Here is a 57,280-nt window from a genome sequence, read left to right as displayed (position 1 = left end):
CTGCACGTATCCGCAGCGATATTGAGCGGCGCATACTTTCAGGGGAATGGGCGCCGGGATATCGCATTCCGATAGAGCGTGAACTGATGGATACTTACGGTTGCGCACGCATGACTGTAAACAAGGCGCTTGTGGCGCTTGCCGCTTCAGGACTGATCGAGCGCCGTCGTCGTGCGGGCAGTTTTGTTTCACAGCCACTTGTCCAATCTGCCGTCATCGAGATTTCAGACGTGAAGGCTGAGGTTGAGGCTATCGGTCAAGTCTATCGGCTGGAGGTTGTCTCGCGTCGTCAAAGGACCAGCACGGCAGCGGATATGAAGCGTCTTGATGTGCAGACCCCTCGCCCCGTTCTGGCAGTGCTGTGCCGGCATTTGGCCGGCCGCCGCGTGCATGCCTTTGAAGATCGTCTTATTGATCTGGTAAGCGTACCCAATGCCAGCGACATTGCTTTTGAAAATGTCCCGCCCGGCACCTGGCTGCGCGAGCATGTGCCGTGGTCTGAAGCGGAGAACCGCATAAACGCATTGAATGCCGATGCGGTCTTGTCCGCCCATTTGGGAATCAAGGAAGGCGCTGCCTGCTTGCAGGTCGAACGTTCGACCTGGCGCGGGACCCAGCCGATCACTGCCGTGCGCATGTATTATCCCGGCGACAGCTATCGCCTCGTCGCGCATTTCAGCCCGAAGGGTAATTAATCGGTCTTGAGCGTGCCGGTTCTCGCACCTTTTTAGCGGGACAAAAAATTTCGCTTGTCATCCCGCTGTTATAAACAGACAGTACAAAGAAAAAATTGCGCAGCTGTGCAATAGGGGATGAAAATGAACGGGCAGGCTTTCCTTAAAGTGGCTGGAATGAGTGTTGGCTATGGGCCGACGACTGTTCTGGACAATCTTGATCTGGACATTGCCAAGGGGGAGTTTGTCGCTCTCCTTGGCTCTTCGGGCTGTGGCAAAACAACTTTGCTGCGCACGATTGCCGGTTTCGCAAAGCCGTTTTCCGGGCGGATCGAAGTTGCCGGTCGGAATGTAACGGAACTGCCGCCCGACAAGCGCGGCATGGCACTCGTGTTCCAGTCCTATGCGCTGTGGCCTCACATGACTGTTGCGCAGAATATTGGCTACGGCCTGAAGCTCCAAAAGCACTCGCGCGAAACCATCAATAGCCGCGTTGCCGAGATGCAGGAACTGCTCGGGCTCTCTGGCCTCGGTAACCGCAAGCCCGGCCAGCTTTCGGGTGGACAGCGTCAGCGCGTCGCCCTTGGCAGAGCTTTGGCAATTGACCCGGAAATTCTCCTGCTTGACGAGCCTCTCTCCAATCTCGATGCGCGCATTCGCCTGACTGTTCGCCATGAAATTCGCGTCTTGCAAAAGCGCCTTGGCATCACGGCTGTTCATGTCACCCATGACCGGGAAGAAGCGATGGTCATGGCCGACCGCATCGTCATTATGAATGCGGGGCGGATCGAACAACAGGGACCACCAGAGGAAGTTTATAACAAACCGGCCTCGCCTTTCGTTGCCGCTTTCATGGGTGCCGAGAATCTTCTGCCGATGCAGGTGCGTGTGCAAGGCGACCTGATTGAGCTAGCTGAAGGCGAGTATAACCAGACCTCGGTTACATCACGCTCGGGCCGCCCATTGACCACCGGTCCTGTGGAATTGCGTTTTCGCGCGGAAGCTGCGCGACTTGCGCGTGTTCAAGACGTTGCGATGCAGGGCACCGGTCATCTCGAATTGCGGGGGCAAATTGCAAGTGTAAGTTATCCCGGTGGCCATTGGCGTCATGCTGTGCGCCTTGGAGACCGCGAAATACTCGTCGATGCCGACGCGCCATACAATCAGGGTGAAACGGTGAAAGTGCAAATACCGGCGGACTCGCTCTTTATCTTCAATACCTCAACAAATACGGCGAAAATAACATAAAAGCGAAGCGAAACTGCGCTTAGCTTCTGCTGTGCCTTATACCATTAAAATTAACAATCTTGCTCAGGGAGTTACATATGAAAACGCTTCTACAGGCTTCTCTCATTCTGGGACTTGTCACAGGCCCAGCTGCCGCTGCTGATCTGACTGTTTTGACCGCAGGCGATCAGAACATGGTCGACTATATAAATGACTATCTTGGGCCCCTCTTTGAAAAGGAAAACCCTGGAACGACAGTCAGGGTCGTGGGCACGGGTCCGGGCGATGCCGGGTCGCAGAAAATCGTGGAACGTTTCGACGCGCAATCAAAAGCCAACGTCGAAAAGTGGGACGCAGATGTTGCAGTTGTCCACGAAAAATTCGCTGGTCCAATGGTAAAGAACGGCTATCTGGAATCCTATCGCTCGAAGATCGCATCGGGCGAGATGGTGACAAGTGAAAAAGCCAAGATGGCGCTTGGCTCGAATGTCGATGGCTATGTCATGCCCATGTTCTCCAGCCAGACGGCAATCGCCTATAATCCTGCGCTCATACCGACACCGCCAAAGAGCTATGAAGAGCTGGTGAGCTGGGCAAAGGAAAATCCCAAACAGTTCGGCTATAACGGAATCAAGGGTGGCGCTTCCGGCGTCAGCTTCGTCATGGGCTGGATCTATGCGTTTGGCGATGGCGATGCGGCCAAATTGATGAATGGTCCGTTCGATGAAGCCGAAACCAAGAAATGGGACAAGGCATTTGCCGGCCTGAAGGATTTCACGACGAACGCGACCCTTACGCCGGGCAATGCCGGCACTTTGGACATGCTGAGCCGGGGTGAAATAGCCATGGGCCCGGTATGGGTGGATATGTTCTATTCCTGGCAGGCTGATGGCAAACTGCCGCCGGAAATGAAGCTCTTCCTGCCTGCACCCGGCATGCCGGGCCAGCCAATGCATTATGTCATTCCGGCAAAAAGCCCGAACACTGAACTGGCCGAAAAGTTCGTTGCGCTGGCAACCAGCCCGAAAGTTCAGGCTGAAGGCATTGTCAAGCGCTTCAACTGGTATCCGGGCATTGATGCCAAGTTTGTACAGCCGGAGCTGGACAAGGCCAGCTGGGACAAGCTCTTTGTCGATATCTCACCGGAGGATCTTGCAACCAAAGCCAAGCCTTTCCCGATCGCTCCCTATAATTCGGCGATTTTGGAAGCCTATGAGAAGAACGTAGCAAACTAATTTTTGAAGCAGGGGCTTTCGCTTGCGAAGGCCCCTCCCCTTTCCTGTGCAGGTAATATCCATGCGGAAAAACCTCCTCGCCATACTTCTCGTCCTGCCAGCGCTGGTGATGATAGTGCTGTTCTTCATCGTGCCGCTGATTGCATCCATTCTGGGTGCATTCGAAGTGGGCGATGCCTGGGGACTGGGTAATTTCCGCAAATCTTTCGAGCTTTACTCCAGCGATATGATTTTCACGGTGGTCATCGTCACCGTTTCAACGGCTTTAATCGGCCTGTTTTCAATAGCAATCGGCGGATATCTGACGCTTGGGGAAAACCCGCGCGCTATCGCCATTCTACGCTGGCTTTATCGCTGGCCCATGTTCATTCCATTCATCGTGGTTGGGCAAATATTGCGGACCTTTCTCGCCAAGAACGGCCTGATGAACAATATCCTAGTCAGCCTCGGCATCCTAACCCCGTTACAAACGATTGGTTTCCTCGATTGGCGCGGGATTGTCATTGCCTTTGTTTGGAAACAGACACCTTTCGTTACGTTACTTGTGGCTGGCGCCATGGCTTCATTGGATCGAAGCACCATCGAGGCAGCGCGCAATCTTGGTGCGTCGCGCCCTCGCATATTGATTGAAATCGTTCTTCCCCAGATTGCCGGAACGCTTCTGGTGGGTCTGATCCTTTCCTTCGTCACCATGATGTCGGTTCTGTCGGTGCCCTTGATGATCAATGCGCAATCACCAACCATGCTAACCGCCGATATTGCTTTCCGAATCAATGCCCATGGTGACTATGGGGTAGCTAACGCGCTGGGTATGATATCGTTGATCCTGACCACAGGCGTCGCTCTGATATATCTGAGGCAGACGATGAAGGAGCGTTCATGATGATGCGCTTTGATTTCTGGTGGCTGCCGCGTGCTGTTATTTTGGGCCTTCTGGCCTTCATCATTTTTGGCCCTCTGACCAATCTACTGCTTTGGACCGTTGCCGAGAAATGGTACTTCCCTCACATGCTGCCGCTGGAATACGGTTTCAGCTTTTGGGAGCGCGTATTCTCGCCGCGCGGCAATGCTATGGGTTCTCTGGCGACAAGCATAGTCGTGGCTTCCCTTACAGTCGTCGCGTCGCTGGCCTTGGCCATTCCGGCTGGCTATGCCCTGTCGCGCCTGAAACTGCCCTTCCGCGGGCTCATCCTGCTTGCGTTTCTTATTCCTCAGGCATTCCCCAACCTTCCGGTCTATGTAAATATTGCGCGGTTTTTCTATCAGATCGGGCTGAACGGCACTATTTCCGGTGTGGTGCTGGTCCATGTAACCCATGGGCTCGTCTATGCGGTCTGGATTGCGACGGCTGCATTCTCAGCGGTTCAGATTGACCTTGAAGAAGCGGCACGATCCATCGGCGCTGGACCATTCCGGGCCTTTCGCGACATCACCCTCCCCCTCGCCGCGCCGGGGCTTTTAGCAAGCGCAATCTTTGTATTTCTTGAATCCCTGGATGAGTTTACCGGCAGCTATTTTGTTGGCGCGCCTGATGTTAATACCCTCCCGCTTTTGCTTTATACTGCGAGCTCGGGTGGAAATTATCAGATTGCCTCCATAACAGCCTTGCTGTTGCTCATACCATCGATAGGTTTCATGCTGGTGGTAGAGCGATTCTTGCGCGCCGACGTGCTTTCGAAAGTTGGACATTGAAAATGACATCCAAGAAGAAAACCTTCGACAAGGAAAGCAACCAATATGTAAGTGCCTTGCAAGTGGCCAAGCGTGCTGGTGTTTCACGTTCTGCCGTATCGCGCGCGTTCACACCGGGAGCCAGTGTTTCCGCCAAAAAGCGCGAAAAGATTCTGGAAGCTGCGGAGGCTCTTGGCTATCAGGTCAATGATTTGGCGCGTGGCCTTTTGGCCCGTAAAAGCCGTCTTGTGGGCCTTGTCGTAACCAATCCTGAATTGGGTTACCGTTCCCATCTCGTTGCTGCACTGACCAAGGCCTTGATCCATCGCGGTAGCGTTCCCATCGTCATCAATACCGGCCGCACGGAGGAAGAACTGACGGCGGCGCAAAAGACCCTGTTCGGGTATCGCGCCGAGGCGACCATCATACTATCAGGATCCCCGCCCTCTTCTTTCGTTGAACTGGCCAGCCGCAATGGCCAGCCGCTTATCGTACTCGGGCGATCGGAAACGGGTGCCGACGATGTTAATATCGATAATGAAGGTGCCGGACGCGCAGCGGCTCGTTTCTTTCTGGATAACGGCCTTAAGAACTTGGCTTTCGCGGCCACGGTGGTGCGTACGCCCACGACAATCAAAAGAGAGTTTGGGTTTCGGGACGAGGCGGAAAAGAACGGCGCTACTGTTTTGTCCGGAGAAGGCACCAATTCAGACTATCAAGGCGGGCAGGCCGCAGCACGAAAGCTTTTTGGTGGAAGTACGCGGCCTGACGCCGTGTTCTGCGTGAATGACCTCGTGGCATTCGGATTGATTGATTACATCCGCCACAACACGACGCTTTCCATTCCGGAAGATGTCTCGGTTATCGGCTTTGACGACATTCCTGAAGCCTCCTGGGATGCATATAACCTTACGACATTCCGGCAGGATGCCGCCATCATGGCGCAGCATGCTGTTTCACTGCTGGAGAAACGTGAAGCAGACCCTGCTCGCCCGCCTGCGCATGAGCGGCTGGCCACAAGTCTTATCCTGCGGGGCAGCACGCGCCTGCCCGCCAACCGCTCGTAAAACCCGGGACAGCAACAGCGATGAAGATCATTCAAGTGACCGACCTGCACCTCGTCCAGCCGGGTAAACTCCTTTGCGGGTTGGACCCGCTTGATCGGCTTCAAAGATGTATTGAAAATATCAACAAACATCACGCCGATGCAGATATGGTAATTTTCACCGGAGACCTAAGCGATACAGGTGATGAAGAAACCTATCAGCTGCTTGCAACAGAGCTGAACAAACTTGTCACTCCTTATCACCTGATGTTGGGTAATCACGATAATCGCGACGTATTCTTGAGAGTTTTCCCGTCTATCGTTCCGGAAGATGGCTTTGTTCATAGGGTGGTCGATACTGATGAGGGCCGGTTTATTCTGCTTGATACTCTGGAGACGGGAAGGGTGGAAGGCCGGCTGGATGGCACACGCCTTGCTTGGTTGAAACAACAGTTGCAGGATGCGAGGGGCATGTCGGTCTATGTGTTCACCCATCATCCGCCTTTCCCCATTCATATGCCTCATCTGGACCCGATAGGCCTTATTGAAGCTGGCGAACTTTTTGAGCTTTTGAAAGAGCACGGGAATGTTCGGCATGTTTTCGCCGGACACGCGCATCGACCTGTTGCCGGAAGTTGGCGCGGCATACCAGTGAGTGTATTGCGTGGCACCAACCATCAATCGGCGCTTGGCTTCGCGCCTGACAAGCTTGCCGTGACGCATGAGCCACCGGTGTATGGCGTGATCTTTATTGATCGCGAGACAGTTATTGTCCACTCACACGATTTTCTCGATACGTCAGCGGCCTATTATTGATTTGTTTCCGCAGGGCCGTTCGGCTGTGCTTTACCTTGCCGTATCTCGTGCGAAGGCGTTTGAGCATGAAACCTGCTGTACAATTTCGAAAAGCGCGTGGGGTTGGAAAACTGCAGCTGCGCCGCAACCTGTCTAACGGACAGAGCTTCACCATTCAGGATCATTTCGCGGGCGAGGGCGATGCGCTTTTGTAATAAGACCTGCGTTGGGGTCGCGGCATAGGTTTTGCGAAAAAGCCGCTGCAATGCCCGCACATTAATCCCGGCTGCTTCTGCTATGTTTGATGCTGCGACTGGGTTGGAAATATTTGCCTGCATGAAGGATTCAGCGAGGGTGAGGGGATCTGCGAGAGCCACTTGCTGGTCAGTGTCGAAGCTTTCGGCGTGTGAGGGTTCTTTTAAAGCCATGAATGAAACTCGTATAATACTGATAAAAACAATTATGGGTTGTGGTGCAAAAAAATTTAAATCGAGAATAGCATTACGTAATTATCGCAACTGCCGTAGGATTGAAATTAAACCTTTGGCTAAGGGAAACCTTGCGCGTGTTGACAGCTGACAACGAGGTTAAACTGCAAACAGAGTTGACAGCTGTCAACCGATAGCACCTGTCATCCATTCACTTTTTATAAACCACATTTCCTTACTATTTAAGAAATTGCACTTTTTGTAAGCGAGTACGGTAGTGTCCCAGCGTCCCAAGGCAGTTTCTTCCCACTTGTCTATTCCAGCCATTTCACGGCGGCACCTGCTGCTTGGAGTTGGTTCAATGGCGGCGCTCAGTGCTTCGGGTTGCACACAAACATCGTTTGGTCTGCCGGAGCTGGATGTCGACCCTATCTCCACCAGTGGAGTGCGCCCGCAGATCAGCATCGATAAATCGGTTACCGTTCCCGATGTCATGTATGCCGCGGTGCAGGAGGGGCCTTATCACCTTCCTGCCGTGCCCTATCAAAAAGTGCCGGCGCAATTTCGCAGACAGGTTGTTCTCGACCCAACCGGCGAGCAACCGGGTACTATTGTCGTGCATCTGCAGCAGCGTTTTCTCTATCTCGTCCAGCCCGGCGGTGACGCAATCCGTTATGGCGTGGGTATTGGCAAGGCCGGTTTCCTTTGGAATGGCCGCGCCAATATCCAGTATAAGAAAGAATGGCCGCGCTGGACGCCGCCTCGCGAGATGATCCAGCGCAAGCCGGAGCTGGTGAAATACCAGAACGGACAAGAGCCGGGACCAGACAATCCCCTGGGAGCACGCGCCCTATATATTTTCAAAGATGGGGTAGATACTGGCTACCGTATTCACGGCTCACCGGAATGGTGGTCGATTGGGCAATCCATGTCGTCGGGTTGCGTCCGCCTTATCAATCAGGATATAATAGATTTGTATAGCCGCGTACCTGGCAAGGCGACCGTCGTCGTCGTTTAAAGCATTAATGGGCTCGGATCGAAGAGAAGTTAAAACCCTACTATCTTCTGTTTATCCAATCATTTACCATAAATACAATGGTTTATGATTCTGCCGACTTATCCATCAATGACCTGTTTCGCCCGGTTGTCGCCGCCGAGGATGCTCTGGCGCGTCTTGACGAGCGGATTGCGCGCAAGAGCGACCTGAATGAGTCTTCTCGTCGTTACGGAGATGGATTGACGCGCGAGAACGAAGGCTGGATCGCGCGCTCGCATTTCATGGAAGCCTGCAATGCATTGTGGCTCGCTGGTGAACTTGTGCATGTGGAGGATCTCGTTCTCCATGATGCCCGAATGGATATACGGGCGCCGACTCACGAACTGACGCGGGCACATAATATCTTGCGCGTGCGGCGGCAGATTGCTTCAAACCCACCGGCATGGGCTTTGAGCGCCAAGGGTCTTGCAAGCCTGAGAGGACGTTGGTTTACCGATCCCGTAACGCCGGAGGTAATTTCTGAGCCGGGCAGCAATCCGGAATTCCTGAACGAAAGCAAGACAGATGCCGAGAGCGCATTTGAGGACGAACTTGCACGTTTCGATGCGTTGCTGGACCGGACGAGCCATAGATTGCTGACGCCAGCCAATGCCCCCGCGCCTGTGAGAGGTGAGGGGAGGCTGGAGAGGAAATCTGTTTCGTCAGAGGTAAGTTCGGATGGTGATCCCTTGGTCTACGATCCGGATTGGGACGAAGATGAACGTATTGGTCGATGGTTGGTTGTGCACGACATGACCCGCGATTTGCCGCCGCTTTTGGCAGCGGCGCTGTTATGGGATGCATGGGAAGATATTGAGCCACTTCAGCATCAGCACTGGCTTGGGCCTATGCTGGTTTCTGCGATGTTGCGGGAACGGGGGAAAACACGATCGCATTTGGCCGCGTTTAATTCAGGCCTCCGCAACGTGCCGCGGGACCGCCGCCGGGCACGAGACCGGGCAACCCGCCTCGCAGCATTTCTCGGAGCGGTTGAGGCGGCCAGCATCGCAAACCTCAAGGAAATAGAGCGATTGGGGCTCGCCAGAATACAGATGGAACGCAAACTAAAGGACCGGCGGTCAACATCCAGCCTGCCCGGAATGATCGATCTTGCGCTATCCCGCCCCATGATTTCCGCAGGTCTGGTGGCCAAGGAATTGAAGGTTTCGCAGCGCGGCGCCCTCAATCTAATCGGGGAACTCGGCCTGCGGGAAATGACGGGTCGGGGACGCTACCGGGCCTGGGGTATTATCTGATTACTACTCAGCACAACTAAATTACACGCTGAGTTTGCAAATTTTCAGCAAAATTTGATGATTCTTCGGCAATTTCTCCCGAATTTACCCACATCTGTGCAGGCTTGGCTGTTTTTTCAAATGAGAAGGCAATCCTTTGTCGAGAGGATTGATTTTCGCCAAATAATACTTGATTATTAAAGTCATAAATATTAAGCCGCCATGCGACTGCGCTCTGCACATGAGATACGTCCGGCAATCCGGACGAGCCGCAGGACAAAATAAGGATACCGAGAAGATGCGAGCAATGGCCACAATGCCTCTATCATCAGGTTCAATATTGTATGGTCTGAGAACAAGTGCTCTTGGTCTGGCAATCGTCTTTGGTGGTCTCGTTCCGTCCATTTCGACAGCGCAGGAAAATCCGGCACCGGCAGCGCAGCCTGTACAGCAGGTGCAACCTGCTGCACCTCAGCCCTCCACGCCAGCTGCCGAACCAGCGCCCTCAATGCAGGTAACTCCGCCGGCTAGCACTGCCGCACCAGCCGTAGAGCCAACCGCTCCGGCAGCTGATGCCAAGGCAACTTTGCCGCATAATCTTTCGCCATGGGGCATGTTCATGGCTGCTGACTGGGTGGTCAAGGGCGTCATGATCGGTCTGGCTTTCGCCTCGCTGGTGACATGGACAGTGTGGCTGGCAAAGACCCTCGAACTGGCCGCCGCAAGAATGCGTGCCTATCGCGCCCTCAATGCCATTGGCAGTGCGCGCACACTTCAAGATGCCGAGCGGGCGCTTGAGGGGAGGGGAGGGCCGGGCGCTCTGCTGGTCAATGCCGCACGCGAGGAAGTGCGTCTTTCTCAAGAAGCGCAGGCGCACACAAGTGCGGATGGTTTGAAGGAACGCGTTGCATCGCGTCTTTCGCGCATCGAAGCCCAGGCCGGCCGCCGCATGAGCCGCGGCACCGGCGTGCTCGCGACCATCGGTTCCACCGCACCCTTTGTCGGCCTGTTCGGTACGGTCTGGGGTATCATGAATTCCTTCATCGGTATTTCGCAATCCCAGACGACCAACCTTGCCATTGTTGCACCGGGCATCGCCGAGGCGCTGCTGGCAACGGCCATTGGGCTGGTTGCGGCTATTCCCGCCGTTGTCATCTATAATGTCTTCGCCCGCTCAATCACCGGCTACCGCCAGCTCCTTGCGGATGCTTCGGCAGGGGTCGAGCGTCTGGTCAGCCGCGACGTTGACTATGCCTGCGTGCCTTCCGCTGCCACAGCGGCAAGGCAGCTTCGTCACGCAGCTGCCGAGTAGGAGCACCAAAATGGCTGGCGGTATCAGGCACAATGTTTCCGACGACGAATTGCAGGAAAACCACGAAATCAACGTGACACCCTTTATCGATGTCATGCTGGTCCTGCTCATCATCTTCATGGTTGCCGCACCGCTGGCAACAGTCGATATCAATGTCGATCTTCCCGCCTCGACGGCAACACCCGTACCGCGCCCGGATCAGCCGCTTTATCTTACGCTCAAAGAAGACAAGACAATCTCAATCGGCAATAATTCGGTGACAGCTGACACGCTTGGCAGCTTCGTTGATCAACAAACCGAGGGCGACAAGGAAACCCGCGTTTTTCTGCAAGCAGACAAGTCGGTTGACTATGGTTCGCTCATGGACCTGATGAACAATCTGCGTTCCAACGGCTACCTCAAGATCGCGCTGGTCGGTCTCGAAAGCGCACCGCTCGCTGCACCAGGCGGAAACGCGCAGTAATGACAAACAGGCCGAGCACCCTCATGGGCGGATTGTTGCACCCCAACTGGTCTGAAGTCGGACGCTGGACGATAGCCGGTATTGTTGTGGTTGCCGTCCATGCTGGTGCCGCCTTGGCGATTCACACCTATCAGCCGGAAGATGAAGGCGGTGATATCGCCGCGCCAATCATGATCGACATGGAGCCGATGCCGGCACCGGTTGTTGCTCAGCCGGTAAAGGAAGAGCCCGCAATCGAACCGGAACCGGTAGAGCCGGAGGTCGCCGAACAGGAAGCGGCAACGCCGGAAGTTGAGCCGGAGCCGCAGGTAGAACCTGTCGAAGAAGTGGCTGAGGCGGAGCCGGTACCTGAAGAGGTCGAGCCACTCGAAGAGCAGACCGAAGAACTGGTTGAACTGCCAGAGGTTGAAGTGCCGCTGCCGGTCGTACGTCCCGCGCAGGAAAAGCCAAAAAAGCCTGTTGAAAAGAAGATTGTCCGCAAGGTTGAAAAGCCTGTCACCGCCAAGGTGATAAATGATAAGCCGGTTGAAGAAAAACGCCAGGTAGCGTCGTCAAGTGCGTCGTCGGCTCGCTTAGCGCAAACATGGGGAAAGCGAATTAACAGCTATCTTGCAAGGTTTGCACGAGGAGCAAGACGGGGCAGTCCAGGAAAAGGTGTTGTGGGTATCCGGGTTTCCATCAGCGTCGGTGGCGATATTACATCGTCCACCATAGTTGCAAGTTCGGGGTCAGCAGAAGTTGATCAGTACGCTCTCCAGATGATACGTCGTGCATCACCTGTTCCCTCTGCACCAGATGACTATACTGGTAGTGGCTTTACGCAGGTAGTTCCCATTCGAATGGAATGACGCTTCTCAACTGGCTGATGTGCACATTCGCCAGTACCTCATATTGCAAGAAATATTCAAGGAAGTGGTCAATGACCGAAATCGCCGGACAGAACCAGATGCACTCAGCCTCGCAGGCCGTGGATGAGGCTTTGCTGGAACTTGGCGATGTGAGCTTTGCCATCGAATCGCGAACATTGCTGCAGCCGCTTTCGCTGAAATTGCAGTCGCGCCGCGTGACCGGTCTTATCGGTCATAATGGATCTGGAAAATCCACACTGGTAAAGATCCTCGCCCGGCAGCAGCCGCCAAGTTCGGGCACCGTATTGTTTGAAGGCAAGGCTATTGAAGAATGGGGCGCTCGTCCCTTTGCCCGCAAGGTCGCCTATCTTCCGCAATATACGCCGCAAGCCGATGGCATGCTGGTTAAGGAACTGGTGGCGCTGGGTCGATATCCCTGGCATGGCGCACTTGGCCGCTTTAGCAAGCAGGATCGTGAAAAGGTCGAAGAAGCGATTGAACTGACCGATATTGGCGGCTTTGCTGATCGTCTGGTCGATACGCTTTCGGGCGGCGAACGCCAGCGCGTCTGGTTGGCTATGCTGGTGGCACAGGATGCAGAATGGCTGCTGCTCGACGAGCCGATCTCCGCATTGGACGTGGCACATCAGGTTGAAATCCTGTCGCTGGTGCATCGCCTGTCGCGCCAGAAAGGGCTTGGCGTCGTGGTCGTCCTGCATGATGTGAACATGGCCGCCCGCTATTGCGATGAAATCATTGCGCTGCACTCCGGCAAGCTGATCGCTCGCGGTACGCCTGATGAAATCATGACATCGGAAAGCCTTGGTGCAATTTATGGCATTGAGATGGATGTCATCCGCCATCCATCGTCAGGTCTGCCAGTCAGCTTTGTAAGATAAAGGGCCGTCAAGACGGCCCTTTCGTTCTGCAAATGAAATTGCAATGATACTGATTGCGATGCCAATCAGATCTTGCGATTGAAGGCCTCGACAATCAGCTTGATGCCCAGGAAGCCCATGACAGTGCCCGCGGAGTAATCCAACCATTTTTTCAGGCGGCTGTAGAGGGCGCGCATGCGGAAACCGGAAAATGCCAGGGCGACGATTGTATACCACCCCGCTTCCACCAGAAACAACGAAACCGGGATTGCAAAAAGCAACCATTTGGCAGGATCAGCGGGCAGTACGGCAGCAAAGATACTGGCGTAAAAGATCGATGTTTTCGGATTGCTGAGCTGGGTAATCAAGCCGGTGAAAAATGCCCGATACACGGTCATTTCCTTGGAACCACGCACCGATTTACCCGTGTCTAGCGGCGCTGAGGCGCCCCGGCAAATACGGTAGGCCATATAAATCAGATAGCCGCCGCCGATTATCTTGAAGGCAAGGTAGAGCCATTCGAACTGCATCAGCAGCGCTGTCAGTCCCAATACGGCCAAGGAAGCGAAAATAAATCCGCCAACACCCATGCCCAGCGCCGAAGCCAGACCATGGGCGCGAGAGCTGGAAAGGGCAATGCGCGACACGAGCACAAAGCTCGGACCGGGGCTCATGGCACCGATCGCCATTGCCGCGATGATACTGACGAGAATTGCAAGTGCGTCCATAATTTCCTCCAAGCTTGTTGGCGCAAACCATCATAGCGTTGTGAAGCGGTGGCTTGTCAATTCAGAATTGCAAGCAAGTTAGGAGCAGGGCTCGGGCGGTATGGCGGCTGGAGATGGAGCGGGAGCAGCGTTCTTCTGTTCCGGCATCTGTTCTGCGGGCGGTGTTATTGCCGGTTCGGATTTTCGAAGGTCGTTCCGGTTGAACGGTTCCTCCTGCGCAATTGCGCGGAACAGCCTCTTTGCCGGACCTTCCAGCAATTCGACGCGGCCGGGATAATTGGCGGAATCATGCCACGGTGCCGTTAGAAACCGGATATTATCAGACGATATCACGCGCACGGCGAGGGCAAGTTTTATCATCAGGCCGGGCGTAAACTCCGGATCGGTCGTGACGGATCCACTGGCCACGCCCACGAAATGGAGCAGCTTGACAGGATTGAGCAACATGCCGCCACCCATGATCTTTTGCCCCAAGGCAGACAGGAAGCGTTGCTGCCGCTGGATGCGCCCAATATCGGTTCCATTGCTCAGGCCATGGCGCACCCGGACATAGCCGAGAGCCTGTTCCCCGCGCAGAAGTTGCAAACCGGATGGCAGGTCGAGGGGAACATAGGTATCGTGGATCGGTTCGGGCAGACAGACCTCGACGCCGCCGGCCGCATCCACCAGCGTTTTGAACCCCGTGAAATCGACAATGACGAAATGATCAATATGGATGCCGGTGAGCGTTTCAATGGTCTTCCAGATGCACCCGATGCCCCCGGTACTGAATGATGAATTGATGATGCCGCGCTGCGCCCTTTGTCCCGGCAGGCCATTGCGCGCGACGCATCCGGGCAGCCGAACCCGCAAATCCCGCGGAAAGCTGATGATGGTCAGTTCACTGCGGTCGGCAGGCAGGTGCACCAGCATGATTGTATCCGTGCGCTCGCCAAAACGAGCCGCATCATTTCCTTCCCGGCGATCCGACCCTACAAGAAGGATATTTATCGCCGATGGCGACGCTTTGGCAGGACGGTTTTCGCCCAGTTCATCGGACGTGACCTTGATGTGCCTGACATTGGAGATCATCGTGAGATAGGTGATGCCAATGCCAAGAACCAACAATATTATAAAGGCAGCAGCAGTCAGGATCGACCAAAGGATCCAACGGGGCATCCGCTTGGGCGGATTCTTTTCAGAAAGTGATTCATCGGTCAAATTTATTGCCCATATTAGATGGTGTTAAGATACATCGGGGCGTTGCAGTTGCAATCCCCATCCGGCCCTCACGACCGTGATAAATTGAGCTAATTCGGAACCTTGGACTGTATGGACGGTTTCCTTTCGGACAACCACCAAAAGGTTCTGAAATCATGACGCTTAAAGCACTTGCCATTAATTGCACGCTGAAGGTCGATGGACAGTCGTCAACACAAAGAATGATTGATCTGATTGCCGAATCTCTTGAGCCCTTTGACGTTGAAACCTCATCGCTTCGTCTTGCCGAATTCAACGTCAAACCCGGCGTGAAATCCGATGAGGGTGAGGGGGACGACTGGCCCTCCATAAGAAAGAGACTGCTTGAATCCGACATACTCATTCTTGGCACGCCGATCTGGATGGGCCAGCCTTCAAGTGTTTGCAAGCGCGCGCTCGAACGCATGGATGCCTTTCTGGAAGAAACGGATGATCAAGGCCGCATGCTCACCTATGGCAAGGTTGCAGCCGTGGCTGTTGTTGGCAATGAAGACGGGGCGCATCATGTCTCTGCCGAACTTTATCAGGCCTTGAACGATGTGGGTTTTTCGCTTGCACCAAATGCCGTGAGTTACTGGGTAGGGGAGGCCATGGGCAGCGTCAATTTTGTGGATTTGACAAAGGTACCTGATGTCGTCACCAATACATTGGCGATGCTGGCACGAAACACCGCACATCTTGCCAAAGTTCTCAAAACCAATGCATATCCAGGTGAAAAAACCGAGGCATAACCGGCTTGTTGCTTTTCGCATCGGCAGATGGGGTTTCGTGTGGCTTACCAGAAACCTTGTCTTGCTAATGCGAAGCCAGTTGATACTGTACCGAAGCTGACCATTGCATGTTCTGGCTGATCTTGTGGAGAATGGATAAGTGAATGCGGACGAAGAACACCATCTGGTAGCCGCCAGATTAGCTGCCATCGTTGATAGTTCATTTGATGCAATCATCAGCAAGGATCTAAACAGTATCATTACGAGCTGGAACCCGGCGGCCGAGCACTTTTTCGGCTACAAGGCGGAAGAGGTCATCGGCAAGAGCATTCGCATTCTCATCCCCGAGAGTCATCAGAGCGAAGAAGACGAGATAATCTCCCGTGTCCGGGCTGGTGAGGTGGTTGAAAGCTTCGAAACTCTTCGTGTCAGAAAAGACGGCTCGTTCATTCCCGTCTCGCTCACTGTTTCACCCATCAAGGACGAGAATGGCAGGATTGTCGGCGCTTCAAAAATCGCGCGTGACATCACTGTTTCGCGTGACAATGAGCGGCGCATTCGGCTTTTGCTTCGCGAAGTCAATCATCGCGTGAAGAACCAGTATGCGGTCATGATGTCCATCATTCGTGAAACCGCAAAGCGAACGCAGAGCGTTGAGGAGTTTCAACGTCAGATAAATGAACGCATAGCATCGCTCGCCAGCTCGCATGACGTTCTGGTTTCAACAGATTGGAAAGGCGGCGATCTGAGAACGCTGATCAATGATCAGCTGAAACCGTTTAAACATGATGGGCTCATAACCGTTGACGGGCCTCAATTGATCCTCGCAGCGCCCGCAGTCTTGCATATAGGAATGGCCATGCACGAGCTGGCGACGAACTCAGCAAAATACGGCGTCCTCGCATCCTCGCAGGGCATGATCACTATTTCCTGGGCGATTGAGGGCAGCGTCGACGAAGAGCTTTTAAAACTCCGTTGGGACGAAACCAACAATGCGCCTACTGTTAAAGTCGAACAGAAATCCGGCTTTGGATATGTTGTATTGCAGCGTGCCACGCCGCTGGCGCTGCGTGGCACTGCTCAAATTACGGTGAATGACGAACGCCGCATGTGGGAGCTGGTCGCCCCGCTGAAGGAATGCGTTTCGGATATGGTAGACAACGAACTTTAGACCCTACGGGGCGGCGATCAACTCCACTCGGCTCCCCACTCCTGAACCATATGGTCAGGCCCCACTTGCTTGAATTGGCGGATCGGAACCTGATAATCGACAGCGCGGATCGGGCTCTTCAATTCATCATTGACCAACCGCTTTTTGCCGGCGCGCCGGCTTGGATCAGCCATGGGCACCGCAGAGAGCAACCTGCGTGTATAGGGATGCTGCGGATTGCCGAACACGCTTGCACGCGTTCCGATCTCCACAATCTCGCCAAGATACATCACTGCCACGCGGTGACTTATGCGTTCAACCACGGCCATATCATGTGAAATGAACAGGAAGGCCAGTTTCAACCTTTCCTGCAGGTCCAGCATCAGATTGATCACCTGTGCCTTGATGGAAACATCGAGCGCGGAAACCGCCTCATCGGCAATGATGAGCTGCGGTCCCAAAGACAGGGCGCGGGCGATGCATATGCGCTGGCGCTGGCCGCCGGAGAATTCATGCGGGTAGCGGTCATAGACATCGCCGCTCATGCCGACGCTCTTCAAAAGCTCGCTCACGCGTTCGCGCGCACGTTTCGGTGTTTCGGTGCCATGGGCAATCATTGGTTCGGCTATACTCTCGCCGATGCGCATACGCGGATTAAGGCTGGCATAGGGGTCCTGAAAGATCATCTGCATGCGCTTGCGCATGTCGCGGAACGAGGATTTTTCGATATTCAGAATGTCATCCCCGGCAAGCCGGATCGAGCCGCTTGTCGGCGCGGTCAGCCGTACAATCGAGCGGCCCGTTGTTGACTTGCCGCAGCCGGACTCGCCAACCAGAGCAAGGGTTTCGCCGGGATATATATTGAACGAGACATTCTCGACCGCATGCACGCGGCCAGCCAGCCCACGCAACACGCCTTTGCGGATGTCAAAATATTTGGTCAGATTTTTTACTTCAAGGATTGGCTTTGTCGCCTCAACCGTATCAATGCCCTCGGGGGGTTCAACGGCTATTCCGGTTTGCTGATCGACCAGAGGAAAGCGGAGAGGCCGTGTCTTGCCTGTCATGGAGCCGAGCTTTGGTACGGCAGACAAAAGCGAGCGCGTATAGGCATGCTGGGGATTGGCGAAAATATCGGCGGTATCGCCGCTTTCGACAACATCGCCGCGTAACATCACGATAGTGCGGTCGGCAATTTCGGCAACGACGCCCATATCATGCGTGATGAAGAGGACGGCCATTCCATCCTCATCCTGCAAATCCCGGATGAGTTCGAGAATTTGAGCCTGAATGGTAACATCGAGCGCGGTGGTAGGCTCATCCGCAATCAGCAGTTTCGGTTTGCAGGCGAGCGCCATGGCAATCATGACCCGCTGGCGCATGCCGCCGGACAGCCGGTGCGGATAGTCGTTGGCGCGCGATTTTGCAGAAGGGATGCGCACACGATCCAAAAGCCGGATGACTTCAGCCTCGGCTTGGGTCAGGCTCATATTGCGGTGGCGCATCAACGCTTCGGCGATCTGAAATCCAATGGTCAGGCTTGGATTGAGACTGGTCATCGGCTCCTGAAAGATCATGGCAATTTCGTTGCCGCGCACATTGCGCATCTCCCGCTCCGGCAGGTCCAGAAGCGATCGCCCTGCCAGTGTAATATTGCCCTCGACCTTGCTGTTGCCACCCGGCAGCAGCCGCATGATCGACAGTGCGGTCATGCTTTTGCCCGAACCGGATTCGCCGACGATAGCCACCGTCGTCCTCGGCGCGATGTCAAATGAGATGTCGCGAATGACCGGCGTCCACGCCCCATCATTGTAAAAGGAGGTACGCAGCTTGGTGACGGAAAGAATGGGAGGGGTCATTTTGTATCTCTCGTCTGAAGCTTAGAAAAGAACACTGGCAAGGAAGCGAAGGCAGATCAGCAGAAGGAAAATGCCAAAGGCCATTTCCAGCTTTGACTTGGACCAGGAATGCGCAAGCCTCACTCCGATCGGGGCAGTCAGAACCGTGGTCGGGATGAAAAGGGCAAGCCCCAGCAGCGAAACATAGCCGATGGCAATGGGGAATTGCAGGGCGACGACATCTGGAAACTCCGACGCACGCGGCCAGCCTGCATACATATAGCCAAGCGTTCCGGGAATTGAGATCAATATGCCAAGGCCTGATGATGTCGCCACCGCCTGATGGATAGGGCGGCCATAGAACGTCATGAACAAATTTGACAATTGTCCGCCGCCAATACCCATGAGTGATGAGAGAACGCCAATCAAAAGCCCGTAAAAGCGCATGAGCCAGCCAGCCGGAAGGTCATCGGCAAGACGCCATTTATCATTGCCGAACAGCAGGCGGATCGCCGAAGCGCCTGCAACCACCACAAAGACGATCTTGAAAAGATCGGCGGGAGCATAGCGCGCGATAAAACTGCCAAGAACCACGCCGAGCACGACCGGAACAGCCCATTTACCAAGGATTGTCATATCCACGGCGCCCTTGGCCTTATGGGCATAAAAGGAGCGCAGCGAGGTCGGGATGATGATGGCCAGAGACGTGCCGATGCATAGCGGCATGCGGACTTCTTCCGGTACTTCCATGAAACGGAACAATTCATAGAGAACTGGAACGGCAACCGCCCCGCCACCGACACCGAACAGACCGGCAAGCAGGCCGGTCACTGCGCCGGCAACCAGCAGTCCGACCACCAGCAAAGACAACTCAAAAACAGGAATACCGAACATATTGTTTCCTTAACTGGAGACCGCCAAGTTTCGACGCCGGAACGCCGATAGTTCAGCGCCCGATTGCATAAGCCTGCATGAGGCGCGGCGTTGCGGCTGCCCGCAAAATGCCATCCGGGTCCCGCTCGGCGGCGGTCAACCGCCCGACCGACCATTGGGGAACAATCTCGACATCGTGGCCACGTGCTTTGAGCGCATCGATTGTTTCCCGGCCAAAGCTCTCCTCAACGACAAGGCGGCCCGGGATTGCCTCGCGCGGATAGAAGGAGGAGGGGAAATGCATGGTATGGAACAAGGGCAGGTCAATACTTTCCTGCAAATTGAGGCCGTGATGGACCCGGCGCAGGAACATTGCCAATTGCCACTGGTCCTGCTGATCGCCGCCCGGCGTTCCGAAAACCAGACGCGGCTTTCCTTCATACAGCGCCAGCGATGGCGTCAATGTGGTGCGGGGACGTTTAAGCGGGGCCATGCTGGCTGGCAAACCGGGTTCCAGCCAAAACATTTGCGCCCGCGTGTTGAGCGCAAAGCCAAGCTCGGGAATAACTGGTGATGATTGCAGCCACCCACCCGATGGCGTGGCGGAAACCATATTGCCCCATTTGTCGATGACATCGATATGAACAGTGTCGCCGCGCTTTTCAGTGCGCAAATGCGCCATTGTCGGCTCACCGGCGCCCGGTGCAATATCGCCGCTCGCGCCAGCATAGCGCACCTGTGACATGGCGGTCTTGAGCTGTGCTTCATAGCCCGTAACAGTGCCGGGGCGCAGCTCCATCGATGCATCACTGGTGATGAGCGCACGCCGCTGATCGCTATATGCATCAGACAGAAGCGCTTCCATTGGAACATCCACGAAATCCGGATCGCCGTAATAAACCTCCCGGTCAGCGAAGGCGAGTTTCATGGCCTCGGTTACGGTATGTATGAATTCGGGGCTGTCCGGCTTCATGGCGGCAATATCAAGCTTTTTGAGCAGCGCCAATGTTTGGAGGAATACCGGGCCTTGTCCCCAAGGGCCTGTCTTGGCAACAGTCCAGCCGTGGTAATCATAGGTCAGCGGAGTTTCATAGGTAGCGCTCCAGCCTGCCATGTCCTCGCCGGTCAAAAGACCCTTATGGCGACGACCGCTGGTATCCATGGCTTCGGTCTGGCGGCAGAAGCGATCGATCGCCTCAGCGACAAAACCACGATAAAATGCATCGCGCGCTTTCTCTATCGTGGCTTCACGATTTCCGCCTGCTGCTTCAGCCTCGTCGACAATGCGCTGATAGCTATCGGCAAGGACAGGATTGCAAAACAGTTTCTTGGCTTCAGGAGCTATGCCGCCGGGCAGCCAGGTTGCCGCTGAAGTCGGCCATTCCTTGGCGAAGAAATCGGCATTGTCCTTGATGGTGTTGGCAACGCGCGGAAGCAGCGGATGCCCGTGCCGGGCATAATGGATCGCAGGTTCCATCACATCCCGCAGCTTCATGGAGCCGTGATCACGCAGAAGAACCATCCATGCGTCAAACGCGCCGGGCACAACGGCGGCCAGAAGTCCGGAACCAGGGACGAGATCAAGATCCAGCGCCTTGTAAGCTTCGATGGTTGCCGCTTGCGGCGTCACGCCTTGTCCGCAAAGGACTTCCGTCTTTTGTGTCTGCGCAGAGTAAAGAATGATAGGCACTTCACCGGAAGGCCCGACAAGATGGGGCTCCACAATCTGCAACACAAAGCCAGCGGCTACCGCAGCATCGAAGGCATTGCCGCCACGTTCCAGCATTGCCATGCCAGCTGCCGAGGCGAGCCAATGCGTCGAGGTCACAACACCAAAGGTGCCCAAAATTTCCGGTCTCGTCGTAAACATTTATTGTTCCTGCTTTGTATGAATTCTTAGTATTCACGCGGGTCGATTGCGTCGCGCAGGCCATCACCAAGAAGGTTGAAGCCCAAAACGGCGAGGAAGATTGCAGCCCCCGGCCATAGCGACATCCAAGGTGCCTGCGAGATGAAGTTCTTGGCGGTATTCAGCATTGAACCCCAGGAAGGATTGGGTGGCTGCTGGCCAAGGCCGAGAAAAGACAGGCTGGCTTCTGCGATAATAGCCGCCGCGATCGTCAGCGTCGCCTGTACAATGACGGGAGGAATTGAGTTCGGCAGGATATAGCGCAGGATGATGCGTGGGTGCCGCAGGCCGATAACCTGTGCTGCCTCCACATATTCCTCCGCCTTGACCGATAGAACCTGTCCTCTAGTGAGGCGGGCAAAGATCGGCGCGGCTGACAGGCCAATGGCGATCATGGCGTTGGTCAGGCTGGCACCCAGAAATGCGGCCAGTGAAATCGCAAAAATGAGGAAGGGGATGGCCAGCATTGCATCGACCAGACGCGAAATAACGCCATCGATCCAGCCGCCGAAATATCCGGCAAGCAGGCCAAAGGGCACGCCGACAATGACCGCAATCACGACCGATACGCCGCCCGCCATCAAGGATGCGCGTGCGCCATAGATCATGCGCGAGAAAATATCGCGTCCAAGCTCATCCGTCCCAAGCCAGAATTGCGCGGAAGGCGGCTTGCGTATCGTTGTGAAGCTCGTCTGAAAAGGATCATAGGGAGCAATCAGGGGCGCAAAGATCGCGAGCACCACGAAGATGCCGACAATAATGGCCCCGGCAACGGCTGCCTTGTTGCGCGTGAATTTGGACAATTGGCGGCTGAAAGAGCTGCTGCGATGGGAAGTGATGGCACTCATGATGCATCTCTCAGGCGTGGATTGACAACGATATAGAGAATATCCGCGAGAAGGTTCATCAGGATGAAGCCGACGGCCGTGCAAAGCACCACGCCTTGCACCACGGCATAATCACGGGTGAAAACGGCATCGACGATCAATTTTCCAAAGCCGGGAATGGTGAATATCTGTTCGGTCAAAACAGCGCCCGCGAGCAATTCACCAAACAGCAGCGTCGATAGGGTGATGATCGGAACCAGCGCGTTTTTCAGCGCATGGCGCAGGATCACTGTCTTTTCATTGAGCCCCTTGGCTCGCGCCGTCCGCACATAGTCGGAGCGCAGTACGCCGAGCATGGCGGATCTGGTGTGGCGCATGAGAACACCGGCAAGTCCGGTTCCCAGAACAAAGGCCGGCATTATCATCGTGCGCAGGTTCTGGCCGAGATCTTCCAGCGGCGAGGTGTACCCGGAAGCCGGAAGCAATTGCCATTGCACCGATACCAGCAAAATGAGCATGAGGCCAAGCCAGAAATTGGGAATTGAAAGGCCGGACAACGCCACGACATTGATTGCATAGTCCGTGGCCGTGCCCTTGCGTATGGCAGAAATAATGCCTGCGGGCACGCCGATTATGAAGGCTATGACCATGGCAAATGCGGCCAGCTGGATAGTGACAGGAAGTTTCTGCGCAATCAGACTAAGGACGGGCTGCTCGGTGCGCAAAGAAATTCCAAGATCGCCCCGCAGGATTTGTCCAAGCCAGGCGACATATTGGACGGGGATCGGATCATTGAGACGATATTTCTCCTGCAGATAGGCTATGGTTTGCGGATCCCGGTCCTCGCCTGCCATGGTGAGGATTGGATCGCCGGGAAGAAGCTTCTGCATACCGAATACTATAATGGACACGAGAAGCAGCGTGGGCAGGACGACGATGCATCGTCTGAAAACAATCTCGATCATGGGGCAACACTTTAAAACTGGAAACGGGAAGGCAAGGGAGCGGCCGCGGATGGGCCGCCCCAGGCCATGAAGATCAACCTTCGGTTGAAACGCCCTTCAGGCGGATCATGCCATCAGGATAGGCCGTGAAACCCTTTACATTGGCACGTGCCGCAAATGGCCATGGCTGGTAATAAAGGTAGACGATGGGCAGTTCGTCCTGGGTAATCTCCTGGACCTGATCATAAAGCGCCTTCCGCTTGACCGGGTCGGTCAGGCTGCGGGCTTCTTCAAGCAGCGCATCCACTTTCTCACTGCAAAAATGAGCGTCATTGAGATTGCCCTTGCAGCTTACAAATGCGTGGATATTACCATCCGGATCGGCGCGACCTGACCAGCCGCTCTGACCGGCTTCAAAGGAGCCGTCCTTCAGCGCCGATTGCAGCGCGGCAAATTCTGTGGGACGCAGCGAGATATCAAAACCGACCTCGGCCGACATCGCCTGAATCAGCTCATAGATTTGCTGCGAGGCGGTGTTATTGCCGAAAGCGATCTCCAGCTTGACGCGCTCATGACCAGCTTCGGCGAGCAAAGCCTTGGCCTTGGCCACATCGCGCTGGCGGCTTTCGAACTTCTTGTCATAGGCAAAGCTGGTTGGTGGAAATGGCTGATAGGCAGGCTGGAAGATGCCCTGGCCGACGACCTCGTTGATGACGTTGCGATCGATAGACAGTTCAAAAGCCTGACGAATGCGTTTGTCATGACCGATCGGAAACGTATCCTTGTCACCCTTCTTCATGTTGAAGGTCAAAGCCTGATAGCCGGTTCCGGTGACTGGATAAAATGCTAGATTGGAATCGCCCTTTACGGCTTCGATATCAGAAGGGGCAATACGCTCGATAAGATCAAGATCGCCCGAGCGCAGATTTGCCAGGCGCACTGTCGAGTCCGAGATCGGAATGAAGGTCAGCTTGTCATATTTGTAATTTGCCGCGTCCCAATAATCCGGGAATTTCTGAAGAACGATGCGGTCATTCTGAATGCGCTCGACGAACTTGTAAGGACCCGAGCAAACAGGGTTTTCGCCAAAATCACCACCCTCGAAAGCTTTGGGTGACAGGATCATGCCCGCACGATCCGAGAGCTGCGATAGCAGCGATGCGTCCGGCTTGACCAGGTGGATCACGAGCGTTGTCGCATCGACTGCATCAACCGAAGCGATGGAGGCGACTTCACTCTTGCGCAGTGATTCCGGCAGCGTCTTCGCCCGTTCGAGATTGGCTTTTACAGCGGCGGCGTCAATTGTCGTGCCATCATGAAATTTGCCATTGTCGCGCAGCTTGACGGTAAGCGCCTTGCCGTCTTCCGACCAGGACCATTCCTTGGCGAGTTGAGGCTGAATCTCCAGCTTCTCGTTAATGTCGAAAAGCTTGTCGCACATCGAGGTGAAGACGATGCGCCCGACGAAAGTGCGGGCGCGGTGCGGATCCAGAATATCCGCATCATCCTGCAGACCTATGCGCAGGTCGGCAGCAAAGGCTGCGGAGGCCGAACCAACAATGGCGGCGGTTAAAAGGAGTTTCTTGATGCAGTTCATTGGATTCCCTCTGTAGTTGAACTTTTTTTACTGCTGATTTTATCATTGGGCGCTACGTCCCAAACTGGCGCCACGCTGTCTGTAAGCTGCATGGCTTCAATGACTGCGCTGCGAATGGAGAGCAGATGCTTGCGCATGGCAGCCTCTGCCTCGGCAGGATCGAACCGGCGGATAGCCTCGATCACCGCGTCGTGCTGCTCTACTGAAAGGGTTGTGCGACCCGAGGACCGGGTCCGTTCACGAAAGTGACGCCAGGCATCGTTCTGGCGAATCTGGTCGATCATTCCCATGAAGAGAATGAAAAGTTGATTGCCCGCAGATTCCGCGATCTTGCGATGGAACGCGCCGTCCCAAAGCTCCCAGGAATCAATGTCGGTGGCGTCTTTTGCCTTGGATGCCAGCCTTTCCAGCTGCTGTATAAGAACGGGTGTGGCTTTCGTGGCAGCGATGCGTGCGAGAACCGGCTCGATTTCAATGCGCACCTCCATCACCTCAAGCGGATTGGTAAATTCTGCCAGATTGCTGACCCGCAGCGTGCTTGAGACCTGTTGGGAACCGGCAAAAGTTCCTTTGCCCTGCTGACGCCAGATAAGGCCTTCATCTTCCAGAACCTCAAGCGCTCGGCGAAGAGCGCGCCGTCCCACACCGATTTCCTCGGCCAATTCACGCTCCGGTGGAAGGCGCAATTCGCCGCCCAACGGAACAGAACTCAGCAATATGCGCAGACGCTCAAGGGCGTGCCCGGAATTTGCAGCAGGTTTGGCACGAACGGGCATGGGAAACCTTCAAAAGCGGATCAATATGAAGAATGGTTCACAAATGTGAGACGCATGCCTTGGTGTATAAATGAGAATATAAAGCGCGTCTCCAAGGCTTGTCGCACTTTCCCCTAAAATTTAGCCTATTTAACAATAAACAACGACGCAACCAATTTCTTTTATGGTTCACTTTATTTACGGCAATAGGGTTAAGGTAGGTCAAACCAAGATTTGTTCGCCGCGAAAGAACTGCCGGAATGGTATAGATTCGAGCAGCGGCTTTACTCCCAACCAAGACGCGCCGCTCAAAGCGATGCTCTTGCTTGTCAATCATATTGGTGCCAATCCCTCTTAAAATTGTCGACAATATCGTTGACAAAGAGAAATCCTTATGGCCCTATGCTTTCAATAAATCGCGGTCAAGCTTGCAAAAGGCACTCGCGGAAGAGGGAAACATTGATGATGCGAATGCGAAAATCCATTCTGATGGCGGTGACATCAATCCTGTTATTGGGAACAGCCGCAGAGGCGGCGACGCTTAAATGGGCAGGGCAGCGGGACATATTCTCCCTGGATCCCTATTCCTATGGCTCGACCTCAAATCTCGCCTTTCTGAACCATATTTACGAAGGTCTGGTGCGTTACACGCCGGAATTTGAAGTCGTTCCGGCATTGGCCACGGAGTGGCAGCTGATCGACAATAAATATTGGCGCTTCAAGCTGCGCCAAGGCGTAAAGTTTCATGATGGTTCGGATTTTGACGCCGATGACGTCATTGCCTCGCTCAAGCGGGTCAGCGCGCCATCATCGCCTTTGAGAGGAAATATTCCGCTCTATGCCGGCTCGAAGAAGGTTGACCAGTACACGGTCGATATCGAGGTTTCAGCGCCATCGCAGTTGTTTCTCAATGATATGACAAACATCTTCATGTTCGACGCGAAATGGCTTGCGGATAATAAGAGCGAGCAGCCCACCGATGTCGGCGCTAAGGTTGAAGGTTATACAACCTACCACGCCAATGGCACCGGGCCTTTCAAGCTGGAAAGCCGCGTGCCCGACAGCAAGACGACGCTCGTCGTGAATGAAGGCTGGTGGGACGAGAAGAAGCACAATCTCGATCGCATTGAATTCACCCCGATCACTTCAGCGGCAACGCGTGTTGCAGCGCTATTATCCGGCGAGGTCGATCTGGTGGATGCGGCCCCCATTCAGGATATCAGCCGCCTTGAAGCAACGCAGGGCATAAAGGTCGACAAGCGCTCCGATTTGCGCACGATTTCGATTGCCTTTAACCGCCGCGAAAAATTGACCGATGGCCGCGACAATCCATTCAATGATTTGCGGGTCCGGCAGGCATTTGATCACGCCATTGACCGGAACCTGATCAACAAGAAGGTCATGCGCGGACTGGCGCATCCGGCAGGCGTTTTGGTTGCACCCGAGATCCCCGGTTATGATGCCACGCTTGACGTGCCTGCAACCTATGATCCGGAATTGTCCCGCAAGTTGCTTGCCGAAGCCGGGCAGACTGATCTGGCCTTTACCTATCTTTGCATGAACGACGAAAGCGTGAACGAGGAGGACGTTTGCTCAGGTGTCGTCAACATGTTGAGCCGGGCGGGATTCAAGCCAACGCTCGATATAGGACCGCGTGCTGTGCAGACGCCCAAGCGTTCGAGCGGCAAGTCCGATGTTTATATGGTCGGCTGGGCAAATGAGCCTACGCTTGATGCCTATTCAATATTGGTTCAGGTGCTTTCCACCCGCAACGGCGCCGATGGCGTGGCGAATTACGGTGGCTGGTCCTATCCCGAACTCGACAAAATGGTGAAAGACGCCGCCTTGGAGCAGGACCGGGAAAAGCGGCTGGCAATTGAAACTGCGGCACTGAAATTCGCCAAGGATCAGGCAATCATGATCCCTTTGCATCAGCAGCCAATGGCCTGGGCCACAAGCAGCAAGATTGAGAGTGTCGTAATCCGGGCTGATAACAAGCCACGGCACTGGCTGACGCGCATGAGCGAGTGATTGGTAGCGCTTCGGCGCTATCCGATAAGCAAGGGAAGACCTCCGTTCAAGGGGGCGACCAACATCCAGAAGCGGAGCACAACCAGAATGTTTAAGCAACTAGGCCTAGCGGCCACGGTGGCATTGACCCTCATTTTACCCAGTCATGCCGAAACTCTCAAATGGGGCGCGCCCCGTGATATCTACTCGCTCGATCCCTATTCCTACGGGGATAGTTATACGATTGCCTTCCTGAACCATGTTTATGAAGGCCTCGTCAGATATGACGCGAAATTGCAGATTGAGCCTGCCCTTGCAACCTCATGGGAAGTTGTCTCGGATAATGTCTGGCGCTTTCACCTGCGTCAGGGTGTCAAATTCCACAATGGTGCAACGTTTACATCTGCGGATGTGCTGGCCTCGCTGACACGCGTGAGTGACAAGACATCGCCGCTTCGCGGTAATCTGCCGGCCTATAAATCAGCCAAGGTGGTTGATGACTATACGATCGATATTGAATTGACGGGGCCTTACCCGCTGCTCCTTAACGATCTTACCAATATTCACATTTTCGATGAGACTTGGCTGACCGACAACAATTCGCTGAAGCCAACCGATGTGGGTGCAAAGCTGGAAGGCTATGCGACCTATCATGCGAACGGAACCGGACCCTTCGTCGTCGAGAGCCGGGTGCCCGATAGCAAGACCATTCTGGTGAAGAATACGCAATGGTGGGACAAGTCCGACGCCAATGTCGACCGCATCGAGTTTACACCCATCGTTTCGGCAGCAACCCGCGTTGCGGCGCTGCTTTCAGAAGAGATCAATTTCACGGACAATGCTCCATCGCAGGATATTCCACGCCTTGCTGCTCAGCCAAACCTTAAAGTCATGGAGCGCACCGATCTTCGGACCGTGATGATCGGATTCAACCGCAAGGCCAAGCTCGACAATGGCACGGAGAACAAGTTCAACGATCTGCGCGTGCGTCAGGCATTTGCCCATGCGCTTGATCCGCAACTGATCCAGAAGCGTATCATGCGCGGCAAGTCCAGAACTGCCGGAGCAATCATTGCACCGGAAATTCCAGGCTATACGGAAGCACTCGACAAGCCGGTGGCATTTGATCCGGAACTGTCCAAGAAGCTACTGGCAGAAGCTGGCGCGACCGATTTACCCTTTACCTTCGTTTGCACCACGGATGCCTATGTCAATGAGGAAGAACTGTGCCAGGGCATGATCAATATGCTCAGTCGCGGTGGTTTCAAGCCTCAGCTTGATATTGCGCCAGCCGCCGCACAAACGCCAAAACGCGCAAATGGCAAGGCGGATGTTTACCTGATCGGCTGGGCAAATGAGCCAATGCTCGACAGCTATTCCATCCTGCTTCAGATGATCCAGACAAAGACGGATAATGCCGGAGTCTTCAATTGGGGTGGATGGTCTTATCCTGAAATCGACAAGCTGATCGTTCAGGCGTCGACCGAGATGGACAGGCCCAAGCGGTTGGAACTTCAGACCAAGGCCCTGCAAATGGTCAAGGATGAGATCATCATGCTTCCTCTCCATCAGCAGCCCATGGCCTGGGTAATGACGGGCAAGGTCGATAGCATCGTTCAGCTGGCGGACAATAAACCTCGCCATTGGCTGACACATATTGCCAAATAAGTCTGGCGGTCGGCTTCGTTAGTTGCGAGGCGGACGGATAGGGAGCACACTATATGCTGGTTTTTATTGTGAGGCGTTTAGGAAACGCAATTCTGGTTATGCTCGCAGTAGCCATGCTCGCCTTCCTGATTTTCCGGCTCGCAGGTGATCCGGTTGAGTTGATGGCGAACGAACAGATGACGCAGGCAGACAGGAACGAGCTGCGCGAGCGGCTTGGTCTTAATGATGGTTTGCCAACGCAATATGTTCGCTTCGTCGTCAATGCAGCGCAGGGCAATTTCGGAATTTCCTACCGCAACGGACAGGATGTTCTGACGTTGATTGCCGACCGTTTTCCAGCAACGCTTGAGCTTGTGCTGGTGGCAACATTGATATCGCTTGTTCTTGGAATACCACTTGGCGTGCTCACCGCAATCAAGCGCGGCAAGTGGTACACTGAAGGATTGCAGTTCATTTCCATTGTAGGCGTGTCGTTACCGAGCTTTGTTGTCGGTATCCTGCTTATTCTGGTCTTCTCGGTCAGTCTGGGCTGGCTGCCCGCTTTCGGGCGCGGCGACGTGGTCAAGCTTGGCTGGTGGTCGACGGGGCTTCTTACTCCATCGGGGCGTCTGGCGCTTATCCTGCCATCAATCGCGCTGTCGCTTTACCAGATCACGCTCATCATGCGGCTGGTGCGCGCCGAAATGCTGGAAGTGCTGCGTTCTGACTTTGTAAAGTTTGCGCGCGCGAGGGGTATCCCCCGTTGGCGGATTTATTTCCGGCACGCCTTGAGAAACTGCCTGATGCCCGTTGTCACCATGACCGCCATGAATATTGGTTCATTGATTGCTTTTGCCCTGATCACCGAGACCGTGTTCCAGTGGCCGGGAATGGGTATGCTGTTTATTCAGGCGGTGACATTCATCGATATTCCGGTCATGGCCGCATATCTGTGCATCATTTCTTTCATTTTCGTTGTTCTGAACATGCTGGTGGATATTGCTTATGCAGTGATCGATCCCCGCTTGCGCAGCACACGCTAGAGCAGAGACCGGATCAATGACCATTGATGCAACCAAGCCACCCAAATTGCCAAGACCGGCGCGACCGCCTTTGCACAAGCGCATTCGCAACAGTGACCTGTGGTGGTCGTTCAAGCATAGCAAGGTTGCGATTGCGGGCGCGGTCATATTGGCAGTGCTCATTCTGACAGCGGTTTTCGCGCCGCTGATCGCCATGCAAAATCCCTATGATGGTGCGCAGCTCGACATGTGGAAAGCAGAGCTTCCACCCTATTGGCAGGAAGGTGGCGAGTGGCCCTATCTGCTCGGAACCGATACGCAGGGCCGCGACATGCTTTCGGCAATTTTGTACGGGACGCGGATTTCCATTTTCATCGGCATAGCATCCGTGGCGCTCTCCTTGCTGATCGGCATGAGTGCGGGTCTGGTCGCGGGCTATTTCGAAGGCTTTATCGACAATCTTCTGATGCGCATTGGCGACATAACGCTGTCCATTCCCACTATTCTAGTTGCCATACTGGTTTCGACAGTGGTGAGGCAGATGTTGCCAGCGGACCTTCGCGAGATGGGCGCCTCAGCCGTGCTGGTATTTGCGATAGCTCTGTCGGCTTGGGTGCAATATGCGCGAACCGTACGCGCCCAGACGATTGTGGAATGCGGCAAGGACTATGTGCATGCGGCACGGCTGATCAAGGTTCCTGCGCGCAGGATCATGGGCAAACATATTCTCCCAAATACGCTCACGCCCGTGCTCGTCGCCGCCACCTTGAATTTCGGCATGGCCATTTTGACGGAAGCCACGCTGTCCTTTCTGGGTATCGGCATGCCGCCAAGCCAGCCTTCACTCGGAACTTTGATCCGTATCGGCAATCAGTTCCTGTTTTCCGGTTCCTGGTGGATCGTGCTCTTCCCGGTGCTTCAGCTGTGCCTGCTCGTCGTTGCAGTTAATCTGATCGGCGATTGGCTGCGTGACGCCCTGAATCCAAAATTGAGGTAGATGATTTATGACCGATTTGCTGCTGCGCAATGTGCGACCCATGGCTGGCGAGACCTGCGACATCCTTATCGAGAACGGTGAAATTTCCGGTTTCGGTCGTTTCGAGCCCAAGCCTGGCATGGCGGTGGAAGATGGGGGCAACTCCATCGTTATCCCCGGACTTATCGATGCGCATACCCATCTCGACAAGACCACATGGGGCATGCCCTGGCATGTGAATAATCGCGCGGCGATCCTGCGCGAGCGTATCGACTTTGAGCGGGAAAACCGCAGCGATATCGGGATTGACCCGCATCGCCAATCCATGCGCCACGCGATCGGACTGGCGGCCCACGGTGCAACCCATATACGCAGCCATGTCGATATTGATCCCACCCATGGGCTTTCCATTGTCGAGGGCGTTTGGGAAACGCGTGAAAAACTGCGCGATATCATCGATATCGAGATTGTCGCATTTCCGCAATCCGGCCTTATGGTCATGCCCGGAACGAAGGAACTGCTTGATGAGGCGCTTGCGCAGGGCTGCGAAGTTCTGGGCGGCATCGACCCATGCGGCATTGACCGCGATCCCAAGGGGCAGTTGGACACAATATTTGCTCTGGCGGTCAAGCATCAGCGGCCAATCGACATCCACCTCCATGAGGCAGGCGATCTTGGCGCCTTCACGATGGAGCTGATTTTCGAGCGTATCCGTGCCAATGGCATGCAGGGAAAAGTGGCCATAAGTCATGCTTTCGCGCTCGGCATGAATGATTATCTGCGCGTCGGCAAACTGATTGATGAGCTAGCCGCGCTGGATGTGGCAATCCTCACAACCGGCGCGCCATCGGCGGCAGTGCCATCCGTCATGAGGCTCAAGGAAGCAGGCGTTCGGGTTGGCGGCGGATGCGATGGCATTCGTGATACATGGGGGCCTTGGGGTCAGCCTGATATGCTCGACCGTGCCAAGATCATCGGCATGAAAAACGGAATGCGGAAAGATCACGAGTTGGAGCATGTCCTGCACATTGTCTCGCAGGGTGGTGCTGATGTCATGCGGATCGAAGGATATGGCCTGAACATTGGATGCAATGCGGACATGACATTGCTGACGGGCGAGACGCTTGCCCATGCTGTTGTTGACGTGGCGCCGCGTCCATTGGTTATCAAGCGCGGGCGCGTGACAGCCCGCGCCGGTCAAGCCATTGTGGATATGCCATGACAGGAAATCTGGACAGTTTGCAACTCGGCGTCAGGTTGGCAGGCAGGACATTGCTGACCGCCGATTGGGTGCTTGGTCATAGCGATGGCACTCATCGCCTGTTCCGCAAGGGAGAGGTTGTGTTCGAAGATGGCAAGGTGCTTTTCGTCGGCCATAGTTTTGCGGGCGAGGTGGCTCGCCGCGTCGATTTTGGAAAGGCTTTGATCAGCCCCGGTCTTATCGATCTCGACGCCTTGTCCGATCTGGATACGACTATTCTGGGTATCGACAACCATCCCGGTTGGGCGAAGGGCCGTGTCTGGCCGCGATCCTATGTTGAAGCCGGCCCCTATGAAATGTACACGCCGGAGGAACTGGCTTTTCAAAAGCGGTTTGCCTTTGGACAATTGCTTTTGAACGGCATAACGACGGCGGCTCCCATCGCTTCGCTTTTTTATCGTGAATGGGGCGAGACAGTTGCCGAATTTGAAGCGGCAGCGGATGCAGCGGAGGAAATGGGTCTGCGGGTCTATCTCAGCCCTGCCTATCGTGCTGGCGGCATGGTGCTGGAAAGTCCGGGCCAGATCATTCCCGTCTTTGATGAAGGACGCGGGCTACGCGGTTTGGACGATGCAGTGCGATTTATCGCAGAGCATTCGGGGCGGGGCGGCGATCTTGTGCGCGGCATGCTTGCGCCGGATCGGGTGGAAACCTGTACAATAGAATTGCTCAAGCGCACGGACGCTGCTGCGCAGGAACTTGGCTGCAAGATACGCCTGCATATGGCGCAGGGCATAATGGAAGTTGAAACAGTGCGGGCGCTGCATGGCACGACGGCACCCATTTGGCTTGCCAAGCATGGATTGCTGAGCGAGCGGCTGATTGCGCCGCATGCGACCAACGCAACTGAAGAAGACTTGCGCCTCTATGCGGAAAACAATGTTTCCATCGTTCATTGTCCGCTGGTTTCAGCTCGTGGCGGAAACACGCTCAATTCCTTCTCTGCCTGCCGCAGCCGAGGCATCAATATCGCAATGGGTACCGATACGGCGCCTGCCGATATGTTGATGAATCTGCTGGTCGGTTTGATAACCTCCCGCATCAATGATGGCGTGCCGGACCGTGTGCGTTCTGCTGATCTTTTTGATGCGGCGACCCTTGGCGGGGCAAAAGCACTGGGCAGAACGGATATCGGCCAGCTATCACCGGGGTCTCGGGCGGATATTGCGGTGTTTGGCCTTGATGATGTGATCATGACACCGGCAATTGATCCGATCACAACGCTTGTCACAGGCGGATCAGGCAAGGTGACACGCGGGACGTTTGTCGACGGACGACTTTCAATGCTTGGCGGCAAGGTTGCCGGTATCGACATGGAATCCGCGCAGATACAGGCGCAGGAACAGTTTGACCGCCTTGTCGCAAAATATCCGGAACGAAGCTGGGCGCATCCGCCGCTATCCGAGATATTTCCTTCCAGCTATCCAATGGAGAGCAACGCAAATGGGTGAAGCAGCCGGTCAACTCATTCTTGACGTTCGTAACCTCAGGGTGGAATTTCCCGGCCGCCATGGCACGGTCACCGCGCTTTCGGATGTCAGCCTCGACATAAGGGCTGGCGAAATCCTTGGTGTGGTAGGCGAGTCCGGCGCAGGGAAGTCGATGGCCGGCCTGTCCATATTGGGACTGCTGGAGCGGCCCGGCCACATTAGCGGCGGTGAAATCTGGCTCGAACAACGGCGGATCGACACGCTCGACGATTATGAGATGGAGAAGATTCGGGGGCGCAAGATTGGCGCGATCTTTCAGGACCCGCTGACCTCACTCAATCCTCTGTTCACGGTCGGCGCGCAGTTGACCGAAACAATCCGTCAACATCTGGATATGAACAAGGCACAGGCGAAAGCACGGGCGATTGAACTGCTGGGCGAGGTGGGCATTCCTTCACCTTCCGAGCGTGTCGATCATTATCCGCATCAGTTTTCCGGCGGCATGCGGCAAAGAGTGGTTATTGCCTTGGCGCTTGCCGCATCGCCCCGGCTGATCATTGCCGACGAACCGACAACGGCGCTTGATGTTTCCATTCAGGCGCAGATCATTTCCCTGTTGCGCCGACTGTGCAAGGAAAAGCAAACCGCGATCATGCTTGTCACCCACGATATGGGCGTCATTGCTGAAGCCGCGGACCGGGTAGCGGTCATGTATGCGGGGCGGCTGATCGAGGTCGGTCCGGTGGAACAGGTGCTGCACGCATCAAAACATCCCTATACGCGCGGCCTTATGGCTTCCATTCCGGCGCTTGCTGCCCGGGTCGAACGGCTCAACCAGATCGATGGCTCCATGCCACGGCTTGATGCCATTCCTGATGGCTGCGCCTTTAACACACGCTGCAAATCGGCTGGTCCGCGCTGTACCCGCGAGCAGCCGGTTCTGATCCCGGCCGGTGCTGGTGCGAGCGCCTGTTGGCTGAATGCGGGAGGAGTTGCATAATGGATATTCAACAAAAAATGCCGGCCTTTACCGCAGAGCGCCTTGTCAAAACATTCGATGTTTCCGCGCCATGGCTCAGCCGGGTTCTGGAGAGGAAACCGCGTCAATATCTCCATGCCGTCAATGATATCAGCTTTACCGTGCCTGCCGGCGGATGCCTGAGCATTGTCGGCGAAAGTGGTTGCGGCAAATCCACCGTTGCGCGCCTTGTGACGGGACTGCACCGGCCAACCAGTGGTGCGCTTCGCTTTGCACCCGGCGCGCAGGGCGCGCCTCTTTCCGTGCAGATGATTTTCCAAGACCCGTTTGCATCGCTCAATCCGCGTTGGCGCGTCAAGAACATTGTCGCCGAGCCGCTGCGTGAATTGAAGCTGCTGAAGACACGGTCAGAGATTGCGGACCGGGTTGAGGAATTGCTTCAGATTGTCGGCCTGTCGATCTCCGATGGCGAAAAATTCCCGCATGAGTTTTCGGGCGGACAGCGACAGCGCATATCGATTGCGCGCGCGCTCGCCAGCGAACCGGAATTTCTCGTATGCGATGAACCGACTTCTGCACTCGATGTGTCTGTTCAGGCCCAAGTTCTCAACCTCATGCGCAAATTGCAGGATGAACTTGGCCTGACTTATCTTTTCATCAGCCACGATATGAGTGTCGTCCGGCACATGTCGGATCGCATTGCCGTTATGTATCTCGGCCGGATCGTGGAAGAGGGCGATACGGAAAAGCTTTTCGCCGACCCCCGCCATCCCTATACGCAGCTTCTGCTGCAAACGATCCCGAATGTGCAGAACCCGAACAGAAATCGCGCACCCGCTAGCGGTGAAGTGCCAAGCCCGCTCAAGCCGCCTTCAGGCTGCACATTTCATCCGCGCTGTCCGATTGCAACAAAGCGATGCTCAGTGGAAATTCCCGAAGTGCGCATGTTGAGCAATGGTACCCGCATTGCCTGTCATCTGGTCGATGAACGCGAAGCCGCCGTGGCGCTATGAGACAGGGTATTTATGCCAGGGCGGACTTCAGATCATGAGGCTGGTCGCGGATTTCGCTCAGGTCAAGCTCGGTTTCGACATGTTCCAGATGATGCTCCATAAGCTTTGTCGCAGTCTCTGGATCGCCACGGGCAATCGCTTCAACAATATCCGCGTGCTCGTCCGGGCCGCAATTGAAGCGATTGGTATTGCGGTAGACCGCCGTAATCAGCGAGCTTCTGGAAATCAGATCGCGCATCGTAGCAAAGAGGAAGTCGGAACTGGCAACTTCGGCAAGCAGCAAGTGAAAGCCGCCGGACAATTTGATAATATCGGTCGTGATGTTCTGGGCGTTGGCGGTTCTTTCCTTGGCAACGTGGGTTCGCAGTCTTGTGACATTGGCCTTGGAGATGGATTTGCAAAGCCGGTCTACGATGCACCTTTCGACCGCTCTTCGTACGAAGAATACGTCGCGTGCTTCTTCCACCGAGGGCTGGCAAACGAAGGCACCGCGATTGGGGATGATCGTGACAAGACCGTCGCGCTCCAGCGCGGCAAGAGCCTGGCGGACGCGTGCGCGGCTGACATCAAAAATCGCTGCGAGCTGGCCTTCTTTAAGCTGGACGCCTGGACGAAGCCGCCGCTCGGCGATGGAAAGCCAGACACGTTCAACAATATCCTGTGCAGAAACCCCTGTTTGTTCAGTCATTTGCGCGCCTCCTCTTGAACACAGACATTCGCGATCAAACGAAAAATGTCAACTTATTTTGTCTGCATAATTGTAGACAATTCATACTAGAAATTGTACACGATAATTATAGAGAGGGGAGGTTGCAATGCAGTTTGACTTTACAACATTGGAACCGGACAGCCGGTATCGTCTGCTGACCAACTTTATCGGCCCGCGACCCATTGCGCTTGTGACCACCCGCTCGCAGGCTGGACACAGCAATGCGGCTCCGATGAGCTTCTTCAATGTTTTCTCCCATGATCCGGCTATCGTGGTTCTTGGTGTGCAACCGCGGCAATCGGGTGAAGAAAAAGACACCATGATCAATATTCGCCGCACCGGCGAGTTCGTCGTCAATATGGTTGATATGACCATTGCCCAGCAAATGCTTGTTTGCGGCTTGGGCTTTGACAGCGAGATCGATGAATTGGAAATGGCGGGCCTTCAGGCGGAAAAATGCGCCAAGCTCGATGCCAATTATGTGGCCACCGCCCCATGCTCACTAGAATGCCGTGTGGAACGCCTGATCGAATATCCGCGCCGCGTGCTCATTCTCGGTGAGGTCGTGCACATGCATGTCCGCCGCGATTGTCTCGATGCCGAAGGGCGTTATGTCAATCCTGAAGTCTATCAGCCCATCGCCCGCCTTCATGCTGACAATTACATCACATCTGACCGACAGTTCGTTCTCGAACCCCCGTCAATCTCTGATTTCATTAAATCCCGGCGCGACTGACGCGGTGAAGGAACTGAACCATGCATATTCATCTGATTAATCCAAATTCAACGGCCTCCATGACTGCCCAGGTGCTTGAGAGCGCCATGCGGGTTGCCAACCCGACAACACGCGTGACTGCCGTCAATCCGCTGGATACACCCGTCAGCATCGAGGGCGGCACAGACGAGGCAATGGCGGTTCCGAGCATGTTGTCGGAAATTGTCAAAGGCGAAGCGCAGGGTGTCGACGCCTATGTCATCGCGTGTTTTGATGATCCGGGGCTGCATGCGGCACGGGAAATTGCGCGTGGTCCTGTTGTGGGCATTTGTCAGGCTGCGGTGCAGGTGGCAATGACGATCAGCCGCCGATTTACAGTCATTACCACCTTGCCCCGCTCCATCCCTATCATTGAAGATCTCGTTTCAGCCTATGGCGCTGATCGCCATTGCCGCAATGTTCGTGCAATCGACCTGCCGGTGCTTGGGGTGGACAGTGATCCTGCCGAGGCAGAGCGGCTTTTGACCATCCAGATTCATAAGGCGAAGCTGGAAGATCGCGCCGAAGCGATTGTGCTTGGCTGCGCCGGAATGTCAGCCTTGTGCGAGCGGCTAAGCATTGCGACCGGTCTTACCGTCATTGATGGCGTTACCGCCGCAGTCAAACTCGCCGAGGCGCTGGTGGGGGCGGGATATGCGACCTCGAAAGTAAACGCCTATGACTTTCCCCGGATCAAAACACCATCTCCAGCCAAGATTGTCGAGCAAGCCTTGACCAGGTGATGGACTGCTCATTGTTGACAATATATCGATAAAATGATGATATAAAGTCATTAAAAGAGGGGCGGATATGATGACGGCCGGGCCGCAGGATAATGATGACGCAGAGAAAGAGCAATTTGCGACAGCACTGCCAAAGCATCTCAAGCCTGTAACGTCAATCGGCCCCATCGTGTCTTCGGCACATCTTGCCGATGGCGGTTCCCCTGGTCTTTCCGAAGTAGAATATGGTTTGATCCTCGCTTCCCATGCCTTTTCGCGCTGGATGGTTCGATGCATGGCCGCTGCCGGACTGCCGGGGCTTTCAGCAACAGAAATTCTCATACTCCATTCGGTACGCCATCGAGACCGGGAAAAGAAGTTGGCGGACATTTGCCTGGTGCTCGATATTGAAGACACCCATGTTGCCACCTACGCTATTCGCAAACTGGAAGCGGCCGGCTTGGTCAGCACCGGTAAGATTGCCAAAGAAAAAACTATCAGGATTACGGAAAAAGGCTCCGACGCCTGCGCGCGTTATGCCCAGATACGGGAACGCTTATTTGTAGCGTCAACGATCAATGCGCGCCCTGCAGAAGAAACCCTTTCGGAGATAGCCGCAGTTCTGCGTTTCCTTTCAGGCGCCTATGATCAGGCATCGCGCGCTGCCACCACGCTGTAAGGCTTCCTGTTTTGCGGCGGGCGAATCTGATCCGGCCGGGTTGATGAAGAAGGTCGTAACCGGTCGCCCGCGCGTTTTGCCCGAATGGATGACCCGGCCCACGACCAATTCCTCATCGATCAATCTGCGAAGAAGCAACCCAATCGATACGGGATGCAATGACAATCGGTCGGCCAGTTGTTGGCGGGTAAGGCCATCGCTGCTTTCCAGAGCCTTCAAGCATTCCAGAAACCGGCCATGATGCAGGGTATTTGCTACTCTCAATAGTCTTCTCGTTGCATTGATGAATCACAGGGAAGGGCGGAAAGGAGGCATCAGTGCCTTACAACGCGTTCCCGCTTTCGGGTCAGGCATCGTTCGGACAAGTTAAACGCTTGTCTGTGAAGTCCATGTGACAGGCCCCCAAATTCGCGGCGCTTCAGACGCGCAAAACACCCTGCCGGACCTTTTAAAAGCGGAACCTGTGCCAATCCCCAAAAAGTCTACCGCTATTGTCCACTTATAGTTGCAAACTCAACCGGCTTGTCCTAACGGAAAGATGAGTGGAAGAGTCAAGATTACATTGCGCTTTCAGTGGATGTGGAAAAGGCGAGGCAGTGCCCCGCAAGACGTGAATGATAAAGGGTCCCAGATGACTGATATGAACGATAAGACGGGATGCGGCTGGCTCGCATCAACCGCCCTTGGCAGCGTGCTGCTGCTGGCATCCGGTGGTATGGTGCAGGCACAAACGACGAATGCGGCACCCGGAACGCAACCGGCGGCCAATGGCTCCATCACGCTGGATACGATCGTCATTGATGGCAGCGCCGAAGGCGTCAACGGCATTATCGAATCCGATGGTTATGTGGCTAAATCTGGCCGAACCGCGACAAAAACCGATACGCCCGTGGCGCAGGCACCGGTTTCACTTTCCACAGTCACCCAGAAGCAATTGCAGGACATCAAGCCGCAAAATCTCGTCGAAGCGCTGAATTATACGCCCGGTGTACGCGGCGGCCTTTTCGGAGCTGAACCGAGATTCGATGCTTTCAAGATTCGCGGCATGGATCTGACCTATACGGGTGTATTTCGCGATGGTTTGCGCCAGATCAGCAGTCCCAATGGGCTGTTCCGGCTCGAACCCTATGGTTTGGAGGCGATCACGACCTTGAAGGGGCCGGCAGCTTCAATCTATGGAGCGAGCAGTTCGGGCGGGATCGTGGACGTTGTTTCGAAACGACCGACAGAAGAAAGACTCCGCGAGGTCGAGATCCAATATGGTTCCTATGGCCGGGTGCAGGGTGCCTTTGATTTTTCAGGGCCGGTCAATGCGGACAATACGCTTCTCTACCGCCTGACTGGCGTTGCCCGTGACGCGCGAAATGAGATCGATGCGGTCAAGGACGACCGGCTGTTCATAGCGCCTGCTTTGACATGGCAACCGGATGAGAGCACGAAACTGACCGTTCTGGGCGAATATATGGATAGCACGACCGGTGGAACGTGGGGCTACATCAATAAATATGGTCCGGGCGGCACGTCCATAGGCGCGACGCCTGAATATGGCGGCGATGCCCGGTTCAATGATTTCAGCCAGAAGCAATGGCGCATAGGCTATGAGCTGGAACAGTCACTCAGCGATTCGGTGACACTTTACCACAAGCTGCGCTACTCGGACCTTTCCATGCGTCAGGAATGGGTCTTCGAGAATTTTCCCGGTCTTGGCTATGAGGACAATAGCGGCCTCGCGACCGACACTTATCTGAAGAGCGATTTCGACACCGGAGCGCTCGAGCATCAACTGGTTACCGGTATTGACTACAGCTATATGAAATATACCGCCCGGCAGGGCAGCGGGCCGGATAACTTCACCGACGATCATACCTATGTTCCGGAAATCACCTATGAGGAGATGCAGCGGCAGCGGTCCGTCGGCATTTATGCCCAGGACCAGATCGCTTATGATGCCTGGCGGCTGACTGCCGGAGTGCGCCATGACTGGGTGGACAGCGAATATACACCCGGCGGCGACAGCTATGCACGCGACGACAGTGAAACAACCGCACGTGTCGCGCTTGCCTATGTCACACCATTCGGGCTGACGCCCTATGTCAGCTATGGCACATCATTCGTCGCCAATCCCGGCGTGATCCAAACCGTCGGAAGCGTTGCACAGCAGGCGCGCCCGACATTGGGCGAGCAGGTGGAAGTCGGCGTAAAATATGCCGTGCCCGACACCAATATCCTGCTGACCGCTGCGGTGTTCAACATCGACCAGAAGAATGCCACGGTTTACGAAACCTCGTCGGGCACCAATCTGCTCAGGCAGCTTGATCTCAAATCCCGCGGCTTCGAGCTTGAGGCGACAGCGTCGATGGATAATGGGCTGAGCTTCATCGCCGCCTATTCCTATAATGATGTCGAGATAACCCGGCTGACGCCGGAGACGGAGGGCAAGACGCTTAATTCCTCCCCCTATCACACAGCCTCGCTTTGGGTGAATTACGACTTCCAGGATGGGCCGCTGGACGGACTCGGAGTGGGGGCAGGCGTGCGCTATGTCGGTTCGAGTTTCGGCGATAATGTCCATACGCCGGTGCTCGACAACAAGGACCGAACCTTTGTCGATGCCTCCATCCGCTATGATTTCGGCAAGCTGGATTTAGCCCTCGAAAATGTTCGCCTGCAGGTCAATGCGACCAATCTCCTCAATGAGGTCAAGCAAATCTGCACCACCGGTTTCTGCTATTTCGATGAAGGCAGGAAGGTCGTTGCCAGCATGCGGTACCGTTTCTGATGGCGAAATTATCCAATCCTTCTCCGGTACTGGTCTTTGTCGCAGTTGGCGGCCTTTATGTGGCGCAGAGCGTTATTGGCGGGTTGACGATGCTGGGACTCCCGGCGGTGTTGCGGGACCAGGGTCTACCACTTGACCAGATCGGACTTTTATATCTGACGGTCCTGCCATGGGCGTTAAAATTCCTCTGGTCACCCTATGTAGAGCGATACAGACTGCCGCCGGTCGGGCGCAATAGATCGCAATTGATCGTGCTCGTCGGAGGACTTCTTTGCGCGGCCGGTCTTGCCGCCATGGGGTTGATCGGACCTTCACCGCTGATGCCGGTATTGTTCTGCCTGACATTCATTGCCTTCATAACCTCAACCGTGGACATAGCCTGCGATGGCTATGCGGTGGAATCGCTGGCAAAGGAACATCATGGCTGGGGAAACGCCGCCCAGGTTGGCGGCGCCTATCTCGGTTCCGCAATCGGAGCAGGGCTGTTTCTCGTTCTCGTTGACAGGATGGGCTGGAGCCCAGCGGTATATCTTATGGCGCTTGGGGTGCTTGTTCTCGGCCTGCCTTTCATTTTCGGGCCACCCGCGCGTTCGGTCGTCGAGATTCGCGATCATGCTCCGTCATTGATGGTGGCGCTGCGACGCCCGCAGATCAGAAAGGGCCTTCTGATCGCGGCGATTTACGTTGCTGCACAGAAATGGGGACTATCCATGCTTGGTCCCTTCCTCATCGATTATGGTTTCGATCTTGCGACGATAGGGGTTTTGAATGGCCTTGGGAGCATGCTGGTTGGTTTCGGCGGGGCTCTTCTTGGCGGCGCGCTCGTTCGACTATGGGGAGCAAGCTTTGTGCTGATCCTGACGATCCTCGTGCAGGCCGCTCTGCTTTTCGCCTTCGCTTTCTTCAATTTCGGTGGCACCGCATCAAAGCCCGTTATCATCGCGGTTGCCATTGCCAGTTCCTCCGGCGTGATGTCGATTGGTTTCGTAGCCCTCTATTCGCAGTTCATGGGCTGGTCTGATCCGAAACAGGCCGGCGTCGACTTTACGCTTTTCCAGTGCATGGACGGGATGGTCAGTATGGTAGGAGGCCTCGGTGCCGGTTGGATCGCCGAGCATCTGGGCTATACGGTCTTCTTTTCGATCGCAGCGGGGATTGCCGTCGCTTCTGCTCCGGCCATATTCTGGCTGATGAGCAAAAGCGACGTGGCTATTCCAAGGCTCGCCTTCAAGTCGTCCGGGCCGACGTGATGGCCAATTCTGTCTCGTAGTCAAAGAGGTGGAGATTGTCCGCAGAAATATGCAGGCGGACTTTCTCACCTTTGTCGTTTCCGGGTCTGCCGCTATGGGCCATGATTACCGGCTGGTCAGCAACATCGAGGACGACGAAAGTCATGCTGCCGGTGGATTCGATGCCGGTTACAACGGCATCAATTTCCACATCGTTAGAACCGGACTGAAGCGAGAGATGTTCGGGTCGCATACCGACCCATAACTTCCGGCCCGCCTCGATATGGAAGTTTGACTGGATAGACTGCGTGCTATCTTTGTTGAAGACGATCTTGCCACCAGCCTCTGCCGTCGCCGGCAGGAAATTCATGGCGGGCGAACCGATGAACCCGGCAACAAATTTATTGCCAGGATGATCGTAAAGATCCAGAGGGCTGCCTTGCTGTTCGACCACGCCGGAGCGCATCACCACAACATGATCGGCCATTGTCATTGCCTCGACCTGATCATGGGTGACGTAGACAGATGTCGCCTGCAGCCGCTCATGGAGCTTGCGGATTTCCCCGCGCATATGGACCCGCAATGCGGCATCAAGATTGGAAAGCGGTTCGTCGAACAGAAAGACCTTCGGATTGCGAACGATGGCCCGGCCCATGGCTACGCGTTGCCGTTGTCCTCCCGACAGCGCCTTGGGCAAACGATCCAGAAGACCGCCAAGCCCCAAAGTATCGGCGGCAGCGCGTGTCCGCTCCGAAATTTCATCCTTCGGGCGGCGTTTCAGGCGCATCGAATAGTTCATGTTGCGCTCGACATCCATATGCGGATAGAGCGCGTATGACTGGAACACCATGGCGACATCGCGTTCGCGCGGCGGTTTGCCGACAACGCTGGTTCCAGCAATGCGCACATCGCCGGAGCTGATCTTTTCAAGCCCCGCCAGGGTGCGCAGCAATGTCGACTTGCCGCAGCCGGATGGCCCGACCAAGGCGACGAACGAACCTTGCTTTATGGCAATATTGATGTCCTTGAGTGCATGAAACCCGACATAATGCTTGTTCAGGTGGTCGATCTCGATCTGGAGCATGGTGGTTGACCTCACTTGAGCGCGCCGGCGGTGAGACCGCTGACGATACGTCGTTGCAACAGCATGAATGCGATAAGGATCGGCGTCACATAGATGGCCGCATATGTCATGATGCCGTTCCAGTCATTGGCCTCCGGACCCATGAAGGTCTGCAAACCCACGGTCGCAGTCTGTAGCTCATTCTTGGCGATCAGCGAGCGCGCATAGACATATTCACCAAAGGATTGCAGGAAGATCAGCACGGAGGTGATCAGGATACCGTTGCGGGCCAATGGCAGCATGATGCGGAAGAAGGCACCGATGCGCGATGACCCGTCGACGAGCGCTGCTTCTTCCAGTTCTCGTGGTACCTGCACGAAGGTTGCGCGGCACAGCACGATATAAAGAGGCAGCATCTTGGCGGTCTGCGCAAGAATGACTGCAAATCTTGGACTGGCGAGAAGCCCGATCTGATTGAACATCACGAATATGGGCGTCACCATCAAGGATGAGGGCAGGACCTGCATCATCAGGATCGCAAACAGGGCCAGATCCATCCAGATATTGCGCACCCGGGACAGCACATAGGCGCAGCCCGTTCCAAGCATTGTAACGAGAAACGTCACGCCCATGGCGATCAAAAGGGAATTCCAGATATAGCGGCCCATATCCCGGCTCTTCCAGACATTCAGGAAGTTCCATTGCGGATCGCTCGGCCAGAAGGTTGGTGGATAGCGGAAGATTTCCGTACCGCCTTTCAGCGCTGTCAGATACATCCAGTAGAGCGGGAAGAGATAGATCGCCGTTATAAACAGGCCAATGAGGAGGAGAATCGTGCGTTTCATCTTTCCGTCCTAATAGCTGTGTTCGTGACGGGTGGAGCGGACATAGACTGCCGCTACGATGATGACGAAAATGATCATGAGGACGGAGACGGCGCTGCCGAGCGAGATTTCATAGGTCTGGAAGGAAAGCTGCCAGGACCAATATTGCGCGACATTGGAACTGTCTGCCGGGCCGCCCTGCGTCAATGCCGCGATCAGGTCGAATTGTTGCAATGTGAAAATGACGCCGAGAGAAATGACTGCGCCGAGCTGGGCACGCATCAGCGGCAATGTGATGGATCGGAATCGCTCGAAAGGTCCCGCGCCATCAAGTTCGGCGGCCTCGTAGACATCACGCGGTATGCTTGCAAGCCCCACCGAAAGCAGCAGCATGTTGAATGGGATACCGAGCCAGACATTGGCAATAATAACGGCATAGAGAGTGACATCCGGGTCGGAAAGCCAGAAGATGCGCTCGTCCGCAAGCCCCAGCGCGGTCAACGCATAGTTGATGACGCCGAAGTCACCGGCGAAAAGCCATTTCCAGATGGCACCGACGACAAGAGCCGGCATGATCCATCCGGCAAGAAACAAGCCGCGCAGATAGGTGGCGCCGGGAAAATCCTGCTGGAAGAAGAGGGCGAGACCGAACCCGATGGATAATTGGAAAACAATCGACAGCACCACAAATTTCAGAGTGTTCCAGAAGACAGAACCGGCGATGGGCTGCGAGAAAATGTCGTAATAATTTTGCAGGCCGACGAAAGGCCGGTTGAACGAAGTGATCGTGAACATATCTACGGTCTGCAGCGACATGATAATATTGTAGATGATCGGAAAAGCCGAGAAGGTGATCAGATAAATGAGGGCTAGCCCGAGCAGCAGGATATCAAAACCGCTGCCGTCCCGGATGGTTCTCATAATGCCTTGCATAGCGTCCTCCGCTCGCCGCCGAACAAATAGGCTTCGCTCTTTCGCATGAAGGAAAAAGCGAAGCGCAATTTATCAGTTCAAAATACTGTCGATCTGGGTTTGCGCAGTATCGAGCGCCGTCTTTGCATCGCTTTTCTTGGTCAGCGATGACTGGATTGCAGTGTAGATGGCCTTGGAAATCTTTGGCCATTCGGGGTGCGGTCCGCGATTGCGAGCATATTTCATGCTCTCTTCGAAGACCCCGTAAATCGCAGGCGTATTGGGATTGTTGGACTTGATATTTGCTGCCGGCAGAAAGCCGAAACGGTTCCAGACATCGGGCATTTTGCCATAGAGGAATTCGAGGAGAATGAATGCTTCTTTCGGATGATCGCTATTGGCAAGGATGACATTGTCGCCTTCACCCAATGCAGATGCGCGTGTGGCGCCTTCCTGCGGGACCGGGAGCAATGCCGCCCGATAGTCAAACTTGGCGTCGCGGCTCATGCGCGGTAATTCCCATGGGCCAGAGATCGCCATGGCCGCGTTGCCGGAATTGAATGTGCCGGTCGAGTCATATTGGCTGCGGATCAGCGTATCCGGCGAGGCAAGTTTTTCATCAAGCAGCTTGCCCCAAAAGTCGAGAACCTTGACGCCGCCTTCAGTATTCACCTTGTTGTAGTCGCCGCCCGCCATTTGCAACCAAGGCAGAAACTGGAACGTGCCTTCCTCGGTGGCCACGGCCGAAAATGCCAGACCGTAGACGTTCTTGGCCGGGTCGCTCAGCTTCTTGGCTGCATCGTAAAGCTCATCCCACGTTTTCGGCGGATTATCGGGATCAAGCCCCTTGGCCTTGAACATGTCGGCATTGTAATAGAGCGCGATTGTATTTGCGCCGCGCGGCACACCATAGATTTTCCCGTCCCAGCTGACCGAGGAAAGTGGCCCGGGGAAAATATCCTCCTTCTTGATGACTTTCGATTCATCAAGCATCGGCGTGAGATCCAGCAGCAGACCGCGGGAGGCAAAGAGAGCAACCTCGGGATTGTCGATATAGGTCACGTCCGGAGACTCGCCCGTTGCCGTTGCCCGCGCCAGATCATTGACCATGTCGCGGAACTGGACTGTCTTGACGTTCAGCTTGATATCGGGATGGGATTTTTCAAACTCATCCTTCACCAGATACATATACTGGTCCGGACGGTCGATGGTCCATACATCCAGCGTTACCGGCTCGGCCCCGGCTGCGCCGGTCATAAGCAGGGATGCGGCTGTTATCCATTTTAGAATAGGCTTCATTGCTTCCTCCTCTTGGGGTTGGTCCGGCTTCCCTGCTTCTCAATGGCAGGGTTGGCCAGTCGAATTCAGGGATTGGCGATATATGAACCGCCACGGCTCTGTTTCAGATAATTGAGCGAATGGACCTGGCCGGTCATTTCCAGCGCATCGCGATATACGGGATCGTGCCAGCCTTCGATGTCGATGGAACCCGACCAGCCGGCCAGGCGCAATTCGGAAATGACATCCACCCAATTTGTGTCGCCGAAACCCGGTGAGCGCATGAAGACAAATTTTTCCTTGCCGAAAATCCCGTGCTCGCGAATGACTTCCCAGCGGATCGTCGCATCCTTGCCGTGCACGTGAAATATCTTCGATGCCCATTTGCGGATTTGCGGCAATGGGTCGATCAGATAGACCATCTGGTGGCAGGGCTCCCATTCAAGTCCGATATTTTCCGCGGGCACTTCGTTGAAAATCATTTCCCATGCATCAGGATTATGGGCGATATTCCAGTCACCACTTGCCCAATTGCCATCCATGGCGCAGTTTTCAAAGGCGATCTTAACGCCTTTATCGGCTGCTCGCCTGGCAAGCTCAGACCAGACCCGCTTATATTGCGGCAGGCTTTCCTCGATCGGCTTTCCACGAATACGACCCGTAAATCCGGCAATGGTCGTTGCGCCGAAATGATGGGCATTATCGATCAATGCCTCCCAGCCTTTGAGCGTTTCCCGGTCTATTTCCGTATCTTCCAGCGGATTGCCAAACATGCCCAGCGTTGAAATGGTAACATCGGCATCACCGATGGCGTCTTTCAATTGCGCCGCCAGCGTTGGCAGGTCCTTGTTCATCACTTGCCAGAAAAACGGTTCGATACTCTCAAAACCATGCGGCAAGATATTTTTCACATAGGCAGCAGGGTCGGGCGCATTGCCCTTGATCATTGTACCGATGCGAATGGCTGTTGCTGGATTACTCAATTCTCATATTCCTTCAGAACGTAATTTCGACGCGCCGCCCGGACTCGGCGCTATCGATAGCGCCGAAGACCATGGCAAGGCTTTTGATATTCTCTTTTCCGGCGGTTTCCGGTCGCGGGCCACCGCGGGTCGCCGCGATGAAATCCTGCATCACTCCGAGGTGACCGCCGACGCGATCAGACGTATCGAGGGGAGGTATCTCGACTGCGGTCACCCCGGAAAACAGGCCGTCTTTGCCGGAGGTGACGGCTTCGGCCCGTATGTCATCATGTCCATCCCAGACAATCGATCCTTTGCTGCCAATGATGCGCCAGCCACTTTCCCAGCTTGTGCGCATGCCATCGGCGCACCAACTGCCGCGATAGGTGAAAATGGCTCCATTGGAGAATTCAAAGATTGCGGCAGCGGACGATCCCTGAGCGTACCAGGAATTGCTGGGCTCCCATTCGCGCGCATAGACCGCATCGGCGGCGTCATCGGCAAGAAAGCGTGCTGCGTCGAAAGTATGGATTGCCATGTCGAGAAACAGGACGTGACGCATTTCCTCGCGGAAGCCACCAAAATGGGGAGCAAGAAAGAAGTCGCAATGAAGGCTGGTCACTTCGCCAATAGCGCCGGATTGGATCAACCGGCGGATGCGGCGAATTTGCGCGAGATATCGCCTGTTCTGCACGATGGCATGGATGCGCCCGGCGGCCTCGGCGCGATGAACGAGATCGCGTGCCTCGTCCATGGTTTCCGCCATGGGCTTTTCGGAAAGCACGTGGCAACCGGCTGCAAGTCCCGCTGCTACGGTGGCATGACGGGCGGCCGGAACAACAATGTCGAAAAGCAAATCGGGTTTGGTGCGCGCAAGCGTGGCTGCCAGATCGTTGGATGCATTTGCCGAGGTCAGGCCAAATTCTGCGATACGTGCTTGCGCACGCTCTGCAGCAAGATCGACCACGCCGACGATCTCAATGTCGCCGATGGTGCGAACCACCTCGAACCACGCTTTGCTCATGGCTCCGCAACCGACTAAAACGGCACTTTGCATTCCTGCTCCTCCCTACAGAAACTCGCCATAAACCGAGAAAATCGGTTGTAAAACGCTTCCGTAAACGTTTACGATCTAAGAATGGCGAATTATTTTTGTCAATCCCTTATTTCGGTGTTTTATGTGGGAAGGACCCTCACATCGAATCGTTGGTGGAGTGAATTTGACATTTGCATCCGGTGCGTCTGCAGGCACTTGCGCCAATGTCAGGCTCGCAAACTTCACCGAAAAATATATGCCTGCCAGGGGTCTTGTTAATTTCTTTAGCCGGGAGAAAAGCGTGAGCATTCGGGACCTTGCCCGCCATCTGAATATTTCCATCGGGACGGTCTCGCGCGCGCTGAACGGCAAGAGCGATGTTAATCCGGAAACCCGTGAGCGCGTGCTTCAAGCTGCCAAGACGCTTGGCTATGTGCCGAACCAATCCGGACGCAGCCTGCGACAGGGAACGACGAACACAATCGGATTCATGATCGAATCGACGGTTGAAACAGCGGAAATCGGCGATAGCTTCTTTTTCATGCCGGTATTTGGAGGCGTGCAATCGGTGTTCCGGCGGCATCAGCTCGATCTTGTCGCGCTGTTATGCGGGACAGATGAAGATCCGGGCGTTTATCTCAACCGGGTGGTCGGACGGCGCTTCGTGGATGGCTTGATCATATCGGCAACGATGCGGGAGGACCCGCGCATCCCATTTCTGCTGGAGCGGAAGATTCCATTTGTGGCGCTGGGGCGCAGCGCTGCTGATGGCTCATTTCCGTGGATCGATCTTGATTTTGAGGGCACGGCCATCACCGCAGTTACGCGTTTGGTGGGCTTTGGACACAAGCGCATCGCCGTTGGCGTTCCCAATAGCGATGTCAATCTTGGCCATGTATTTCTAAGCGGCTACAGGCAAGGGCTGGCAAAGGGCGGCATCGAGTTCAATCCGGATCTGGTTCTGGCCGCGCCCAGCAATGAGGAAGGCGGCTATCAGGTCGCCTGCGCTATGCTTGAGCAAAAACCCATGCCGACAGCCGTCGTTCTGGTCAATGAAAACATGGCGATAGGGCTCTACCGGCGCTTTTACGAGATGGGTATTCATCCGGGGCGGGATATTGCTGTCATAGGATTTCGCGAAAGTACGCAAAGCCGCTTTCTATCGCCAACGCTGACCTGTTTCCGTCTATCGCTTCGCGATCTTGGCATCAAGCTGGCCGAAACATTGCTTTCGACAATGCCTGCTTTTGAAGACAATTATCCCGCGGTCAAATCCGGCATCATATGGCCAATGGAACTGGTGGTTGGAGAAAGTGACCGCCCAGCGCCGTAAGGTTCGTCACGCGATCTGAGAGCCAACCATTTTGTCAGGCAGCTCTAGGTTCCTTGCGCTTCTGCTTGCGTATGCGGGACTGATATTTGGTTCCCACGCGCAGCAGCTTTTGAAATGTGGGGCATTGCAAATGTGACGGGGCGGAGCATTCTGCCACGTGGCGCATGATCCCCGCCAAGGCCTTTATCTCTTGCGCCTTTTTATCCAGAGCATCGGCGCGCGTTCGCAATTCGTCACGCGGGATCGCAAGTTCGCTGTCGCGGCCCAGAATATCTGCCACATCGCTAAGCAGAAATCCCGCTGTGCGGGCCATATTGATCAGAGCAAGCCGCTTGAGCACGTCCGGCTCATATTGGCGTCGCAATCCGTGTCTGGCTACGGAAGCGATAAGGCCCTGTTCCTCATAATATCGTAGCGTCGAGGCGGGCAATCCGCTTGCGCTGGCAACCTCGCCAATGTCGAGAAATTTCATGCTTGACCTCAAGTTGACTTGAATTCGTATGATGCGCGTTCCTGATAAAAATGACAATGGAGACGATAAAAATGCAGCTGACAAATGAACTTGAAGAACGGCCGATCCGCCGCGATCCGCGCGCTGTGGCCTTGATGTTGGTTGCATCGCTTACAGTGATGACCGCCGCCACGATCAGCCCCGCTTTGCCCGGTCTTGAAACGCAGTTTGCGGGGGATGAAACCTACAGCTTTTTGATCCGCCTGCTGGTTCCCGCCCCATCCCTGGCGGTCGTGCTCTTCGCGCCGTGGTGCGGTGTAATTGCCGATAGAGCGAGCCGGCGATCAATGCTTCTGGCGGGGTTGATCCTGTTTATCATTTCGGGAAGCGCCGGACTGTTCCTTCCGACACTGCCATTGATCATGGCCAGCAGATTGTGCCTTGGTATTGCACTTGCCATGATCATGACTGCGCAATCGGCATTGCTGGGCGATTATTTCTCCGGCAAAACGCTGCATATTGTTACGAGCGCCCAGGTTTCTGCCCGCAATCTTGGTGGTTTTGTCTTCATCATGATCGCTGGCCTCCTTGCCACAATGGGACCAAGGTTTCCCTTTGCGGTCTATGCGCTGCCTATACTGGTCATGCCATTCTTCTGGCGGGTCATTGTCGATCCACCGTCCAGCATGCCGGCTGAACAAAACCTTTCTTCGATCAACGCAGGGAAGACCCAGCCGCTTATATATCTGCTTGCTCTTGGTCAAATGGTCGTGACCATGCTGTTCTTCGTCATGCCCACTCAATTGCCCTTCTTTTTATCAGGGCAAGGTTATTCATCGCCCGCCATGACCGGGGCTGCGCTGGGGACGCTCATGCTGGCGGGCGGGGCGGCGGCTCTCTATTATCCGCGTCTTCGTGAGGCGATTGGTTATGCTGGCAATTGGGCCTGCGGCTTTGGTTTGATGACTATGGGTTTTGCCACCCTTGTGACAGTTAAAGCCGGAGTGGCAGTCTTTTTCGGCTGTGCAGCCATTGGCGCGGGCTACGCCCTGGCCATTCCAGGATTCGTGGCGATTTCCTTAAGCGCAACCTCTTCCAATAAACGGGGAAAAACCGGTGCGCTGCTGACGGGATCGGTCTTCCTTGGCCAATTCCTGTCGCCTCTGATCAGCACCCCGGCAATATCGGCATGGGGCTGGCGCGCCAGCGGCATCGGACTTGCCGTAATATTGGGTGTCCTGGCGCTGATTTCAGGGCTGGCATTCCAGCGGTCGCGGCTCGTTGCGCTAAGGAAGAATTGAGGAAATCGCTTGGATTTCGCAGCCTAATGGCATCACGCACCTTCGGGCGCGGCTGCCCTTAAACTTTAGTGCTGCGTCCTAATGTCAGACTTGCACAATTTTCAAGCATGCGCAAAATTCAGGCATGATTGCCGCTTTGTCCATAATGATCTTCGACGAGAATCGCATCCGCGCCTCAATTATTGAGGAAGGATTGCGCGAAGCCGGGCATGATAAGGTTGTTGTTTTGCATGATATTGTCGGTCTTGCCCGGCAGATCGAGATTATCGGGCCCGATGTTATTGTTATCGATATCGAGACGCCGAACCGTGACATGCTGGAACATCTTTTCCAGCTGACCCGATCCGTTCGCAAGCCTATTGCCATGTTTGTGGACCGGTCCGATAGCTCCTCCATTGAAGCAGCGGTAGAGGCGGGTGTTTCCGCCTATATTGTCGATGGGCTGAAGAAAGAGCGGGTAAAGCCCATTCTTGATATGGCCGTCAGCAGGTTCAAGGCATTCAGTCGATTGCAGCAGGAATTGGCTGAGGCCAGGAGCGCCCTCGAAGAGCGAAAGATCATTGATCGCGCCAAGGGCATTTTGATGAAATCCCGCTCAATGTCGGAGGATGAAGCCTATTCATTGTTGCGGCAAACCGCGATGAACGAAAAGCGGAAGATTGCTGATATCGCGCAGAGCGTTGTCACAGCGGCCGCTCTGTTAGGATCTTAGGAAGGGTTACAATGAGTTTCATCCGCACCGGTATTGATAATGGCGGCCTGGCAGCGCCGGCTACTATCGCCAGTCCGGGTTCGAGGCTGGTTCGCGCGGGGTTCATCCCATTGGTTGACGCTGCGATCCTGATTGCTGCAGCCGAATTTGGTTTTGCTGCGCGCGAAGGCATTCAACTCAGCCTGATCAAGGATGTGTCATGGGCCAACATCCGCGACCGTCTGGCTTTCCGGCAGTTCGATGTTGCCCATATGCTGGCACCGATGCCGGTGGCGGCCAGTCTGGGCCTGGGTTCCAATCCATCTCCTGTCATAGCGCCCTTTATTCTTGGGCGCGGAGGAAACGCCATCACGCTTTCGCTTGGCTTGTACAGGCGCATGCAGACTATGGCGGACCTGTCCGGCAAGCAGGACGCTCTGGTCAATGCAAGGGCGTTAAAGCGCGTGATCGAGGTTCGCAGGAATGAAGGGCTCGACCCGATTACGCTGGGCATAACATATCCCTTCTCATCGCATAATTACGAACTGCGATATTGGCTGGCGGCCGGTGGCATTGATCCTGACCTTGACGTGAAGCTTGTTGTGGTGCCGCCGCCCATGACTTCGGACGCATTGTCGGCGGGCGTTATTGACGGGTTCTGTGTCGGTGCGCCCTGGAACATGGTGGCGGTCTCGCGCGGCGTTGGGTGTATTGTTGCAGTCAAAGAAGACATTTGGGCACCCAGCCCGGAAAAAGTCATCGGCATGCGCCCGGACTGGTTTGAACAAAATTCTGAGACGGGTTCGCGCCTGATCGTTGCGCTGGACCGTGCCGCCCGCTGGTGCGATGACGGGGAAAACCGGCGGGAACTGGCGCAACTCTTGTCGGGCCCCAATTATCTTGATGTGCCGTTTGATCTTTTGCATCGCGTGCTGCTTGGGCAATTCACAATTGATCCGGATGGCGCCGAACGTACGGTTCCTGACTATTTCAATTTCCATCGGGATGCGGCGAACTTCCCATGGGTTAGCCAGGCGCAATGGATTTACAGTCAAATGGTTCGTTGGTCCCAGGTGGACTATAGCCCATCGCTTGCCGGTCTGGCGGGCGCAGCCTTTCGCCCCGACCTTTATCGCAATGCCATTGGGGTCCGCCCTGATACGCCCGTTAATGATACGCGCGTGGAAGGAGCGGGCACCGCGGATGCATTCCTTGACGGGGCAGTTTTCGACCCTGCAAATATCACGCGCTATCTGCAAAGTTTAGGCTCAACCAAGGGAGATGAATAGATCGGGTAGCTGCTTATTTCTTGTGCATCGCACAAAATATCCGCAGAAACTGCACTGACAACGACAATGTTCTTGTATGTGCATGCATTCAGAAGAATAACAGAAATTAAAAAATACATTTAAATTCAATAAGATAATAAAATAACTCTCTAATTGGCACGCTTATTGCTTTGATAAATATGTTCCGTCAATGAAGACAGGAACCGCGAGCACCGCATCGGGTGCTTTCAAAAGACACAGACGTCGCTTGGCTCAATTCATTCCAACGGTTCTACCGGGAGTGAATGTGATCCGGCGGCGTTTTTTTTTCGATCAGCCTTTATGGCCAATATTGCAGGGAAGCTTATGGATCAGAAACGTTCGAATGGCATAGCGAGACGCAAATTCCTGAAGGCGGGCGGTGCGCTGACCCTGCTTGCCGCTGCAAAAGCGGCGTTTCCCGGCGGGGCGTTTGCTGCCGCTGCAGGCCCCGAAACGACCAAAGCCGTCCTTGGCTTTATCGCCCTCACAGATTCGGCGCCGCTCATCGTTGCGAAGGAAAAAGGTTTCTTTGCCAAACATGGGATGCCGGATGTCGAGGTCGTAAAACAGGCGTCATGGGGAACAACGCGCGACAATCTCGTCTTGGGTTCTCAAGGAAACGGCATAGATGGCGCGCATATTCTGACGCCTATGCCCTATCTGATAAGCACGGGCAAAGTTACCCAAAACAATCTGCCTTTGCCGATGGTTATATTGGCGCGGCTGAATCTCGATGCTCAGGGCATTTCTGTCGGTTCGGCCTATGCGCAGAACAAGGCGGGTGTCGATTCCGGAGTGTTGAAGGAAGCATTCGCCAAAAAGAAGGCTGAGGGAAATGCGGCCAAAGCCGCAATGACATTCCCCGGTGGAACGCACGATCTCTGGTTGCGCTATTGGCTCGCTGCGGGCGGTATCGATCCCGACAAGGACGTTGAAACAATCGTCGTGCCACCGCCCCAGATGGTTGCCAACATGAAAGTTGGAACGATGGACTGCTTCTGCGTGGGCGAACCGTGGAACGCCCAGCTTGTCAATCAGGGCATCGGGTATACTGCCGTCAACACGGCTGAAATCTGGGCGAAACATCCGGAAAAATCTTTCGCCATGCGCGCAGATTGGGTCGAAAAGAACCCGATCGCCACCAAAGCCCTTCTCATGGCGATCATGGAAGCCCAGCAATGGGCCGACGAGATGGCCAATAAGGAAGAGTTGGCCGAAATGGTGGGCAAACGGGCATGGTTCAACGTTCCTTCGAAAGACATAGTGGGACGCTTGAAGGGCGATTACGACTATGGCTCCGGACGGCAGGAAACAGCTAGCCCGCACCTCATGAAGTTCTGGAAGGACAATGCTTCCTACCCGTTCCAGAGCCATGAAAAATGGTTCCTTACAGAAAATATCCGGTGGGGGAAATTTGCCCCGGATACGGATATTTCAGCGCTGGTCGGACAGGTGAATCGCGAAGATTTGTGGCGGGCGGCTGCCAGCGAACTTGGTGTCGCGGCGGCGGATATTCCCGCCTCCAAATCGCGCGGTATCGAAACATTCTTCGATGGCAAGGTTTTCGACCCAGACAATCCGCAGACCTATCTCGCCAGCCTCAACATCAAACATTCTGCGTGAGGAAAACGAATGACCGCCAATCCTGTCCGCCTGAAATCCATGGAGCCTGTTAAACCACAGGCCGATATAGTTCCCCTTGCGGTTGCCAGGCGAAATCCTGCGGGCAGGGCACTGCGTAAATGGCTCGCATCGGCGATGTCGCACGTCCTACCGCCGCTCGTGACGCTTCTGTTTCTGCTGATCTTCTGGGAGATCGTCTGTTCTTCCCCCACTGCAAGCGTACCGCCACCCTCGCGTGTCGTTTCAGAAACCTGGGAGCTTATTGTTCACCCGTTTTATGTGGGGCAGGGCGTCGATCAGGGATTGTTCTGGCACATCTTTGCAAGTCTCAAGCGCGTTGCACTTGGCTATTGCCTGGCCGCATTTGCGGGCATCGCGCTTGGAGCACTGGTCGGCCAAAGTGAATGGGCCATGCGCGGTCTCGACCCGATCTTTCAGATTTTGCGAACGGTCCCGCCACTTGCCTGGCTGCCTCTGTCTCTGGCCGCTTTCAAGGATGGCAATCCATCTGCAATCTTTGTGATTTTCATCACCGCGATCTGGCCGATCATCATCAATACTGCGGTGGGTATCCGCAATATTCCGCAGGATTACCAGAATGTGGCGAAGGTGCTGCGGCTTAATCAGCTGGAGTATTTTGGAAAGATCATGATCCCCGCTGCAGCACCCTATATATTCACGGGCCTTCGCATTGGTATCGGACTTTCCTGGCTCGCTATTGTTGCCGCTGAAATGCTGATCGGCGGGGTCGGTATCGGGTTCTTCATCTGGGATGCATGGAACTCATCGCGCATCAGCGACATCATTCTCGCGCTCATCTATGTCGGCATCGTCGGATATCTCCTTGATCGCCTCATTGCCTTCATCGCCAAGGCTGTCACCCGCAACACGGCAAGTGCCTGAGGAGCTCATCATGGCAAAACCTTATCTTTCGCTGGAACAGATCGACATGGTGTTCAGCCGTGGCGGCGCCACCACGCAGGTTCTCAATCAAGTATCGCTGACCGTCGAGAAAAACGAGTTCATATCGATCATCGGTCATTCCGGCTGCGGAAAGTCGACACTGCTCAATATTGTTGCGGGGCTGACGCAGGCAACGCGCGGCGTTGTTTTTCTTGAAGGCAATGTGGTCGACAAGCCCGGACCGGACAGGGCCGTGGTCTTTCAAAACCATTCGCTTCTGCCATGGCTGACAACCTATGAGAATGTGAAGCTGGCGGTCGACAAAGTATTCTCGTCAACCAAGAGCCGCGCGGAGCGGCATGAATGGACTATGCGCAATCTTGAACTTGTGCAGATGGTCCACGCCAAGGACAAGCGCCCTTCGGAAATATCGGGCGGCATGAAGCAAAGAGTGGGCATTGCTCGTGCATTGGCCATGGAGCCGAAGGTGCTTTTGCTTGATGAGCCGTTCGGGGCGCTAGATGCGCTGACGCGTGCGCATCTTCAGGATCAGGTGATGCAGATTCATGCGGAACTCGCCAATACAGTTTTGATGATCACCCATGATGTCGATGAGGCAGTTCTCCTTTCAGACCGTATCGTGATGATGACCAACGGACCCTCGGCCAGGATCGGCGAAATTCTCGACGTGCCATTGGAACGGCCGCGTCGCCGCATCGAGCTGGCCTCGGATGCAACCTATATCCGCTGCCGCTCGGCAGTGATGAAATTTCTTTACGAACGTCATCGTCTTGTGGAGGCGGCATAATGGCAGCGGTAAAACAAAAACTGGTCGTCATCGGCAATGGCATGGCTCCGGGCCGCGCGCTGGAGCATTTGCTGGAACTGGCGCCGGATGCCTATGAAATTGTTATCTTCAACGCCGAGCCACGGGTGAATTACGACCGCATCATGCTTTCTCCAGTC

Annotated in this window: 56 protein-coding genes (2 of these 56 cut by a window edge); 36 read left to right on the top strand and 20 right to left on the bottom strand. The window is 55.0% G+C overall.

Translation table 11 applies throughout. The features are described from left to right. The 7 genes from hutC to ACTJI9_RS14025 form a co-directional block, all read left to right on the top strand. A protein-coding gene (gene hutC, locus ACTJI9_RS14055) for a histidine utilization repressor (protein ID WP_115053738.1) crosses the window boundary here: on the top strand, positions 1–695 show its 3' portion. The gene continues 58 nt to the left of window position 1, outside the view; the window shows 695 of its 753 coding nt (coding positions 59–753); its start codon lies off the left edge, out of view; it ends in the stop codon at positions 693–695. A 123-nt stretch (positions 696–818) separates the two neighbouring features. Next, on the top strand, positions 819–1,922 hold the full coding sequence (locus tag ACTJI9_RS14050; protein ID WP_115053855.1) for an ABC transporter ATP-binding protein: 1,104 nt from the start codon (positions 819–821) through the stop codon (positions 1,920–1,922). 77 nt (positions 1,923–1,999) lie between these two features. Continuing rightward, complete coding sequence (locus tag ACTJI9_RS14045; protein WP_115053739.1) at positions 2,000–3,136, top strand: ABC transporter substrate-binding protein; 1,137 nt, start codon at positions 2,000–2,002, stop codon at positions 3,134–3,136. Between the two features lie 61 nt (positions 3,137–3,197). Continuing rightward, positions 3,198–4,019, top strand: a complete 822-nt coding sequence (locus ACTJI9_RS14040; protein WP_440808750.1) for an ABC transporter permease — start codon at positions 3,198–3,200, stop codon at positions 4,017–4,019. After that, positions 4,016–4,828, top strand: a complete 813-nt coding sequence (locus tag ACTJI9_RS14035) for an ABC transporter permease (protein ID WP_440808747.1) — start codon at positions 4,016–4,018, stop codon at positions 4,826–4,828. Before ACTJI9_RS14040 ends, ACTJI9_RS14035 begins: the two co-directional genes overlap by 4 nt. A gap of 2 nt (positions 4,829–4,830) precedes the next feature. Further along, the gene (locus tag ACTJI9_RS14030; RefSeq protein ID WP_440808744.1) at positions 4,831–5,874 is read left to right on the top strand and encodes a LacI family DNA-binding transcriptional regulator; all 1,044 of its coding nucleotides are present in this window, start codon (positions 4,831–4,833) and stop codon (positions 5,872–5,874) included. 20 nt (positions 5,875–5,894) lie between these two features. Further along, entirely contained in the window at positions 5,895–6,668 is a 774-nt protein-coding gene (locus tag ACTJI9_RS14025; RefSeq protein ID WP_440808742.1) for a phosphodiesterase, read from the top strand. Here the strand turns inward: ACTJI9_RS14025 and ACTJI9_RS14020 are convergent. After that, positions 6,662–6,985, bottom strand: a complete 324-nt coding sequence (locus ACTJI9_RS14020) for a helix-turn-helix domain-containing protein (RefSeq protein WP_440808739.1) — start codon at positions 6,983–6,985, stop codon at positions 6,662–6,664. The genes ACTJI9_RS14025 and ACTJI9_RS14020 overlap by 7 nt on opposite strands. Positions 6,986–7,436: 451 nt before the next feature. Here ACTJI9_RS14020 and ACTJI9_RS14015 point away from each other — a divergent pair, with 451 nt between their 5' ends. Together ACTJI9_RS14015 and ACTJI9_RS14010 are read left to right on the top strand one after the other, a co-directional pair. Further along, positions 7,437–8,093 (top strand): L,D-transpeptidase, encoded by a 657-nt coding sequence (locus ACTJI9_RS14015; RefSeq protein WP_440808736.1) that lies wholly within the window; start codon positions 7,437–7,439, stop codon positions 8,091–8,093. A 77-nt stretch (positions 8,094–8,170) separates the two neighbouring features. Next, positions 8,171–9,367 (top strand): RHE_PE00001 family protein, encoded by a 1,197-nt coding sequence (locus ACTJI9_RS14010; protein ID WP_337354830.1) that lies wholly within the window; start codon positions 8,171–8,173, stop codon positions 9,365–9,367. Positions 9,368–9,383: 16 nt separating this feature from the next. On the opposite strand, the gene ACTJI9_RS14005 is transcribed toward ACTJI9_RS14010, so the two are convergent. Next, positions 9,384–9,587, bottom strand: coding sequence for a hypothetical protein (locus tag ACTJI9_RS14005; RefSeq protein ID WP_115053746.1), 204 nt, complete (start codon positions 9,585–9,587; stop codon positions 9,384–9,386). Between the two features lie 66 nt (positions 9,588–9,653). On the opposite strand from ACTJI9_RS14005, the gene exbB reads away from it, so the two are divergent. From exbB to ACTJI9_RS13985, 4 genes are all read left to right on the top strand, one after another. Then, positions 9,654–10,658: a tonB-system energizer ExbB gene (exbB, locus tag ACTJI9_RS14000; RefSeq protein WP_440808732.1), complete on the top strand. Its 1,005-nt coding sequence runs from the start codon at positions 9,654–9,656 to the stop codon at positions 10,656–10,658. A gap of 10 nt (positions 10,659–10,668) precedes the next feature. Next, positions 10,669–11,121, top strand: coding sequence for a TonB system transport protein ExbD (gene exbD / locus ACTJI9_RS13995; RefSeq protein ID WP_336441981.1), 453 nt, complete (start codon positions 10,669–10,671; stop codon positions 11,119–11,121). Continuing rightward, positions 11,121–11,969, top strand: coding sequence for an energy transducer TonB family protein (locus tag ACTJI9_RS13990; RefSeq protein ID WP_440808729.1), 849 nt, complete (start codon positions 11,121–11,123; stop codon positions 11,967–11,969). Before exbD ends, ACTJI9_RS13990 begins: the two co-directional genes overlap by 1 nt. Before the next feature lie 98 nt (positions 11,970–12,067). Continuing rightward, positions 12,068–12,868, top strand: coding sequence for an ATP-binding cassette domain-containing protein (locus ACTJI9_RS13985; protein WP_435530203.1), 801 nt, complete (start codon positions 12,068–12,070; stop codon positions 12,866–12,868). Positions 12,869–12,933: 65 nt separating this feature from the next. Here the strand turns inward: ACTJI9_RS13985 and ACTJI9_RS13980 are convergent, their stop codons facing one another. Both ACTJI9_RS13980 and ACTJI9_RS13975 read right to left on the bottom strand, forming a co-directional pair. Continuing rightward, positions 12,934–13,575 carry a LysE family translocator gene (locus ACTJI9_RS13980; RefSeq protein WP_307275842.1) on the bottom strand — a complete coding sequence of 214 codons (642 nt, stop codon included), beginning with the start codon at positions 13,573–13,575 and terminating at the stop codon, positions 12,934–12,936. 78 nt (positions 13,576–13,653) lie between these two features. Beyond that, a complete protein-coding gene (locus ACTJI9_RS13975) occupies positions 13,654–14,775 on the bottom strand; it encodes an LCP family protein (RefSeq protein ID WP_336441983.1) in 1,122 nt (373 codons plus the stop codon). Positions 14,776–14,930: 155 nt separating this feature from the next. Here ACTJI9_RS13975 and ACTJI9_RS13970 point away from each other — a divergent pair, with 155 nt between their 5' ends. Further along, positions 14,931–15,545: a flavodoxin family protein gene (locus ACTJI9_RS13970; protein ID WP_307275838.1), complete on the top strand. Its 615-nt coding sequence runs from the start codon at positions 14,931–14,933 to the stop codon at positions 15,543–15,545. A gap of 139 nt (positions 15,546–15,684) precedes the next feature. Beyond that, positions 15,685–16,695: a PAS domain S-box protein gene (locus ACTJI9_RS13965; RefSeq protein WP_307275835.1), complete on the top strand. Its 1,011-nt coding sequence runs from the start codon at positions 15,685–15,687 to the stop codon at positions 16,693–16,695. Positions 16,696–16,712: 17 nt separating this feature from the next. Here ACTJI9_RS13965 and ACTJI9_RS13960 read toward each other — a convergent pair whose 3' ends face one another. From ACTJI9_RS13960 to ACTJI9_RS13930, 7 genes are all read right to left on the bottom strand, one after another. Then, the gene (locus ACTJI9_RS13960; protein ID WP_440808724.1) at positions 16,713–18,533 is read right to left on the bottom strand and encodes an ABC transporter ATP-binding protein; all 1,821 of its coding nucleotides are present in this window, start codon (positions 18,531–18,533) and stop codon (positions 16,713–16,715) included. A 21-nt stretch (positions 18,534–18,554) separates the two neighbouring features. After that, entirely contained in the window at positions 18,555–19,406 is an 852-nt protein-coding gene (locus ACTJI9_RS13955) for a sulfite exporter TauE/SafE family protein (protein WP_115053755.1), read from the bottom strand. A gap of 52 nt (positions 19,407–19,458) precedes the next feature. Continuing rightward, complete coding sequence (locus tag ACTJI9_RS13950) at positions 19,459–21,255, bottom strand: gamma-glutamyltransferase family protein (RefSeq protein WP_440808720.1); 1,797 nt, start codon at positions 21,253–21,255, stop codon at positions 19,459–19,461. Between the two features lie 26 nt (positions 21,256–21,281). Further along, positions 21,282–22,142, bottom strand: a complete 861-nt coding sequence (locus ACTJI9_RS13945) for an ABC transporter permease subunit (RefSeq protein WP_115053757.1) — start codon at positions 22,140–22,142, stop codon at positions 21,282–21,284. Beyond that, positions 22,139–23,086: an ABC transporter permease gene (locus ACTJI9_RS13940; RefSeq protein ID WP_307275822.1), complete on the bottom strand. Its 948-nt coding sequence runs from the start codon at positions 23,084–23,086 to the stop codon at positions 22,139–22,141. Before ACTJI9_RS13940 ends, ACTJI9_RS13945 begins: the two co-directional genes overlap by 4 nt. 73 nt (positions 23,087–23,159) lie before the next feature. Next, positions 23,160–24,662, bottom strand: a complete 1,503-nt coding sequence (locus tag ACTJI9_RS13935; RefSeq protein ID WP_307275818.1) for an ABC transporter substrate-binding protein — start codon at positions 24,660–24,662, stop codon at positions 23,160–23,162. Beyond that, the gene (locus ACTJI9_RS13930) at positions 24,659–25,438 is read right to left on the bottom strand and encodes a FadR/GntR family transcriptional regulator (protein WP_115053760.1); all 780 of its coding nucleotides are present in this window, start codon (positions 25,436–25,438) and stop codon (positions 24,659–24,661) included. The genes ACTJI9_RS13935 and ACTJI9_RS13930 overlap by 4 nt, the downstream gene beginning before the upstream one ends. A gap of 444 nt (positions 25,439–25,882) precedes the next feature. Here ACTJI9_RS13930 and ACTJI9_RS13925 point away from each other — a divergent pair, with 444 nt between their 5' ends. The 8 genes from ACTJI9_RS13925 to ACTJI9_RS13890 all read left to right on the top strand — a co-directional run bounded on the left by ACTJI9_RS13925 (position 25,883) and on the right by ACTJI9_RS13890 (position 35,755). Further along, on the top strand, positions 25,883–27,448 hold the full coding sequence (locus ACTJI9_RS13925; protein ID WP_370878666.1) for an ABC transporter substrate-binding protein: 1,566 nt from the start codon (positions 25,883–25,885) through the stop codon (positions 27,446–27,448). Positions 27,449–27,535: 87 nt separating this feature from the next. Beyond that, the gene (locus ACTJI9_RS13920; protein ID WP_440808717.1) at positions 27,536–29,095 is read left to right on the top strand and encodes an ABC transporter substrate-binding protein; all 1,560 of its coding nucleotides are present in this window, start codon (positions 27,536–27,538) and stop codon (positions 29,093–29,095) included. Positions 29,096–29,148: 53 nt separating this feature from the next. Then, entirely contained in the window at positions 29,149–30,117 is a 969-nt protein-coding gene (locus ACTJI9_RS13915; RefSeq protein ID WP_115053763.1) for an ABC transporter permease, read from the top strand. 16 nt (positions 30,118–30,133) lie between these two features. Continuing rightward, positions 30,134–31,093 carry an ABC transporter permease gene (locus tag ACTJI9_RS13910; protein WP_115053764.1) on the top strand — a complete coding sequence of 320 codons (960 nt, stop codon included), beginning with the start codon at positions 30,134–30,136 and terminating at the stop codon, positions 31,091–31,093. Positions 31,094–31,100: 7 nt separating this feature from the next. Continuing rightward, the gene (locus ACTJI9_RS13905) at positions 31,101–32,294 is read left to right on the top strand and encodes an amidohydrolase family protein (RefSeq protein ID WP_440808713.1); all 1,194 of its coding nucleotides are present in this window, start codon (positions 31,101–31,103) and stop codon (positions 32,292–32,294) included. Further along, positions 32,291–33,784: an amidohydrolase family protein gene (locus tag ACTJI9_RS13900; RefSeq protein ID WP_440808711.1), complete on the top strand. Its 1,494-nt coding sequence runs from the start codon at positions 32,291–32,293 to the stop codon at positions 33,782–33,784. The genes ACTJI9_RS13905 and ACTJI9_RS13900 overlap by 4 nt, the downstream gene beginning before the upstream one ends. Next, positions 33,777–34,763: an ABC transporter ATP-binding protein gene (locus ACTJI9_RS13895; RefSeq protein WP_115053767.1), complete on the top strand. Its 987-nt coding sequence runs from the start codon at positions 33,777–33,779 to the stop codon at positions 34,761–34,763. The genes ACTJI9_RS13900 and ACTJI9_RS13895 overlap by 8 nt, the downstream gene beginning before the upstream one ends. Further along, positions 34,763–35,755: an ABC transporter ATP-binding protein gene (locus ACTJI9_RS13890; protein WP_440808707.1), complete on the top strand. Its 993-nt coding sequence runs from the start codon at positions 34,763–34,765 to the stop codon at positions 35,753–35,755. Before ACTJI9_RS13895 ends, ACTJI9_RS13890 begins: the two co-directional genes overlap by 1 nt. 10 nt (positions 35,756–35,765) lie before the next feature. Here ACTJI9_RS13890 and ACTJI9_RS13885 read toward each other — a convergent pair whose 3' ends face one another. After that, on the bottom strand, positions 35,766–36,443 hold the full coding sequence (locus ACTJI9_RS13885) for a GntR family transcriptional regulator (protein ID WP_115053769.1): 678 nt from the start codon (positions 36,441–36,443) through the stop codon (positions 35,766–35,768). Positions 36,444–36,570: 127 nt separating this feature from the next. Here ACTJI9_RS13885 and ACTJI9_RS13880 point away from each other — a divergent pair, with 127 nt between their 5' ends. The 3 genes from ACTJI9_RS13880 (at position 36,571) to ACTJI9_RS13870 (ending at position 38,619) form a co-directional block, all read left to right on the top strand. Next, positions 36,571–37,200, top strand: a complete 630-nt coding sequence (locus ACTJI9_RS13880; protein WP_115053770.1) for a flavin reductase family protein — start codon at positions 36,571–36,573, stop codon at positions 37,198–37,200. A gap of 20 nt (positions 37,201–37,220) precedes the next feature. After that, positions 37,221–37,961, top strand: a complete 741-nt coding sequence (locus tag ACTJI9_RS13875) for an aspartate/glutamate racemase family protein (protein ID WP_115053771.1) — start codon at positions 37,221–37,223, stop codon at positions 37,959–37,961. 70 nt (positions 37,962–38,031) lie between these two features. Continuing rightward, positions 38,032–38,619, top strand: coding sequence for a winged helix DNA-binding protein (locus tag ACTJI9_RS13870; protein WP_440808899.1), 588 nt, complete (start codon positions 38,032–38,034; stop codon positions 38,617–38,619). On the opposite strand, the gene ACTJI9_RS13865 is transcribed toward ACTJI9_RS13870, so the two are convergent. Further along, positions 38,575–38,883: a hypothetical protein gene (locus ACTJI9_RS13865; RefSeq protein WP_307275790.1), complete on the bottom strand. Its 309-nt coding sequence runs from the start codon at positions 38,881–38,883 to the stop codon at positions 38,575–38,577. The two genes, ACTJI9_RS13870 and ACTJI9_RS13865, sit on opposite strands and share 45 nt — an antisense overlap. Positions 38,884–39,250: 367 nt before the next feature. Here ACTJI9_RS13865 and ACTJI9_RS13860 point away from each other — a divergent pair, with 367 nt between their 5' ends. Next, positions 39,251–41,398 carry a TonB-dependent siderophore receptor gene (locus ACTJI9_RS13860; protein WP_440808702.1) on the top strand — a complete coding sequence of 716 codons (2,148 nt, stop codon included), beginning with the start codon at positions 39,251–39,253 and terminating at the stop codon, positions 41,396–41,398. Further along, positions 41,398–42,648, top strand: coding sequence for an MFS transporter (locus tag ACTJI9_RS13855; RefSeq protein WP_440808699.1), 1,251 nt, complete (start codon positions 41,398–41,400; stop codon positions 42,646–42,648). Before ACTJI9_RS13860 ends, ACTJI9_RS13855 begins: the two co-directional genes overlap by 1 nt. Here the strand turns inward: ACTJI9_RS13855 and ACTJI9_RS13850 are convergent. The 6 genes from ACTJI9_RS13850 to ACTJI9_RS13825 form a co-directional block, all read right to left on the bottom strand. Then, positions 42,626–43,711, bottom strand: a complete 1,086-nt coding sequence (locus ACTJI9_RS13850) for an ABC transporter ATP-binding protein (RefSeq protein WP_440808697.1) — start codon at positions 43,709–43,711, stop codon at positions 42,626–42,628. The genes ACTJI9_RS13855 and ACTJI9_RS13850 overlap by 23 nt on opposite strands. Before the next feature lie 11 nt (positions 43,712–43,722). Then, complete coding sequence (locus tag ACTJI9_RS13845) at positions 43,723–44,535, bottom strand: carbohydrate ABC transporter permease (RefSeq protein WP_115053775.1); 813 nt, start codon at positions 44,533–44,535, stop codon at positions 43,723–43,725. A 9-nt stretch (positions 44,536–44,544) separates the two neighbouring features. Further along, on the bottom strand, positions 44,545–45,447 hold the full coding sequence (locus ACTJI9_RS13840; protein ID WP_115053776.1) for an ABC transporter permease subunit: 903 nt from the start codon (positions 45,445–45,447) through the stop codon (positions 44,545–44,547). Between the two features lie 72 nt (positions 45,448–45,519). Next, positions 45,520–46,725, bottom strand: coding sequence for an ABC transporter substrate-binding protein (locus ACTJI9_RS13835; RefSeq protein ID WP_115053777.1), 1,206 nt, complete (start codon positions 46,723–46,725; stop codon positions 45,520–45,522). A gap of 65 nt (positions 46,726–46,790) precedes the next feature. Then, positions 46,791–47,687 carry a sugar phosphate isomerase/epimerase family protein gene (locus ACTJI9_RS13830; RefSeq protein WP_440808693.1) on the bottom strand — a complete coding sequence of 299 codons (897 nt, stop codon included), beginning with the start codon at positions 47,685–47,687 and terminating at the stop codon, positions 46,791–46,793. 13 nt (positions 47,688–47,700) lie between these two features. After that, entirely contained in the window at positions 47,701–48,723 is a 1,023-nt protein-coding gene (locus tag ACTJI9_RS13825; protein WP_440808691.1) for a Gfo/Idh/MocA family protein, read from the bottom strand. 280 nt (positions 48,724–49,003) lie between these two features. On the opposite strand from ACTJI9_RS13825, the gene ACTJI9_RS13820 reads away from it, so the two are divergent. After that, on the top strand, positions 49,004–50,035 hold the full coding sequence (locus ACTJI9_RS13820; RefSeq protein ID WP_336442000.1) for a LacI family DNA-binding transcriptional regulator: 1,032 nt from the start codon (positions 49,004–49,006) through the stop codon (positions 50,033–50,035). 34 nt (positions 50,036–50,069) lie between these two features. Here the strand turns inward: ACTJI9_RS13820 and ACTJI9_RS13815 are convergent, their stop codons facing one another. Beyond that, on the bottom strand, positions 50,070–50,507 hold the full coding sequence (locus ACTJI9_RS13815) for a helix-turn-helix domain-containing protein (protein ID WP_337354850.1): 438 nt from the start codon (positions 50,505–50,507) through the stop codon (positions 50,070–50,072). 71 nt (positions 50,508–50,578) lie between these two features. On the opposite strand from ACTJI9_RS13815, the gene ACTJI9_RS13810 reads away from it, so the two are divergent. From ACTJI9_RS13810 to nirB, 7 genes are all read left to right on the top strand, one after another. After that, the gene (locus ACTJI9_RS13810) at positions 50,579–51,787 is read left to right on the top strand and encodes an MFS transporter (RefSeq protein ID WP_440808687.1); all 1,209 of its coding nucleotides are present in this window, start codon (positions 50,579–50,581) and stop codon (positions 51,785–51,787) included. A gap of 124 nt (positions 51,788–51,911) precedes the next feature. Next, positions 51,912–52,499 carry an ANTAR domain-containing response regulator gene (locus ACTJI9_RS13805; RefSeq protein ID WP_115053782.1) on the top strand — a complete coding sequence of 196 codons (588 nt, stop codon included), beginning with the start codon at positions 51,912–51,914 and terminating at the stop codon, positions 52,497–52,499. A gap of 11 nt (positions 52,500–52,510) precedes the next feature. Beyond that, positions 52,511–53,767 carry a CmpA/NrtA family ABC transporter substrate-binding protein gene (locus tag ACTJI9_RS13800; RefSeq protein WP_336442003.1) on the top strand — a complete coding sequence of 419 codons (1,257 nt, stop codon included), beginning with the start codon at positions 52,511–52,513 and terminating at the stop codon, positions 53,765–53,767. A gap of 345 nt (positions 53,768–54,112) precedes the next feature. Then, positions 54,113–55,411: an ABC transporter substrate-binding protein gene (locus ACTJI9_RS13795; RefSeq protein ID WP_115053860.1), complete on the top strand. Its 1,299-nt coding sequence runs from the start codon at positions 54,113–54,115 to the stop codon at positions 55,409–55,411. A 39-nt stretch (positions 55,412–55,450) separates the two neighbouring features. Continuing rightward, entirely contained in the window at positions 55,451–56,314 is an 864-nt protein-coding gene (gene ntrB / locus ACTJI9_RS13790; RefSeq protein WP_370878665.1) for a nitrate ABC transporter permease, read from the top strand. A 10-nt stretch (positions 56,315–56,324) separates the two neighbouring features. Continuing rightward, positions 56,325–57,122, top strand: coding sequence for an ABC transporter ATP-binding protein (locus tag ACTJI9_RS13785; protein ID WP_115053785.1), 798 nt, complete (start codon positions 56,325–56,327; stop codon positions 57,120–57,122). Then, positions 57,122–57,280, top strand: the beginning of a protein-coding gene (gene nirB, locus ACTJI9_RS13780) for a nitrite reductase large subunit NirB (protein ID WP_336442006.1). Its footprint extends 2,301 nt past the window's final position; only the first 159 of its 2,460 coding nucleotides appear in the window; the start codon lies at positions 57,122–57,124; its stop codon lies beyond the right edge, outside the window. The genes ACTJI9_RS13785 and nirB overlap by 1 nt, the downstream gene beginning before the upstream one ends.

The organism is Phyllobacterium sp. 22552 (genome assembly GCF_052044585.1).
Classification (GTDB): Bacteria; Pseudomonadota; Alphaproteobacteria; order Rhizobiales; family Rhizobiaceae; genus Phyllobacterium; species Phyllobacterium ifriqiyense.
Note: the sequence above shows the minus strand (reverse complement) of the source record. Positions and strands in the feature narration are given on the sequence as shown.

Coding starts and splice junctions, on each gene's coding strand:
- ACTJI9_RS14030 (WP_440808744.1), top strand. CDS start 4,831: ATGACATCCAAGAAGAAAACCTTCGACAAGGAAAGCAACCAATATGTA.
- ACTJI9_RS13950 (WP_440808720.1), bottom strand. CDS start 21,255: ATGTTTACGACGAGACCGGAAATTTTGGGCACCTTTGGTGTTGTGACC.
- ACTJI9_RS13875 (WP_115053771.1), top strand. CDS start 37,221: ATGCATATTCATCTGATTAATCCAAATTCAACGGCCTCCATGACTGCC.
- ACTJI9_RS14040 (WP_440808750.1), top strand. CDS start 3,198: ATGCGGAAAAACCTCCTCGCCATACTTCTCGTCCTGCCAGCGCTGGTG.
- ACTJI9_RS13840 (WP_115053776.1), bottom strand. CDS start 45,447: ATGCAAGGCATTATGAGAACCATCCGGGACGGCAGCGGTTTTGATATC.
- ACTJI9_RS13845 (WP_115053775.1), bottom strand. CDS start 44,535: ATGAAACGCACGATTCTCCTCCTCATTGGCCTGTTTATAACGGCGATC.
- ACTJI9_RS14015 (WP_440808736.1), top strand. CDS start 7,437: ATGGCGGCGCTCAGTGCTTCGGGTTGCACACAAACATCGTTTGGTCTG.
- ACTJI9_RS13935 (WP_307275818.1), bottom strand. CDS start 24,662: ATGAACTGCATCAAGAAACTCCTTTTAACCGCCGCCATTGTTGGTTCG.
- ACTJI9_RS13785 (WP_115053785.1), top strand. CDS start 56,325: ATGGCAAAACCTTATCTTTCGCTGGAACAGATCGACATGGTGTTCAGC.
- ACTJI9_RS14010 (WP_337354830.1), top strand. CDS start 8,171: ATGGTTTATGATTCTGCCGACTTATCCATCAATGACCTGTTTCGCCCG.
- ntrB (WP_370878665.1), top strand. CDS start 55,451: ATGGAGCCTGTTAAACCACAGGCCGATATAGTTCCCCTTGCGGTTGCC.
- ACTJI9_RS13835 (WP_115053777.1), bottom strand. CDS start 46,725: ATGAAGCCTATTCTAAAATGGATAACAGCCGCATCCCTGCTTATGACC.
- ACTJI9_RS13925 (WP_370878666.1), top strand. CDS start 25,883: ATGCGAATGCGAAAATCCATTCTGATGGCGGTGACATCAATCCTGTTA.
- ACTJI9_RS13885 (WP_115053769.1), bottom strand. CDS start 36,443: ATGACTGAACAAACAGGGGTTTCTGCACAGGATATTGTTGAACGTGTC.
- ACTJI9_RS13970 (WP_307275838.1), top strand. CDS start 14,931: ATGACGCTTAAAGCACTTGCCATTAATTGCACGCTGAAGGTCGATGGA.
- ACTJI9_RS13890 (WP_440808707.1), top strand. CDS start 34,763: ATGGATATTCAACAAAAAATGCCGGCCTTTACCGCAGAGCGCCTTGTC.
- ACTJI9_RS13930 (WP_115053760.1), bottom strand. CDS start 25,438: ATGCCCGTTCGTGCCAAACCTGCTGCAAATTCCGGGCACGCCCTTGAG.
- ACTJI9_RS13915 (WP_115053763.1), top strand. CDS start 29,149: ATGCTGGTTTTTATTGTGAGGCGTTTAGGAAACGCAATTCTGGTTATG.
- ACTJI9_RS13805 (WP_115053782.1), top strand. CDS start 51,912: ATGATTGCCGCTTTGTCCATAATGATCTTCGACGAGAATCGCATCCGC.
- exbD (WP_336441981.1), top strand. CDS start 10,669: ATGGCTGGCGGTATCAGGCACAATGTTTCCGACGACGAATTGCAGGAA.
- ACTJI9_RS13825 (WP_440808691.1), bottom strand. CDS start 48,723: ATGCAAAGTGCCGTTTTAGTCGGTTGCGGAGCCATGAGCAAAGCGTGG.
- ACTJI9_RS13955 (WP_115053755.1), bottom strand. CDS start 19,406: ATGTTCGGTATTCCTGTTTTTGAGTTGTCTTTGCTGGTGGTCGGACTG.
- ACTJI9_RS14045 (WP_115053739.1), top strand. CDS start 2,000: ATGAAAACGCTTCTACAGGCTTCTCTCATTCTGGGACTTGTCACAGGC.
- ACTJI9_RS13815 (WP_337354850.1), bottom strand. CDS start 50,507: ATGAAATTTCTCGACATTGGCGAGGTTGCCAGCGCAAGCGGATTGCCC.
- ACTJI9_RS13945 (WP_115053757.1), bottom strand. CDS start 22,142: ATGAGTGCCATCACTTCCCATCGCAGCAGCTCTTTCAGCCGCCAATTG.
- ACTJI9_RS13900 (WP_440808711.1), top strand. CDS start 32,291: ATGACAGGAAATCTGGACAGTTTGCAACTCGGCGTCAGGTTGGCAGGC.
- ACTJI9_RS13855 (WP_440808699.1), top strand. CDS start 41,398: ATGGCGAAATTATCCAATCCTTCTCCGGTACTGGTCTTTGTCGCAGTT.
- ACTJI9_RS14050 (WP_115053855.1), top strand. CDS start 819: ATGAACGGGCAGGCTTTCCTTAAAGTGGCTGGAATGAGTGTTGGCTAT.
- ACTJI9_RS13860 (WP_440808702.1), top strand. CDS start 39,251: ATGACTGATATGAACGATAAGACGGGATGCGGCTGGCTCGCATCAACC.
- ACTJI9_RS13920 (WP_440808717.1), top strand. CDS start 27,536: ATGTTTAAGCAACTAGGCCTAGCGGCCACGGTGGCATTGACCCTCATT.
- ACTJI9_RS13810 (WP_440808687.1), top strand. CDS start 50,579: ATGCAGCTGACAAATGAACTTGAAGAACGGCCGATCCGCCGCGATCCG.
- ACTJI9_RS13895 (WP_115053767.1), top strand. CDS start 33,777: ATGGGTGAAGCAGCCGGTCAACTCATTCTTGACGTTCGTAACCTCAGG.
- ACTJI9_RS13960 (WP_440808724.1), bottom strand. CDS start 18,533: ATGACCCCTCCCATTCTTTCCGTCACCAAGCTGCGTACCTCCTTTTAC.
- ACTJI9_RS13910 (WP_115053764.1), top strand. CDS start 30,134: ATGACCATTGATGCAACCAAGCCACCCAAATTGCCAAGACCGGCGCGA.
- ACTJI9_RS14035 (WP_440808747.1), top strand. CDS start 4,016: ATGATGATGCGCTTTGATTTCTGGTGGCTGCCGCGTGCTGTTATTTTG.
- ACTJI9_RS13985 (WP_435530203.1), top strand. CDS start 12,068: ATGCACTCAGCCTCGCAGGCCGTGGATGAGGCTTTGCTGGAACTTGGC.
- ACTJI9_RS14025 (WP_440808742.1), top strand. CDS start 5,895: ATGAAGATCATTCAAGTGACCGACCTGCACCTCGTCCAGCCGGGTAAA.
- exbB (WP_440808732.1), top strand. CDS start 9,654: ATGGCCACAATGCCTCTATCATCAGGTTCAATATTGTATGGTCTGAGA.
- ACTJI9_RS13870 (WP_440808899.1), top strand. CDS start 38,032: ATGACGGCCGGGCCGCAGGATAATGATGACGCAGAGAAAGAGCAATTT.
- ACTJI9_RS13880 (WP_115053770.1), top strand. CDS start 36,571: ATGCAGTTTGACTTTACAACATTGGAACCGGACAGCCGGTATCGTCTG.
- ACTJI9_RS14020 (WP_440808739.1), bottom strand. CDS start 6,985: ATGCAGGCAAATATTTCCAACCCAGTCGCAGCATCAAACATAGCAGAA.
- ACTJI9_RS13980 (WP_307275842.1), bottom strand. CDS start 13,575: ATGGACGCACTTGCAATTCTCGTCAGTATCATCGCGGCAATGGCGATC.
- ACTJI9_RS13905 (WP_440808713.1), top strand. CDS start 31,101: ATGACCGATTTGCTGCTGCGCAATGTGCGACCCATGGCTGGCGAGACC.
- ACTJI9_RS13990 (WP_440808729.1), top strand. CDS start 11,121: ATGACAAACAGGCCGAGCACCCTCATGGGCGGATTGTTGCACCCCAAC.
- ACTJI9_RS13795 (WP_115053860.1), top strand. CDS start 54,113: ATGGATCAGAAACGTTCGAATGGCATAGCGAGACGCAAATTCCTGAAG.
- ACTJI9_RS13850 (WP_440808697.1), bottom strand. CDS start 43,711: ATGCTCCAGATCGAGATCGACCACCTGAACAAGCATTATGTCGGGTTT.
- ACTJI9_RS13940 (WP_307275822.1), bottom strand. CDS start 23,086: ATGATCGAGATTGTTTTCAGACGATGCATCGTCGTCCTGCCCACGCTG.
- ACTJI9_RS13800 (WP_336442003.1), top strand. CDS start 52,511: ATGAGTTTCATCCGCACCGGTATTGATAATGGCGGCCTGGCAGCGCCG.